The sequence below is a fragment of the Pedobacter sp. BS3 genome (assembly GCF_008274585.1).
Classification (GTDB): Bacteria; Bacteroidota; Bacteroidia; order Sphingobacteriales; family Sphingobacteriaceae; genus Hufsiella_A.
In genome coordinates, this window is sequence record NZ_VTRT01000007.1 from 57439 (window position 1) to 111326 (window position 53888).

Here is a 53888-nt window from a genome sequence, read left to right on the forward strand (position 1 = left end):
GATAGGTGTTAGGTGATATGTTATAGGTGCACAACTTAAACTTAAAACTTAAAACCTACAACTTAAAACTTAGAAAAGATGAAGACCTCAGAAATTTTAGAGCTATCAACAGACGAGATTGTATCCCGCATCAGCGAAGAAAAAGCCAATCTCACCAGATTAAAATTTGCGCATGCCGTATCTGCTATCGAGAATCCTTCCCGCATTAGCAAGGTTAGAAAAGACATCGCACGTTTAAATACAGAATTGACTAAGCGCAAAGCGGAAGCTAAGGCTTCTGCCGAGTCAGAGTCCGCTTCTGAAACAGAATAATAACAGTCGAAATGGAAAGACAATTAAGAAAAACACGTATCGGGCTGGTTGTAAGCAATAAGATGGATAAATCCATTGTAGTTGCTGTAGAGCGTAAAGTGAAACACCCGATCTATGGTAAGTTCGTAAAGAAAACTACCAAATTTATGGCTCATGACGAGAAAAACGAGTGTGGTATCGGTGATACTGTACAAATCATGGAAACTCGTCCGCTGAGTAAGACAAAAAACTGGAGGTTGGTTGAAATTTTAGAAAGGGCTAAGTAACATGGTACAACAGGAATCAAGACTGAATGTAGCTGATAACAGCGGCGCTAAAGAGGTTTTAGTGATCCGTGTGTTAGGCGGTACCGGAAAGCGTTATGCTTCCCTGGGCGATAAGATCGTTGTAACCGTTAAAAGTGCGCTTCCATCTGGTAACATCAAAAAAGGAACTGTATCTAAGGCAGTTGTAGTACGCACCAAAAAAGAAGTTAGACGTAAAGACGGCTCATATATCCGTTTTGACGATAACGCGGCCGTGTTGCTGAACAACCAGGATGAGCCACGTGGTACCCGTATTTTCGGGCCTGTAGCGAGAGAGTTGCGTGAAAAGCAGTTCATGAAAATTGTATCATTAGCACCGGAGGTATTGTAAAATGGCAAATAGTAAACAAGCAAAACCTGCTAAATTGAAGATCCGTAAAGGCGATTTAGTACAAATCATATCAGGCGACTCTAAAGGTAAGCAGGGAAAAGTATTGGAAGTTATCATTAAAGATAACCGTGCCCTTGTAGAAGGTGCTAATATTGTTTCCCGGCATACTAAGCCAAATGCTGCCAATCCAAACGGAGGTATCATTAAAAAAGAAGCTCCTATCCATATATCAAACTTAATGCTTATTGATGCAAAATCAGGCAAGCCCACACGTGTAGGCAGAAAGCTGAATGCTGATGGCAAACTGGTTCGGGTAGCTAAAAAATCAGGGGAGGAAATTAAGTAATGACTTACGTACCAAGATTAAAAACAAAATATCAAAGCGATATACGTGCTGCGCTGAAAGATAAGTTTCAGTATAAAAGCGTAATGCAGGTTCCAAAGCTGCAAAAAATAGCTATTAACCAGGGCGTTGGTGCAGCTTCGACCGATAAAAAGTTAATTGAGAACGCTATTAACGAGCTCACTACCATTACCGGTCAGCAGGCTGTTGCAGCTAAATCTAAAAAGGATATCTCGAACTTCAAATTACGTAAAGGTATGCCTATTGGTGTGCGTGTAACGTTGCGTGATAACAATATGTACGAGTTCCTGGATCGGTTAATTGCTGTGGCTTTACCGCGTATCCGCGATTTCAAAGGCATTAACGATAAAGGCTTTGACGGACACGGAAACTATACATTAGGAATTTCCGAGCAGATCATCTTCCCCGAGATCAATATTGACAAGATCAATAAGATCATGGGTATGGATATTACATTTGTAACTTCTGCCAAAACAGATGTTGAAGCATTAGAGTTACTGAAGCAATTTGGTTTACCATTTAAAAATCAGAATAATGGCTAAAGAAGGTATCAAGGCACGTGAAGTAAAGCGTGCGAAATTAGTTGCCAAATACGCACAAAAAAGAGAAGCTTTAAAGGCTGCAGGTGAATATGAAGCATTAGACAAATTGCCTAAAAACGCTTCTCCGGTACGTTTGCACAACCGTTGTAAATTAACCGGTCGTCCACGCGGATATATGCGCCAGTTCGGTATTTCACGTGTAACTTTTCGTGAAATGGCCCTTGCCGGCAAAATCCCCGGAGTAAAGAAAGCAAGCTGGTAGACCTCACTTCGGCTCCGCCAGTTGGCGGAAGAGGGAGTTGTGTAGTCCCGATTTGAAACAGAATATAAAAAAAGTCCTCTCCTTTGGAGAGGATTTAGGAGAGGCTAATATTAACCGATGGCAGGTCCTGCAAAAGGAAACCACCATCATAAAACAATAAAATGAATACAGATCCAATAGCAGATTATCTTACAAGAGTAAGGAATGCCATTAAGGCCAACCACAGGGTTGTAGAAATTCCTGCATCAAACCTCAAAAAGGAAATTACCAAAGTACTTTTTGACAAAGGTTACATCACGAACTACAAGTTTGAAGATGGTGTGAACGTACAAGGCGTAATTAAGATCGCTTTGAAATATCATCCGATAACAAAAGTTCCTGCTATTCGCACATTAACCCGTGTGAGTAAACCAGGTTTGAGAAAGTATGCAGGTGTTGAGAAAATGCCACGAGTATTAAACGGTTTAGGGATCGCTATCCTGTCTACTTCTAAAGGTGTTATGACCGATAAAGAAGCCAGAAACCTGAATATCGGCGGCGAAGTTTTGTGTTACGTATATTAATAACAGGAGAACTTAGTAATGTCAAGAGTAGGAAAAGCGCCGATAGCTATACCAGGTGGAGTAACTATCAACATATCTAACGATAATCTGGTTACTGTGAAAGGCCCTAAAGGCGAATTGTCACAGCGTATAGACGGCGATATCACCGTTAGCCAGCAAGACGGACAATTGCTGGTAAGCCGTCCGTCAGATCAGAAACGTCATAAGGCCCTTCATGGCCTTTACCGTGCCTTATTATTTAACATGGTAAAAGGTGTTACCGAAGGATATAAAACCGAGCAGGAGTTAGTGGGTGTGGGTTACCGTGCCACCAACCAGGGAAATACGCTGGATTTGGTTTTAGGATATTCTCACCACTACGTGTTTGAGTTACCCAAAGAAATTAAGGTAACCACTACTGCCGAAAAAGGTAAAAACCCAACAATTATTTTAGAAAGTATTGACAAGCAATTGCTTGGTCAGGTTGCTGCCAAAATACGTTCTTTACGTGCTCCTGAGCCGTATAAGGGTAAAGGTGTTAAATTTGTTGGTGAAGAGTTAAGAAGAAAAGCAGGTAAATCAGCATCTAAAAAATAATCATCATGGCAAGTAAATTATCTCGCAGAGAGCGAATTAAAAAAGGTATCAGAAAGAGATTAGCCGGATCTGCTGAGCGTCCACGGTTATCAGTTTTCAGAAGCAATAAAGGAATATATGCCCAGATTATAGATGATGTTCAAGGCAAAACCTTAGTATCAGCATCGTCTGCATCGAAAGATTTTGCCGGCAAAGGCACAAAGATCGAGCAATCTAAAGAAGTTGGAAAGCTTGTTGCTGCCAAGGCCCTTGCTGCTGGTATAAAAGACGTTGTTTTTGATAGAAACGGTTATTTGTATCACGGACGTGTAAAGTCACTGGCTGAAGGTGCACGTGAAGCTGGTTTAAATTTTTAACGATTCACAGATTACATCGGTGCAATCACACATACACTAAAGAAAATGTCAACAATTAATATAAAGAGAGTAAAGTCCAGCGAAATTGAATTGAAAGATCGCCTGGTAAGTATTCAGCGTGTTGCCAAAGTTACTAAAGGGGGCCGTACATTCAGCTTTTCTGCCATCGTAGTGGTAGGCGATGAAAATGGTGTGGTAGGTTATGGTCTTGGTAAAGCAAAAGAGGTAACCGAAGCCATTGCAAAAGGTGTTGATGATGCCAAAAAGAACCTGGTAAAGGTTCCGATCATTAATGGTACAGTGCCTCATGAGCAATATGGTAAATTTTCAGGAGGTTTCGTATTTGTAAAACCTGCTGCTAACGGTACCGGTGTTATTGCCGGCGGTGCCATGCGTGCTGTGCTTGAAAGCGCAGGTATTCACAACGTATTGGCTAAATCAAAAGGTTCGTCAAACCCGCATAACGTGGTAAAAGCTACGGTTGCCGCCTTATCACAATTACGTGATGCCTACACTGTAGCTCAACACCGTGGTGTGGATTTAGGTAAAGTTTTTAACGGATAATATCATGGCTAAGATCAGAATAACACAAACTAAAAGCGTTATCGACAGAAGCGAACGCCAGAAGAAAACCATGCAGGCTCTGGGTTTAAGAAAAATAAACCAGTCTGTAGAAGTAGAAGCTACCCCGGCTATTATCGGGATGGTAAGAAAAGTTAATCATTTAGTAGCAGTAGAAAGCATTTAATCATGAACTTAAGTAACTTAAAACCTGCAGCAGGTTCAACTAAAAATAGCAAACGCATTGGTCGTGGTACCGGTTCTGGTCGGGGTGGTACTTCAACACGCGGACATAAAGGTGCTGGTTCCCGTTCAGGTACAACAACCAAGGTTGGTTTTGAAGGAGGGCAGATGCCGCTTCAAAGACGTATTCCTAAGGTTGGTTTCAAAAACATTAACCGTGTTGAATACGTAGGAATTAACCTGGATGTGTTGCAAAGCTTGTCAGAAAAATTTAACTTACAGGCCATTGATTTCGATATCTTAAAATCTCACGGATTGGTTTCGAAAAATGATTTGGTGAAGATACTGGGAAGAGGCGAACTTAAAAGCAAACTGGAAGTTAAAGCCCATGCATTTTCAGCTGCCGCACAAAAATCAATCGAAGCGGCCGGTGGTGCAATTGTTAAATTGTAATTAATGAAGAAGCTGTTCACAACGTTATCCAATATTTGGAAAATCGAGGATTTAAGAGTGCGTATTTTAAACACACTCTTATTTCTTTTAATTTACAGGATAGGCTCATTCGTAGTGCTGCCTGGTGTAGATGCTAATGTGTTACACAATCAGAAAGCCAAAGAAGGCTTACTCGGGTTGTTGAATATGTTTGCGGGTGGATCATTCTCCCGTGCATCTATTTTTGCACTGGGAGTAATGCCTTACATTTCGGCATCTATCGTAGTGCAGCTATTGGGAATAGCCGTTCCACAGTTCCAGAAAATGCAGAAAGAAGGTGAGAGCGGCCAAAAGAAGCTCAACCAGATTACGCGTTATCTGACTGTAATTATTACAGCTTTACAGGCAGTAGCCTACGTACGCTCTCAAATTACACCTGATGCTAAAATAATGGGCGAGCCATTGTTTACTATATCATCAACGTTGATCTTAACAGCGGGTACATTGTTTGTAATGTGGCTGGGTGAGAAGATCACTGATAAAGGTATTGGCAATGGTATCTCACTGATCATCATGGTTGGTATTATTGCTTCATTGCCCAGTGGTTTGATCCAGGAATTTGCTTCGCGTATGGAAGGCAACGGAGGATTGATCCCATTCCTGGTAGAATTGATCGCCTTATTCTTTGTGGTAATATTTACCATTTTAATTGTACAGGGAACACGTAAGATACCGGTACAGTATGCCAAAAAAATTGTTGGTAACAAACAGTATGGTGGCGTACGTCAGTATATACCTTTAAAAGTAAATGCTGCCGGTGTAATGCCTATCATCTTTGCACAGGCCATCATGTTTATCCCGGCTACACTGGCGCAATTTTTCCCGTCTATGCAGGGATCATTCTTAACCCAGCTCAGCAATTACACTTCGGTAGCGTATAATGTTACGTTTGCTATCATGATCATAGCGTTCACGTTCTTTTATACAGCTATTACGGTAAACCCGGTTCAGATGTCTGATGACATGAAAAAGAATGGTGGTTTCATTCCGGGTATTAAACCAGGTAAAACCACCGGCGATTTCATTGATGCTGTTATCTCAAAAATAACATTACCAGGATCTATATTTCTGGCTATTATCGCCATACTGCCTTCGTTTGCAAGCAAGTTAGGTGTAAACAGCCAATTCGCACATTTCTACGGCGGCACTTCATTGCTGATCCTGGTTGGTGTGGTGTTAGATACGCTTCAGCAGATAGAAAGCCATTTACTGATGCGCCATTACGACGGGTTAATGAAATCGGGCAGGGTGAAAGGTCGTAGTACGCCTATGGCTGCCAACACTGCCGGTCCGGGAATCTAAAGATATAATGGGTAAAATTCTTTATAAGTCTGCCGAAGAGATAGAGCTTATAAGACAGAGTTCTTTGCTGGTATCTGAAACACTTGCTGAAATAGCTAAAGTTATTGACGCAGGTGTTAAAACGATAACACTAAACAATCTGGCCGAAACGTATATCCGTGATCACGGTGGTATTCCGGCATTTTTAAACTATAACGGATTTCCGTATTCACTGTGCATTTCGTTAAACGATCAGGTAGTACACGGCTTTCCGGGAGATTACGAACTGAAAGACGGCGATATTGTATCGGTGGATTGCGGCGTAATACTCAACAAGTTTGTGGGTGATTCTGCTTATACATTTGCCATAGGCGAAGTAGCACCTGAAACACTGCGGCTGATGGAAGTAACCAAAGAGTGTTTAACGCTTGGTGTTAATAAAGCTGTTGTGGGGATGCGTTTGGGTGATATCGGATATGCCGTGCAGGAACATGCCGAGAAGAACGGGTACGGCGTAGTACGGGAGCTTGTGGGTCATGGCGTTGGATTTCAGCTACATGAACGCCCCGAGGTTCCCAATTACGGTAAACGCGGTTCCGGTACCAAGCTGGAAGAAGGCATGGTGCTGGCCATAGAACCGATGATCAACATGAAGCGGGCAGGGGTTAAGTTCTGGAAAGACGGCTGGACGGTGAGCACAGTAGACGGATTGCCATCGGCACATTATGAGCATACGGTGGCCATCAGGAAAGGAGCTCCGGACATTTTGTCGACCTTTTCGTGCATTGAAGAAGTTTTAAAAACAAAAAAGTAGAAATTAAAATATTTTTATTTAATTTTGCATCCCCGTTCATGGCGGGTTAATTAAGTAAAAATCAGTAAAATATATGGCTAAACAAGCCTCTATTGAACAAGACGGAGTCATTAAAGAAGCATTATCTAATGCGATGTTTCGTGTAGAGCTGGAAAACGGGCACGAAATTATTGCACATATTTCGGGCAAAATGCGCATGCACTACATCAAAATTCTGCCTGGCGATAAAGTAAAATTAGAAATGTCTCCTTATGATTTAACTAAAGGTAGGATAACGTATAGATATAAATAAGATGAAAGTTAGAGCATCCATCAAAAAACGTAGCGCTGATTGCAAAATTATTCGCCGCAAAGGGAAGTTGTATGTAATCAACAAGAAAAACCCTAAATACAAGCAACGTCAGGGATAACATCATTTTTGATTTCAGATCTACGAATTATAATTCCTAAGATCTGAGATCGTGAATATAAATCGCTAAAAAAGAATATGGCAAGGATATCAGGTATTGATTTACCAAGAAACAAAAGAGGAGAAATCGGGCTTACCTACATTTATGGTATCGGCAGATCTACGGCTCAAAGCATTTTAGATCAGGCTGGTATTAGCTATGATGTAAAGGTACAAGACTGGACCGATGAGCAATTAGCATCAATCCGTAGTATTATTAACGACCAGATCAAGGTAGAAGGAGCTTTGCGTTCTGAAGTTCAGTTAAATATTAAACGTTTGATGGATATCGGATGTTACCGCGGCTTGCGTCATCGTAAAGGATTACCTGTACGTGGTCAGCGCACCAAAAATAATACCCGTACCCGGAAAGGTAAACGTAAGACAGTTGCTAACAAGAAAAAAGCTACTAAATAGTAAATAAGGTATATTCAATACCAAAATCTGGATATAAGAAAAATGGCTAAAACTAAAAAAGTAACTAAAAAACGTATCGTTGTTATTGAACCTGTTGGTCAGGCACACATTAATGCTACGTTTAATAATATCATTGTTACCCTTACCAATTCTCAGGGACAGACCATCTCCTGGTCATCTGCCGGTAAAATGGGTTTTAAGGGCTCTAAAAAGAATACTCCTTATGCCGCAAGCCAGGCTGCTTCTGATTGCGGTAAAGTGGCCTACGATTTAGGCTTACGTAAGGTTGAAGTATTTGTAAAAGGCCCTGGTGCCGGACGTGAGTCGGCTATCCGTACCTTACAAACTGCAGGAATCGAGGTAACAACAATTAAAGATATCACACCATTGCCACATAATGGTTGTCGTCCGGCAAAACGGAGAAGAGTTTAATTAATTAAATTTTTAAAGATAAGATTCTATAGCTGCGGGCTATCAGATACTTTAAAAGCACACAAAAATGGCAAGATATACTGGTCCAAAATCCAAAATTGCACGTAAATTCAGAGAGCCTATCTTTGGCCCTGATAAGGCGTTAGAAAGAAAAAATTATCCTCCGGGCATGCACGGTACCGGCAAACGCAGAGGTAAACAATCTGAGTATGCTATACAGTTGCAGGAGAAGCAAAAAGTTAAATACACCTATGGTGTATTAGAGCGTCAGTTCCAAAACCTGTTCCACCGGGCTTCATCTAAAGAAGGTATTACCGGAGAGAACTTATTGAAACTGTTGGAAGCTCGTTTAGACAATGCCGTATACCGTTTAGGAATTGCTCCTACCCGTTCTGCAGCACGTCAGTTAGTAAGCCACAAACACATTACCGTTAACGGCGAAGTCGTTAATATTCCATCATATTCATTACGTGCCGGGGATGTGATCGCAGTGCGTGAGCGTTCAAAAACTCTTGAAGCTGTAACAAATTCAGTAGCAGGGAGAAAAGTGAACAAGCACAGTTGGTTAGAATGGGATGCCGCTAACTTAACCGGCAAATTCCTGAATTATCCTAACCGTGATGAGATTCCTGAAAACATTAAGGAGAACCTCATCGTCGAGTTATACTCTAAATAATAAAGACAATAGCTGTTTGCCTCGGGGCAGACAGCTTTTACCTTTTAAACATTTAATAGAAAATAAATGGCAATTTTAGCATTTCAGAAGCCTGATAAAGTTATCATGCAAAAATCTACGGATTTTGATGGTACATTTGAATTCCGTCCTTTGGAGCCAGGTTTTGGTGTTACCATCGGTAACGCTTTGCGCCGTATCTTACTGTCTTCGTTAGAAGGCTACGCAATAACTTCGGTTCGTATATCGGGTGTTTCTCATGAATTTTCAACCATCACTGGTGTTGTTGAAGACGTAACAGAGATTATCCTGAATTTAAAACAGGTTCGCTTTAAGAAAACCGGTGAGTCGGGAGATTCTGAAAAAATATTCGTTATCATTAACGGGCAAGAGCAGTTTAATGCCGGCGACATTACCAAATTCTCAAATAACTTTACCGTATTGAATCCGGATCTGGTGATCTGCAATATGGAACCTTCTGTAACCCTTGAAATCGAATTAACCGTAAATAAGGGTCGCGGATATATTCAGGCAGAAGAAAATAAATCTGCCGATAGCGTGGTTGGCGTTATCGCGATAGATTCTATTTACACGCCCATAAAGAACGTTAAGTATACTATCGAGAACTACCGGGTTGAGCAGAAAACCGACTACGAAAAGTTGGTGCTTGATATTTCAACCGATGGTTCTATCCATCCGGAAGACGCGTTAAAAGAAGCTGCCAAGATACTGATCCATCACTTCATGCTGTTCTCTGATGAGAATATCATGTTAGAGGCACAGGCAAAAGAAGAAACCAAGGAAGTTGACGAGGAAATTCTGCACATGCGCAAAATCCTGAAAACAGAGCTGGTTGACCTTGACCTGTCTGTACGTGCATTAAACTGCTTAAAAGCAGCTGATATCCGTACGTTGGCCGAACTGGTTTCTTATGATGTGGCCGATATGCTGAAATTCAGAAACTTTGGTAAAAAATCGCTGACAGAAATCCAGGATCTGGTAAAATCTAAAGGTTTATCGTTTGGTATGAACCTTTCTAAATACAAATTAGACGAAGAGTAAGCTCAGCGTCGCAGAGAAAAGTAAATTAATTTTTCACAGTGTATAAATCCCTCAGATTAAGTTCAAAGAGACGGTATACACTTAACTAAACAACAATGAGACACGGTAAAAAAGTAAACCACTTAGGCAGAACCGACAGTCATCGTAAGGCGATGCTGGCAAACATGGCATCATCACTTATTAAACATAAACGCATTACCACTACTTTAGCAAAAGCTAAAGCGTTGCGTACGTATGTAGAGCCTTTAATTACAAAATCAAAGAACGATACCACTCACTCACGCCGTACCGTTTTCAGCTATGTAAAAGATAAAGAAACGGTATCTATCCTGTTCCGTGAAGTGGCTGAGAAAGTAGCTACACGCCCGGGCGGTTATACCCGTATCCTGAAGTTACAAAACCGTTTGGGCGATAACGCTGAAATGGCGCTAATTGAGCTGGTTGATTTCAATGAAACTTATGCTGGTGGAAGTGCTAAACCAGAGAAAAAATCAACCCGTCGTCGTGGTTCGGGAAAATCTAAGAAAGCTGACGCTCCGGAAACGGTAGTTCCTGCTGCCGAAGCAGAAGAAGTTACCGAGGCGGTAGAAACAGCTGAAGCCGTAGAGGCAGCTCCTGAAGCTGATGCAACTACCGAAGCTGAAGACAATCAGCCCGTTGCTGACGATGTAAACGAAGAGAACGCAGAGAAAGGCGAATAACGTTTTAATAAACATAGATAAAAATCCCGGTCTGAATAAGGCCGGGATTTTTTGGTTTCAGGTGAATAGAATAGCTGTAACCGTCAATATTGCTGGTATGCTTTTTCATGCGCTTCTTTGAGCTGGATAGCAAGTAATTGAGGTTCTATTACTTTTACGTTGTTCCCGAATGAAAGCAGTTCCATTAAAAAGTCATGTGTCAGGCACAGTGTTAGCTTCACTTTCAATTCGTTGTCATTGTCGGACAAAACCTGCTGAGTGTGATGCAACGGCAATGTTTTAATGTATTTACCTTGAAGCGGGTTGAACGAAAGAATAATATTGTGCGGTGAACTGTCATTTGGACTAATGATTCCGAAGCAATAACGGTAATGCTGTTCTATATTGAAATTATCGGGATAGCGATAGGTTTGTTTGGTAATTTCAAAATTGGCTAAACGGTCAAGTGCGAAACTTTTAATGTGATTATCCTTACCGTCCTTTGCTATTAAATACCAGCGGTTTTTAAATTCTTTTAAGGCATACGGCTCAACAAATCGTTGGCTGGTTACATCTTCCCAAAACTTCTGGTACTCAAATTGTATCTTTAACCTGCTTTTTATGGCGTGAAGCAGCCCATACAGATTCTCTGTTCCCTGCGGTCTGCGTTGTTCCAGGTGTATAAAGGATGACAGGTCCTGTGCGAGATTTAGGGAGTTAAACATATCAAAAGCTTCTATCATGCGCTGAAAGTTCATGTTTTCCGTCTCGCTTTGACTAATTGAATAACCTTTATGCGATTTTGAATATTCAATATCAATACCCCAAATAGTTCTGATCTCTTTTATATCCCGCTGTAACGTCCGCTTAGAAAAGCCAATAGTCAGCATATCATCCTGCATTTGCAGGTAATCAACCTGGTTATCAATATAACGCTGCAATTCCTCATAGGTTGAATAAGGCTTTGCTTTCAGCTTTTTAAGGATAAGCAGGTAACGGGATATATAGCCTCTTTTTGACATAATGTTTGAATCTTTTTTGTCAAATATAAAATCTGGTGGCGACAAGATGTGTCGCTATAAGTTTTATTTTAATTGAAGGTAATGTTGTGTTTTTTGGGTTATATCCTAAAAAACTTTTTAAATTGAATAGATGTTTATGGTTATATCCATAAAAATTATTATAAAAAATAGTATCTTTGAGGATATAACCATAAAAAATGATTTTACGAGAAGTATATTTAGAGGCTGTAAGACCTTTTACAGATAAGCCGCAGATCAAAATTCTGACAGGAATTAGGCGTTCGGGCAAATCTACCGTATTGCAACTGCTGAAAGGAGAGCTTCTGGCGAAGAAAATAAAGCAAGGGCAAATAATTACTATCAATTTAGAGAGTCTGGAGTACGCTGATATATTGAATGCTTCTGCTTTGTATCAATATGTAAAAAGCAAAATCAAAACAAAGGATAAATATTATTTGCTTCTGGACGAGATACAGGAGGTAGAAAGCTGGGAAAAAGCAATCAATTCTTTTTTGGTAGATTTTGATGTCGATATTTATTTAACAGGCTCAAATTCGCATTTATTATCTTCTGAGCTGGCTACCTACCTTGCGGGAAGATACGTAGAAATTCCGGTCTTTACCTTATCCTATAAAGAATTACTGGACTTTAGAAATTTTTATTTTTCGGCAGAACAGAACAACAAAAACCTCTTTCTGGAATATTTGCGAAAAGGCGGTTTTCCGGTTATTCATACGGCAGATTATACGGAGGAATCGGCTTATAAGGTGGTGTATGATATTTATTCATCTGTGATTTTAAGAGATACGGTGCAACGGTATAAAATCAGGGATATAGAATTGCTGGAACGGGTTATAAAATATGCCTTTGATAATGTAGGCAATACTTTTTCCGGAAAAAATGTGGCCGATTATTTTAAAAGTCAGCACAGAAAAATTGACATTAACACCGTTTATAATTATCTGAATGCCTTGGAAGGTGCATTTATATTGTACCGTGTGCCCCGGTACGATTTAAAGGGGAAAGAAATCCTGAAAACGCAGGAAAAATTCTATGCAAGCGACATTTCTATTATTTATGCCACTATGGGAAACCGGGATAGAATGATAGCGGGAATATTGGAGAATATTGTTTTTCTGGAATTGAAAAGGAGGGCTTATAGCGTGTATGTAGGAAAACTGGACAATGCGGAAATTGATTTTATTGCAGAAAAGCGGGGACAAAAAATATATGTGCAGGTTGCATACAAATTAGAAAGTGAGGTCGCTGTAAATCGTGAGTTTGGCAATCTTTTATCTATTCATGACCAATACCCCAAATATGTGGTAACCATGGATGAATTTTGGAAAGATGCTATAGAGGGTGTCCGACATTTTTACATTTCAGATTTTCTGTTGGCGGATAGTTGGTAATGAATAAGGCTCTCCTTCTTTGTCAGCTGTAAACTTATTTCAAAGCTATATTAGCTTCCTGGTTCCTCTGTTGACTGCGCCGGAAGTTGTATAATAACTTTTCGATATTTTCCCTGCCTACAGGATTCTGGCTGTGTACCTCAAATTTTGGTAGGGGAAGGTTCGTGTTCAGGCAATACTCAACTAGCCATTTGGCACAATCATAACCTGATTTTTCTTCACCTAAATCATGATCGAATGATATAAATTGTGGTAAACCGTTTTCTGAAATGAATTTAACAAAAGCCTTATACGACCTAAGCTCAATAAAACCTTGAGGAATGGGCCGAAGGTCATCTAAATAAAGCCGGGTATTATTTAATGTCTGACTTTTCAAATGGAGTGATAAAAAGCAAAGTTTGCTAACTATTTATTAAATAATTGAGCTAATGTATCTCCCATTTTCCTCCCTCTTTTATCGGAATAATAAGCGTATGCACCATAATGAGGAATACAAAAAATATCTAGATCATTTAGGTTTCCCTTTTTTACTGTGTCGCTAACTTGTAAAATATTCTTTACACCATATTTTTTAAGCATTTTTTCATTAGTCAAAAAAAGTATGTTTTTGGGCTTAAGGATATCTATGAACTCCAAAGTTTTACTGATACAGAAATTACGCATTTCTATTGGTATTGAGTTTAAATCTTTTTCGGTTTTTGTATTAAAATAAATCATATTCATCATTACCGCATTTTTTAGTACAGATTTAAGTCCGTTTTCTTCAGTAAAAACCTTACTAAACGCCGCACGCATTGTATCAGCGCCTTTATTCTTATCTTCTATTTCCCAATAAGGTTTTTCTACCAATGTATTTACGCCATAATAAAGACTTTCATTTGTTCTTTTATCTTTTTTGTTCCTTTCAAGCCACTTAGAGTATTTTCCCTCTCCACCGGGATTAATACCAATTATCAATAAATCAGGGTTATATTTATTTATCGGGGTTTGAAAAACATAAAAATCTAAATCAATTTCTTTGGCATATTCATGACATTGGCTATTTACTTCTTCAAGCCACAAGTCTCTTTTTGGGATAAAATGTTTATTATTCATAATCTTTCTTTATTCTTTAAATGTATTAAAAATAATTCAGCACAAGCCATTGCATTGCTCAATGCGTCGTGGTGGTTAAATGGTATATTATATTGTTTGCATAACGAAGCCAGGTCATTTCCGAAAATTCTATGGGTACAGTGTCCGACAAAAGGAAAGAATGCTAAATTATAATATTTCAGAGTTTGCCTTAAACAAGGAAAATTAAAGGCGAAGCCGTTATGAGCAACTATATGCTGGAATCGAATAAAAACTCCAATTTGTTCCCAAATTTCATCGAACGCCTGCGCATCTGCTGTTTGCTCGGAAGTAATTCCGTGGATATTTGAAAACTTATCGCGGTAGTAATTGTCAGGAGGCTGAATTAAACCAGATAGCTTTTGGGTTATAATTCCATTCTTCACCCGGACTAACCCAATCTGGCAGATACTCCAACGTTTACCATGTGCGGTTTCGAAATCAATAGCGGTAAAGCTTTTCATAATTTACAATGCTGGTGCATGTTTCCCTTTATGCGCCCCATTGGGATGCTTGGAACAACTTGAATTGGTTAAGCTGGATACGTTAGTGTACTTTTGTCCACAATACTCACAATAATAATTTGCCATTTTTATTAATATTACAGGTTTATTTAATTTTCGTTCGGTATTTTAAATCCAATTTGGTTAGCTTTCGCTAATTGTAGAAAAGCCTTTTCATCCTGATTATAAATGGATGTTAGTGTCATAGGCTGATAGATATCTGAGCTAAAGCCCAATTTGGCTGAAAGTTGCCTGGCTTTTTTAATTTCAAGTTCCTTAAACTCGTATTTAGCAATTAACCTGCCTTTGCGCAATAACGCGTTATCAATTTTTGAAATGTCGGTATTAAAAGAGCAGATTACCTGAATATTTAAACAGTCTGCCAATAGCCCGTCTGAAATATTCAACAAAGCAGAAACGGGCGAAGCCCCATTCTGCTCCCGGTCGACAACAATATTTTCCGCATCTTCAATTACAAGAACCGCATTGGTATGGTATATAAGAATGGAAATAAGATTTGGGCTTGCAAGAGCACTTGCCATATTGGGTGGCAAAAAGATTACAGTTTTTTTTAGTGCAGTAATTAAATAACGTATATATGAAGTTTTTCCGGTGCCCGGTTTACCATGCAGTAGTACAAGTCCTTTGTCATTCTTCTTTGATAAACGCTTGAGTATGGTTTTATGAATGTCTATGAAATCATCATTATAATTATCTTCAATGCTTAGTTTGGGTTTAGTGATTGGTAGGTATCTGGTTTCAATGCCTTCTGGACCATTTATGAGTAATGCAATTTCGGGGTTACACTTTGGTTTTCGCTTTTTAAATTTGCGAAGGTCGTTAATAATCCTCTCGATTTTAGTCAGGTGTTCTTTGAAATAGAAAGCGAATTATTGAGGTGTTAACATAAAAACAGATAATCAAGTCTTCATATAAAAAATAAAAAACCTCATCGGGGTCTCCTTTCTTATGCTGATTGTCAAACTCCTTATTATAATAATGTCTTTTTATCTCTGATGAATAGTTGTCAATAAGCCAGCCATTGGCCTTTTTATAATCAATATCTTCTTCGTAAATAGAATTAGGAATATTATTAAAATGTGCTATAAACAGAGTGAAACCATTGAGATACCTGTGTTTTTCTGAGAAAACCTCCGAAATCCTCATTTTAGAAGTTGTTTCGCTAAGATCAAAGGCCTTGTAGGCTTCATCGTTCAATGTAAGGTTAGTTGTTTGCATACTTCATGTCTCTAATTTCCATTCAAAAGTAGCAGCATGAAGCGCCAAAGAATGTCGCTCTGAAAATTTCTTTTTAAAAGGAGAGGATTAGTAACCTTTTCAAGATTTCAGCTTTTAATTCCGAATGGCCGGCTTTTCGCCTTGCTCAACTTTTCGCCTTCTACCTTCTCCCCTCCCGCCTCTGCAATATGTCATCCTGTCACTTAATTAGAATTGCCTGAAAGGTAAAAGAGGCTCAAAAACTGTCAAATTTTAACATAATTACAGTATTGGCACAAGGGTTGATGCAACATCAAAAGAATAATAATTAATAAGCGAACTATAAGAAAGGAATATACAGCATGTCAAAAATTATTGGTATAGACTTAGGAACAACAAACTCTTGCGTAGCGGTAATGGAAGGTAATGAGCCGGTAGTTATCGCCAACAGCGAGGGTAAGCGTACAACCCCCTCTATTGTAGCGTTTGTAGAAGGTGGTGAACGTAAGGTTGGTGATCCTGCCAAACGTCAGGCAATTACTAACCCTAAAAAAACCATCTACTCTATCAAACGCTTTATGGGAAACAGCTATGACGAATGTAAAAGGGAAATCGACCGTGTGCCTTATAAAGTGGTTAAAGGTGACAACAATACGCCTCGTGTAGAAATAGATGACCGTAAATATACTCCCCAGGAGATTTCGGCCATGATTCTTCAGAAGATGAAGAAAACAGCTGAAGATTTTTTGGGACAGGAAGTTTCGGAGGCGGTGATTACTGTACCTGCCTATTTTAACGATGCGCAGCGTCAGGCGACCAAGGAAGCCGGTGAAATTGCAGGATTGAGTGTAAAACGTATCATCAACGAACCTACAGCAGCAGCTTTGGCTTACGGACTTGACAAGGCCCACAAGGATATGAAGATCGTAGTGTTCGACTGCGGTGGTGGTACCCACGACGTTTCTGTGCTTGAGTTGGGTGATGGCGTTTTTGAAGTGAAGTCTACTGACGGTGATACCCACCTTGGTGGTGATGACTTTGACCAGGTGATCATTGACTGGTTAGCCGAAGAATTTAAGAATGAAAACGGCATGGACCTCACCAAGGATCCGATGGCTTTACAACGCTTAAAAGAAGCTGCCGAAAAAGCTAAAATCGAGCTGTCAAGCTCTACTGCTACAGAAATTAACCTGCCATATATAACCGCCGACCAAAGCGGTCCTAAACACCTTGTACGCAATCTGTCACGTGCCAAATTTGAGCAATTAGCAGACAGCTTAATTAAGCGTACTATTGAACCCTGCCGTTCTGCCTTGAAAAATGCAGGATTGAAGGCTTCTGATATTGATGAAGTGATTCTGGTGGGTGGTTCTACCCGTATTCCGGCTATCCAGGAAGCCGTTAAGAGCTTCTTTGGTAAAGAACCGTCAAAAGGTGTAAACCCCGACGAAGTGGTTGCTATTGGTGCGGCTATACAAGGTGGCGTATTAACCGGTGAGGTAAAAGATGTGTTATTATTAGACGTTACCCCGCTGTCGTTAGGTATTGAAACCATGGGCGGTGTAATGACCAAGCTCATCGAGGCTAACACAACCATCCCGACCAAAAAATCGGAAGTATTCTCCACCGCATCTGATAATCAGCCTTCGGTTGAGATTCATATTCTGCAGGGTGAGCGTCCGATGGCTAATCAGAACCGTACTATTGGCCGTTTCCACTTAGACGGAATACCGCCTGCACCTCGTGGTGTGCCTCAAATTGAAGTGACTTTTGATATTGACGCAAACGGTATCCTGCACGTATCTGCCAAAGATAAAGCGACCGGTAAGGAACAAAAAATCCGTATCGAAGCGTCTTCCGGATTGACTGATGATGAAATCAAGAAGATGAAAGATGAAGCGGAAGCCAATGCCGAGGCCGACAGAAAAGCTAAAGAAGAGGTAGATAAGCTGAACAGTGCCGATGCGCTGATATTCTCAACTGAAAAACAGCTGAAGGAATATGGCGATAAAATTTCAGCCGATAAGAAAGCTCCGATTGAGGCTGCGCTTAAGAAGCTGAAAGATGCACATGCAGCTAAAAACTTCGCTGATATTGATGCTTCACAAACTGAGCTTAATAACGCCTGGGCTGCCGCTTCTGAAGAGATGTACAAAGCTACTCAGGAAAGTGCAGCGGGTGGTCAGCAAAGCGCCGCATCTGATGCCGGTAATGCTTCTGCAAACAACGGTGCCGATGATGTAACCGATGTTGACTTCGAAGAAGTGAAAGACGATAAGAGCTAAAGTCCGTTTGGCTTAAATAAACAAAAAAGCTACTCAGAAATGGGTAGCTTTTTTGTTTTGAACTAATTTGAATATTATGCTTTCAATAAATCCAGCACCTGTTGTGATGAATTGGTAGTGTCTACCTTATCGATAATTTTTTTGATAATGCCGTTTTTGTCAATGATAAAAGTTTTTCGGGCAGTACCCATATATTTTTTACCATACATGTTCTTTTCTACCCAAACGCCATATTGTTCAACAATATTTTTGTCGGTATCGGCAATAAGAGTAAATGGTAGCTGGTGCTTGCCAATAAATTTGGTATGCGATTTCTCATCGTCGGTACTTACGCCGATTACCTCAAAGCCCTGGTGTTGCAATTGCTGGTAATTATCCCTGAAGTTACATGCTTCGCTGGTACAGCCCGGCGTATCATCTTTAGGATAAAAATATAATATTATATCCTTGCCTTTAAAATCGCCAAGCGATACGGGTTTGCCATCCTGGTTGTTGGCGGTGAAATTAGGGGCTTTATCGCCTTCTTTTAATTGTGCCATGGTGCTAAGTTAAAAGTAAAAAGTTGAAAGTGAAAACTCTAAAGTGCATGCGTACAAGCTGTTTGTAAATTCAAAAGTAAAAAGTGAAAATTCAAAAGGCCGTACACACAGGCCATTATATAGCTTACAAATGTGTTACTTGTTTTTTGTCTGAATAGTCGGGATTTTCCCGAACATACGCATTAGCGTCAAGTTAAGAAGCTAAAAAGCCCCCTGCCGTCCTTCCGGACTTGATCCGGAATCTCCTTAATAGTAGCATAAACCCAGCATTAAGACCCTGAATCAAGTTCAGGGTGACGAGGGTTCTGGGCTTTTTAGCTCTGCCTGTACTTTTTCTTTTTTATTCAACTATTTAATTATCAATCAATTATGTGTAATCTCATAAAATTAACTTGACGCGTATGCGAACATACGGGACTCAACTTTTCACTTTCGACTTTTCACTTTCACACTATTTATAAAATGTTGCCGTGTAGGTTGTGCTGTTTTGCTTTAAATCGGTAACAACTAATTGGAATGTATGTTTCCCGGGTTTAAGATTATCCTCAAAAGTGTGCCATAGAGTTGCTGTAGACGGATTAAATTCCATCAATACCCAGTTGCCGTCAATATAACCGTTGAATGTGCCTATACCGGTAAGGTTGTCGGAAATACGGAAAGATATCCGCTCTATGCCTGCAAGTGATTTTCCGTCGCTGATATTGAGCGGACGTATTACCGGTGCAATGGTATCTACACCGACATAAAAATTACCAAAATTTCGTGTGGTAGTTTTTACATAGCCGTTGTCAAACTTTCCGCCCTGTGGTATGCCACGCGTATCCATAATAATGGCCTTAGGCTGAAGCTCGGGACGAAGGGTTGAGTCGGGCTTTATCCATAGCTCGTATCCCTGATGTACCGGGATAAGCCGGGTATGGATATGTTCTGTTTTTGAATATCCACGGATCGGCTTGGCACTTTCCGAATATTGAAAGCTGATATCACTGTACAGGTTCCCTTTTGGGATGAATACGCGTACATTTTCATTGCTGAACTCGTTATCCTGGTTGTACAAAAATGTTTTTACACCGGGCGTTTCTTTGGCTTCTAAAATAGCTTTGGGGTTATATTTTAATTTAAAACTTAGTGTGCTGGTATTTCCCCGGGCATCTTTAACGATATATTGCAGGTTGTGCACCGAATCGTCGCTAAGCCGGATAATGCCACGATTTTGAACAATTTTATAAATGGTTAGTGGATTTCCGGGTTCCACAAAGCTCTTTTGTATGGTTCGGCCCATAGTGAGTAATGCCGGATAATCGATGTGCGAGTTGACGGCCCGGCTGTTCTGGAAAAAGAATCCTTCTAATGCCGACAGGTAAATGGGCTGACCGTCTAATTGCAACTCGATAGAATATACGCCGTTCTTATTGCCTCCGGGGACATTCTGATCGTATGTCATTATACCGAAACCAACTTCATTACCTGCCTGTATAACCGGAGATTGGTTGATATGATAATTACCATTTGCGCCTACTATCTGGAAATATTGTTTTGGCGTATTCTGGCTAAAGGGCAGTCCGTTGAGGCGATACATATATAAACCATTAATAACCGGTTTTACATTGTCGGGTACTTCCAGGCCAAATAATTGGGGGTTAATGGTTTCTTCAGTTTTAGTATCGCGTATCTCGAAATGAAGATGTGGCCCGGCAACAGCACCGGTACGCCCCGACCAGGCAATAATCTCACCTTTTTTTACGGGAATCTCTATGGGCATTAACGGAAAATCAACATCAAACCGTTGCTGTCGGTACTGATACGCTTTTACTGCCTGACTAATGCGGGCGTTAAAACGTTGTAAATGCATATATACCGTGGTATAGCCATTGGGGTGATTGATATAGACGATGTTGCCTCCGCCGCCAATTTGTACGCGTAGGCGGGAAATATAGCCGTCTTCGCGGGCATAAACGGGGTAACCTTCACGCTGGTTAGTGCGGTAATCCAGCCCGGAATGAAAATGTCCACCACGGATCTCGCCGAATGAACCTGCCAGTGATGGCGGTAGGTCTAATGGTTTGGTGAAATAATCATGGGGATAATTTCGTGAAGTATATACATCTTGTGCTGTAAGCCGGAGAGTGATTGAAAGAAATAATAAAAGGTTAAATAGCTTCATTTATGGTAGGAAGTATAAAGTTGAAAGTAAAAAGTCAAAAGTTGAGTGTAGCGACATCACGACCCTTCGGGATTTATTCATCAGTGATATTCATTGTTATTTAATATAGAAGTCAAGTAGTTTTTCAGTTTCAAGATAAGCCTCCAGGTGATCGCCGATGTGAATTTTACCAACACCTTTTGGTGTGCCGGTAAAAATGAGGTCGCCTTTTTTTAAGGTGATATATTGCGATACAAAAGCTATTATTTTCTCGAACGAGAAGATAAGGTCTTTGGTATTGCCTTGCTGGACAGAAATATTGTTTATTGAGAGGCCAAAGTTAAGATTATACAGGTTGCTGAAATTGTTCTTAGGCAGAAACCTGCTCACGGGGGCTGAATTATCAAATGCTTTGGCCAGTTCCCAGGGTAATCCTTTTTCTTTATGCTTTTGCTGAATGTCGCGGGCTGTAAAATCAATGCCCAGGCCGATTTCATCAAAGTAGTTCCCGGCAAATTTTTCCGAAATGTGCTTTCCTTCTTTGCAGATTTTGATAACAATTTCTACCTCGTGGTGGATGTTTTCTGAGAAATCCGGGTGATAGAACGGCTTGTTGTCGCGTAGCAGGGCGGTATCCGGCTTTAAAAAAATTACGGGAACTGTTGGAACAGGATTATTAAGCTCATGGGCGTGCTCCGCGTAATTTCTGCCAATAGCAATGATTTTCATACGGCAAAGTTATTCAGATTTTAGCATATAACAGTTAGCAACTGACAAAGAACAACTGACAGTTGTTTCACTCTGGTGCAAGGTTGAGTGGCTTCATGTATGGGTTAGCAGCTTTGATAACTTTTTAAAAGTTGTCAAAGCTATTAACACAGGCCTGGCTAAATTAAACCCGATTGACGTGTATACCGGCCTGTGGCTAATGCCGTGCGGCAGGTAAGCGGGCTGGAGTGCAGTATGAACAGAAAGCGGGACTATAGGTACATAGTTGCAGTAACTTTGCTTTTCTAAGCCCACCCCAGCCCTCCCAACCACGTGCCGCCTTAGCTTTAGCAGTGGCGCAAGGGAGGGAGGCGCTCCCTGGCTCTATGCACTTACTGCTATAATTGCTATATCCATTGTCCATTGTCCATTATCAACTGTCCCTTGTCAACTGTCCATTATCAACTGTCCATTATCAACTGTCCATTATCAACTGTCCCTTGTCAACTGTCCATTATCAACTGTCCATTATCAACTATCCATTATCAACTATCCATTATCAACTGTCCCTTATCAACTGTCCATTACTAAAAGAACTATGAACCATTTGCCATTAAACTTTTTCCTTCAACTGTTTGAATATCAAAATTAAACTTCTTATCTTTGCGCCCTTAAATAGAATAAAAGCAAATAATTAAAAAGACAAAAAACAGTAAATGCCTACTATTCAGCAATTAGTTAGGAAAGGTAGAGTAGCTCTGGAAGACAAGAGTAAGTCGCCAGCGTTGGACAGCTGTCCACAGCGAAGAGGAGTGTGTACCCGTGTATACACCACTACCCCTAAGAAACCAAACTCAGCTATGCGTAAAGTTGCCCGTGTGCGTTTAACAAATGGCAAAGAAGTAAACGCGTATATCCCTGGCGAAGGGCACAACCTGCAGGAACACTCTATTGTGTTGATTCGTGGTGGTCGTGTGAAAGATTTACCGGGTGTGCGTTACCACATCATTCGCGGTGCATTAGATACTTCGGGTGTTAATGGCCGTAACCAGCGTCGTTCAAAATATGGTACCAAGCGTCCTAAACCGGGTCAGGCTGCGGCACCAACAGGTAAAAAGAAATAATAAGGGAGGGAACATACAATGAGAAAGTCAAAACCAAAAAAGAGGATTATTCTTCCTGACCCTAAGTTCAATGACGTGATGGTAACACGTTTTGTGAACAATATGATGTACGATGGCAAAAAAAGTATTGCCTACTCTATATTCTATGATGCGGTTGATCTGGTAGAGAAAAAAACCAGCGAAAGCGGCCTGGAATCATGGAGAAAAGCATTGAACAACATCATGCCATCGGTTGAGGTAAAATCACGTCGCGTAGGCGGTGCTAACTTCCAGGTGCCTACAGAAGTTCGTCCTGAGCGTAAAATTGCTTTGGGAATGAAATGGTTGATCCTGTACGCCCGCCGTCGCGGAGAGAAAACCATGATGGAAAAGCTGGCCGGCGAAATTATTTCGGCTGCCAAGGGTGAGGGTGCTGCGGTAAAGAAGAAAGAAGATACCCATAAAATGGCCGAAGCGAACAAAGCATTCTCGCACTTCAGATTCTAATAAAGATAAAGAGGATTACACGGATTTCGAAGATTACACAGATTAACTCATTAAATAATCTGTGTAATCCTCAAAAATCAATGTAATCATATAATCCGTGTAATCCCCTAAATCAGTGTAATCATATAAAGATAATGGCAAGAGACTTAAAATATACAAGAAATATCGGTATTGCAGCCCACATTGATGCCGGTAAAACTACTACAACCGAGCGTATTTTGTATTATGCCGGTGTAAACCACAAAATTGGTGAGGTGCACGAAGGTGCTTCTACCATGGACTGGATGGTGCAGGAGGCAGAACGTGGTATTACAATTACTTCGGCTGCTACTACCGTAAACTGGAAATATCGTGGTCACACCTATCATATCAATATTATTGATACTCCCGGACACGTGGACTTTACCGTTGAGGTAAACCGTTCGCTACGTGTATTGGATGGGTTGGTGTTCCTGTTTTCTGCGGTTGATGGTGTTGAGCCCCAGTCTGAAACAAACTGGCGTTTAGCGAACAACTATTCAGTGCCCCGTATCGGTTTTGTTAATAAAATGGACCGCTCTGGTGCAGATTTCCTGAAAGTTGTAAAACAGGTAAAAGATATGCTGGGCAGTCATGCTGTACCGCTGCAATTACCAATCGGATCAGAAGATAACTTTAAAGGAGTAGTTGACCTGATCAACAACCGTGGTATTGTTTGGAATGAGCACGATAAAGGAATGACCTTTACCGAGGTGCCGATTCCGGCTGATATGGCTGATGAGGTAACCGAATGGCGTGAAAAACTGCTGGAAGCTGTGGCCGAGTATGATGAATCGTTAATGGAGAAATTCTTTGACGATCCGGCTTCAATTACCGAGCGTGAAATTTTAGATGCTTTACGTAAAGCTACACTTGATGCCAAGATCGTACCGATGGTTTGCGGTTCATCTTTCAAAAACAAAGGTGTGCAAACCATGCTCGACCTGGTGATGGAGCTACTGCCTTCGCCGGTAGACCAGGAAGCTGTTAAAGGTACTAATCCGAATACCGGTGAGGAAGTTTCCCGTAAACCGGATGTAAATGAACCTTTTTCTGCCCTGGCGTTTAAAATTGCAACCGACCCGTTTGTTGGCCGTTTGTGCTTTATCCGCGTTTATTCAGGTAACCTGGAAGCCGGTTCGTATGTATATAATACCCGTTCAGACAGTAAAGAGCGTATCTCCCGTATATTCCAGATGCACGCTAACAAGCAAAACCCTATCCCTAACGTAGGTGCGGGTGATATTGCGGCGGTAGTAGGCTTTAAGGATATTAAAACAGGCGATACCCTGTGCGATGAGAAAAACCCTATCGTACTGGAATCCATGAACTTCCCCGAGCCGGTTATCGGTTTGGCTATTGAGCCTAAAACACAGGCCGATATGGATAAATTAGGTGTTGCCTTAGGTAAACTTGCCGAAGAAGATCCTACCTTCAAAGTACAAACTGACGAAGATACCGGCCAGACTGTAATTTCAGGAATGGGCGAGCTTCACCTGGATATCATTATGGATCGCCTGAAACGTGAGTTTAAAGTTGAAGTGAACCAGGGAGCACCTCAGGTAGCTTATAAAGAAGCTATTACCGGTACTGTTCAGCACCGTGAGGTGTACAAGAAACAAACCGGTGGTCGTGGTAAGTTTGCCGATATACAGGTAATTATTTCGCCTATCGACGAAGGAAAGCATGGCTTGCAATTTGAAAACGAAATTGTGGGTGGTGCTATTCCGCGTGAATATATTCCTTCGGTACAAAAAGGTTTTGAAGCTGCCATGTCTAACGGTGTGCTTGCCGGATATCCTGTTACCGATATGAAAGTGCGTTTAATTGACGGTTCTTTCCACCCGGTAGACTCGGATTCGCTTTCTTTCGAGATTGCAGCCCGTACCGCTTTCCGCGAAGCATTGCCAAAATGTAAGCCGGTGCTGATGGAGCCTATCATGAAAATTGAGGTGCTTACTCCCGAAGAAAACATGGGTGATGTAATGGGTGACCTGAACCGTCGCCGCGGACAATTACAAGGTATGGATACCCGTGCCGGTTCGCAGGTGATCAAGGCTCTTGTTCCACTTTCTGAAATGTTTGGCTATGTAACCCAGTTACGTACTATCACTTCAGGGCGTGCTACTTCAACCATGGAGTTTGACCACTATGCCGAAGCGCCACGTAACATACAGGACGAAGTAATTGCGAAAGCTAAAGGTAAAGTAAACGCGTAGCAGCGTAGATTACACGGATTAAGGGGATTACACAGATATTATATTAATTAATTGTAAGTATAATCCTCTTTATACGTGTAATCCATAAAATCTGTGTAATCCACCTGTAATAACTAATAGCTCTTATTGCAGGTTTAAATAAACAAAAACAATGAGCCAAAGAATCAGAATCAAATTAAAATCGTACGATTACAACCTGGTAGATAAATCTGCCGAGAAGATCGTAAAAACTGTAAAGCCTACAGGTGCAGTAGTTAGCGGACCTATCCCGCTGCCAACAGAGAAAAAAGTGTTTACCGTATTACGTTCACCACACGTAAACAAAAAGGCACGTGAGCAATTTCAACTATGCTCATATAAACGTCTGTTAGATATCTATAGCTCTAACTCTAAAACAGTTGATGCCTTAATGAAACTTGAACTGCCAAGCGGAGTAGAAGTAGAAATTAAAGTGTGATTTTTAAAAGGTGTAACAATAAAGCCCATGCAGGATTTTCCTGTTATGGGCTTTGTTGTTTTGGGAAGTCTTTAGGCAAAAACCAGGAGCTTTAGAGCGGATGAACAAAGGTTCGTTTAATTGATAGTATGCGGCAACATACATATAACCGGTGTATTTACAGTTCTTCGGAATTACCCTGCATGAAATAAGTTCCAATAGTCCGGATTTTTATTGAAAGCAGTTCACCTTGTCGATTGCCGTTCAATAATTTCAGATTCCATCACAATACGACTTCCGGCCAGCGAGCCCTCAAATTTGTTGGCAATGATATTAAACAGGATGGTAGCTGCTTTTTTCCCCATCTCAAAAGCAGGCGGAGTAATGGTAGTGAGCGAAGGATTAAGCAGGGAGGCAATCTGCAATGTAGAATAACCAATCACTTTCATATCCTCCGGTATACGGATATTCAGGTCATGGCAGGCATAATAGCAGGCTGTAGCCAATTTTTCTACCGAAGCAAGAACAGCGTCAGGTTTCTCTTTACGGATAAATTCCCTGATCAATTGCTGGTCTTTGTCCGTGTCATCGGTACAATCCAGGATTAATTCAGGCAGACCATATCGTTGTATCGCACTGGTATAACCCTGTTTACGCCTGGAACTGATAGTCGCGTTTTTGGAGATCATAATATAAGCGATACGCCGGCATCCGCTTTTTATCAGGTTTTCTGTAGCCTTAAAGCTGCTTTCGGCATCGTTGGTGGTTACCTGTACATTGTTTAACGTTTCCTCCACCCGGTCAAAGAAAACCAGCGGAATGTTGCGTTTGTTCAGATCAAGCAGATGACTTTTGTCATCGCTCTGGCAGGATACCGACATCAGGATACCATCGGCCCGGCCGTTGGATACATGCCTGGCGAAAGCTATTTCCTTCGCCTGGTTTTCGTGGGTGAGATAAATCAATACATGATACCCCTTTTCGGCGGCTACCTGTTCAATGCCGTTAATAGCCAGCGAAAAAAAGTTGTTGGCAATTTCGGGGATAATAACGGCTATGGTCTTGGTTTTTTGTTCACGCAGGCTGCGTGCATTCGGGTTTGGCTGGTAATTTAGCTTCTGGGCCAGCTCAAAAACCTTTGCTTTGGTTTTAGCGCTGATCTCATAACTATCCTGCAACGCCCGCGACACGGTAGAAATAGAAAGATTAAGCTGTTTAGCCAGCTGCTTGATATTAACCTTTTCCATGATACACAATCTGCAAAAGGCAAATATCCAAAATTATCTTAATAGTTGGTTGGCGTTGGGTATTGAGACGGCGTAATTGCTAAATTGTTATATTGTTGTTTGTTATTTGTCCTTCGTTGTTCGCCTTACGCCTTAAACCTTCTGCCTTCTACCTTTTCCCGCTTCCGGTCTTTTCTGACCCCGAATAATCGGGATTTCGCTGCGCTCAACTTTACCGACTTCGGACTATTAGCTACCAGCCATGAACTATGAGCCACCTTTCTTTCCGCCCGGATGCACAGGTTGCTCGCTTTGTTCACGTTGCTTTGCAGGATCTTTAAAATGAGGTTCTTTCCCCCGATAGGCTTCATCCTTAGCCTTTTTTACAGCTTCATCATCATTCTGCGGATGTTTGATATTTTTCTGTTCCGAATCCTGTGGAATACGGTTTTCCGGTTTTTTACTCTGGTTGTTTATCATGGTTATGTACTTGTTTCTTTTGTTTAAACCATGTAAATAATCAAAAGTTTGCTGTTAAATTTCTGACGTTGGCCTGCGTATTTTCTTAATTTTGTGTTCATCATTACTCCTTTTTCAATGAATATAGCAATAAATGGTTTTGGCCGGATCGGTCGGATTTGCCTGCGGATGCTGCTTCAAAAGGCAAATCTCCAGGTAGTGGCAATCAATGACCTGACCGATGCCCGTACGCTGGCGCATTTGTTTAAATACGATTCGGTGCATGGCCCCTTTGACGGCCAGGTTAGCGCTTCGGACGATGCCTTATGTATTAATGGAAAGACTATTCGTATCCTTTCAGAAAAAGATCCGTCGCTGTTACCCTGGAAAGCGTTGGATATTGACCTGGTGATTGAATCGACAGGTAAGTTTACCAGCAGGGCAGGAGCGATGAAGCATATCCAGGCAGGAGCCCGGCAGGTGATCATTTCGGCTCCGGCTACAGATAAAGACGTGCCCGCTTTGGTGCTGGGCGTAAATGATGATACATTCGACTTCAGCGCCCCGGTGCTATCCAACGCATCGTGCACAACAAACAATGTGGCGCCGCTGGTAAAAGTGCTGGACGATAACTGGGGAATTGTTGACGGATACATCACTACGGTACATTCCATGACGGGCGATCAGAGCCTGCACGACGCACCGCACCGCGATTTAAGGCGTGCCCGTGCCGCATCAGCTTCCATTATCCCAACAACCACCGGTGCTGCGAAGGCCATAACCAGCATTTTTCCGCATCTGGATGGCAAGCTGGGCGGAGCCGGGATCCGCGTTCCGGTGCTTAACGGCTCGCTGACCGACTTTACCTGCATCCTGAAAAAGCAGCCCACGGTAGCTGAAATTAATGCGGCGTTTAAACAGGCATCAGAAACATCCCTTAAAGGGATATTGAAATACACCGAAGATCCAATTGTATCGGTTGATATCATCAACAGCCCGTACTCCTGCACATTCGATGCGTTACTGACCTCGGTAGTGGGCGATTTGGTTAAAGTGGTAGGCTGGTACGATAATGAATTCGGTTATTCAAACCGCCTGGCCGATCTGGCCGAACGCATTGTTTTGCAGCATGCTACTGCCTGACCGGCATGATAAGGTTTATTACCACCGCAGAAACACTGGCCATTCGCAGCGAAATACTTCGTAATGGTGAGCTGCTGCCTGAACAATGCCGTTTTGAGGGAGATGATGAGCCCGGCGCTTTTCACCTCGGTTATTTCCAGAGTGGCCTTTTAGTAAGTATTGCCAGCTTTCATAACCAGCCTCATCCAGATTATGGGCCTGACGGTTTCCAGCTACGGGGCATGGCTACACTGACTGAATTTCAGGGAAAAGGTATCGGAAAGCAGATAATTCAGTTTGCAATGATATATTTGCAGCAGCAAGGTGCAGCCTATGTTTGGTGCAATGCCCGCAAGGTGGCTTATAACTTTTATCTCGCACTGCAATTCAGCTTTATCTCCGGCGAATTCGAAATAAAAGGTATCGGCCTGCACAGAAAAATGCTTAGAAAAATAGATAAACAAAACCCCACAATATGAAAACAATTGATGATTTGAATTTTTCCGGTAAAAAAGCCTTAATACGGGTAGATTTTAACGTTCCATTGGATGAAAATTATAATATAACCGATGATAACCGTATTCAGGGCGCTTTGCCAACCATAAAAAAGATATTAAAAGACGGCGGTTCCGTTATCCTGATGTCGCACCTTGGACGTCCTAAAGATGGCCCTACGGAAAAATATTCGTTAAAGCACCTGGTAAAACATTTATCAGATGTGCTGCAAACCGATGTGCAGTTTGCCGACGATTGCATTGGTGAACAGGCAAAAGAAAAGGCGGCCGCTTTAAAACCCGGACAGGTGCTGCTGCTTGAAAACCTGCGCTTTTATAAAGAAGAAGAAAAAGGTGACGAGGCTTTCGCTGAAAAACTTTCCAAACTGGGTGATGTTTATGTGAACGATGCTTTCGGCACCGCTCACCGTGCCCATGCTTCAACGGCGGTAATCGCTAAATTCTTTCCCGGCGCAAAATATTTCGGTTACCTGATGGCAGCCGAACTGAATAACGCTGAAAAAGTACTGAACAATGCCGAACGTCCGTTTTCCGCCATTATGGGAGGCGCTAAAGTGTCGGACAAAATATTGCTGATAGAGCGTTTGCTGGAAAAAGTAGATAACCTGCTCATTGGCGGCGGTATGGCCTATACCTTTGCCAAGGCGCAGGGCGGTAGCATTGGTAATTCGCTGGTAGAAGCTGATAAGCTGGACTTGGCGCTTAACCTGATTCAAAAAGCAAAAGATAAAGGTGTAAACCTGGTTCTTCCCCAGGATTCTGTAATTGCGGATAAGTTTGCTGCCGATGCTGATACGGCTATTGCTAATAATGATGCTATTAAAGACGGCTGGATGGGACTGGATATCGGTCCCGATGCCATTAAAAAATATAAAGACGTTATTGCCGGTTCAAAAACCATTCTCTGGAATGGCCCAATGGGTGTTTTCGAGATGGAAAAATTTGAAGCGGGTACCAAGGCTGTTGCCGAAGCTGTGGTAGAAGCTACTAAAAACGGAGCATTTTCACTGATAGGTGGTGGAGATTCGGCGGCTGCGGTTGCAAAATTCGGACTGGAAGATGAGGTAAGCTATGTATCAACCGGTGGCGGCGCTTTGCTGGAATACATGGAAGGTAAAGAATTGCCGGGTGTAAAAGCTATTAATGAATAATTCCGGCTTTTACATTCAGTTGAAATAGTATCGCATCAAAATCGCGATTTTTGCCGCATGCAAGCATTTTTATTTGATTTAAATGGTACGGTGATCGATGATATGGCCTATCACGGCGAAGTATGGCACGATATACTGACCCGGGATTTGGGCGCATCCATCACTCCCGAAGAAACCAAATTGCAGATGTATGGTAAAAATCGCGATTTGCTGATCCGGATATTCGGTGAAGGCCATTTTACCGAAGAGGAAATGAAGCAAATCTCTCATGAAAAAGAGAAACGTTACCAGTCCGTTTATGGCCCGCATTTGAAATTGATAAACGGTTTAGATGAATTTCTTGCCGCGGCACATCGGCATCACATCAAAATGGCAATCGGTTCGGCGGCCATAACCTTTAATATCAATTTTGTTATAAACGGGTTGAACTTACATCAGTATTTTCCTGTAGTAGTTAGTGCCGATAATGTAACCAACAGTAAGCCTGATCCCGAAACCTTTGTGAAAGCTGCCAATTTATTAGGAGTAAATCCCGCGGATTGTGTGGTGTTTGAAGATAACCCTAAAGGAGTAGAAGCTGCTTTACGCGGAGGCATGAAAGCCGTTGTTATCACTACCATGCACCAGCCGCATGAGTTTGAAGGTCTAACCAATATCCTGGCTTTTATTACGGATTATACCGATCCGTTTCTGAACAGCCTGTTACAGCAAAATTAAAGCAACACACAGGCGCTTTTCACGCAGATCCCGGGACTGGCGCAAGGTTAAGCGGCTGACTGTGCAAGGGGTTACCTTGTGCCGTATGCGCTATAGCGGCACTTTTCACGCAAAGCCCGCAATGAGTTTACCCGAAGTTTTCCCGATCGGGCGAAGCTCCGGCTTCGTCCGGAAACCATATAGCCTCTGGCTGATTCATTTACCTGCAATCTGGCGCAAGGTTGAAAAGTAATCTTGTGCCAGATTTTGGATTAGAAACGATGTAGGATATTAGAAACAAATAATAACTACGAGATCTATTCACATCCTATTATTACTTTTTCAATAAACATTCTAAATTTGAGGCATTAGGTATCTAAGTATTTATTAAAAAGCTTTTATGAAAAGATAGTGATATAGAATAGATAAACATAATTAATATAAAGCGTTAGCTTTTATTCTTGCTCTGGAAAACTAGGAATCTTCAAGAAATGCAAGGGATAAAAAGTTGATGCTCACGGTAAAGCGTGGGCTTAACTTTGTCTTGTATTTCGGGTATCCTAGTACCTCCAGAGCAGACAACAGCTATAGTCCCACGCTTATTTTTTGTCTTTGTATTTGGTGGCTAATACAAAAGTAATTTGAAATTTTATGAAGAAAAATTTAGTCAAAAAAGCTCTCTGTTTTATTTATTGTAGTTTTTTGTTATCAATAAGTTGTTCTAACATGTATGCAAAAGAGTTATATCGTATTAATACAGAAAGGTTAAACGTAAGAAAGCTTCCAAATCCAAATAGTAAAGTTTTTGGATATATTTCCAAAGGACAGATGGTAGAGGTATTAGGAAAATCTGGATTTTGGTATAAAATTCAAGTTGGGAAGGAGATTGGATATGTTGATATGCATTATTTAATTAAATCGCCCAATATTGATAATTCAAATGAAGAAGAAATCACAATTCATAACTATAAGGTGATAGCCGGTGCATCTTTAATAATAATATTGACTTTTATTATTGTTAAGCTATTTAGTTCAAAAAATAGAACAGAAATTATTCACGACCAGGGTTTACATCACCAACAAATTGTAATAAAGCAAAAGAGTGTCGGATTGGCCATAGTGCTCACGTTACTTTTTGGCCCAATAGGTATGCTTTACTCAACTGTTAGAGGAGCCATTATAATGATATTATTGCCTCTTGTTTTATTTTTAGTGAGTGTGATATTCTTTTCATTAAATTTTAAATTAATGGGAGCAGCACTCATTCTCAGCTTGATTATATTTCTAATTTTTTACTGGCTTATTTGTATAATATGGGCAGCATCGGCAGCTAATAGTAGCAACAAAATAATCATTAATACACCCATTATTCCTAATGAAAAATAAAAATTGGGTATTTAGTTGTATATTTCTATTCATGCAGATATAAAAATAAATTACAATATTTGGTTCTGAATATTGTTGCAATATTCCTGCAATTAAAACCTTAAATCAAATGAGATCATTCCTGCTTCTGCCGGTTTTCCTTAGTTTATGGATCAGTGCTAAAGCCAGCCTGGCAGCAGGAACAGACACGTTAAAAACTAAAACATACATGATTCCTGACAAAGCCAATTTTGATACTACACTCAACGGAAAAGCCGTTCATTTATTTACGCTGGAAAATAAGAAGCACATGCAGGTGGCCATTACAAACTATGGCGGACGCGTGGTGAGCATACTTGTTTCTGGTAAAGATGGAAAGCCGGTTGACGTAGTGCTTGGGTACGATAAACTGGCAACATACCGCAAAAAAGGCGAGCCTTATTTTGGAGCGCTTATCGGCCGGTATGGTAACCGCATTGCTAAGGGGAAATTTACCATTGATGGTAAGGGGTATAATCTGGCAATTAATAATGGGGTTAATGCCCTGCATGGTGGTCCCGCGGGTTTTCATGCCCAGGTATGGGATGCACGTCAGGTTAACAAAACCACCCTGCAATTATCCTATCGTTCTGTAGATGGCGAAGAAGGTTATCCGGGAAACCTGGATGTGAAAGTTACCTACACGTTAACGGATGATAATGCTCTTCGGATAGATTACCAGGCAACAACCGATAAAACCACGGTGGTAAACCTAACCAACCACACCTATTTTAACCTGAATGGTGAGGGTAACGGGAATATTTTAGGGCATACACTTATGCTGAATGCCGATAAATTTGCACCGGTAGATAATACATTGATACCAACCGGCCAGTTAGCCGGTGTATCCGGAACACCTTTCGATTTCAGGAAAAGTTTCCGCATAGGTGCACGTATAAAAGGCGATGATGAGCAGTTAAAGAACGGTAAAGGTTATGACCATAATTTTATACTGCGTAAAACCGGTAAAAAACCAGAGCTGGCTGCTGTAGCCGAAGGTGATAAAACGGGAATTACAATGAATGTATATACTACCGAGCCTGGCGTGCAATTTTATAGCGGCAATTTCTTAAATGGCAGGGCTTATAATGGAAAAGGAGGTGTAAACTATCCTATACGTTCCGGTTTCTGTCTTGAAACGCAGCATTTTCCCGATTCGCCTAATAAACCACAATTCCCTTCAACAGAACTAAAACCAGGTGGGACTTATAAAAGTACAACCATATATCAGTTCTCGGCAAAGTGAAGTCTTTTTAGTAATAAATCGAAGCTTAAGGGGGTAAAAACTAAATGTACCAAAACAGCAATATAGAAAAGTCCGAAAATTGTACGATTTTGATACTGCTAAGCCACTTTTTGACGTACAACCTAAAAAAACCGCATGTGCCAACGTGTTGGTATTTGTTGGATTTCGGTTGGATTTGTTAAAGCTCTTTTAAAATGTTTTTAAAAGTATGTTGGATTACTTTTAAAAAATGTACGTTTTTAGCGCTGTAAATGGCGCATTTGCTCCATTAAGACGGTTACTTTAGCCTCTAAGTCGTTAAAACGCTGGTGTAGTTCACCCGGTTCCGGGAACTCGAATATAAAGGAGCCGCGAAGGTACCATAACTCTGTTACATCTGACGGGTCTAAAATGATGTTTGGATAATCTCGCTTATTTTGGTTGTCTGATAATAAAATGAGCTTTCCAGTATCGGCAATGCGGTTTAAAACCCGTTTTGCTACTATTCCGTCCGTCTTTGTGACTATGATATAAATACGTCTATCCCTTATATCCTCTAACGTTTCTACCCATCTACCAACGGCAATACTACTATTATGCAGCGTTGGCGCCATGCTATGTCCCTTTATCTCGAACGCCCTGTGTAAGCCGCCTTTTAGCCCCGGCATACGTATTGTAGGCAGTTCCTCGATATATTCCGGGTCTGCGTACCCGTTTAAATAACCGGCTGCTGCTTTAAAGGGAACAAGCGATATAACATCGTCCTGGTTTTCGTTTACAGTGATAACCTTTGGAGCGCCAAAATTATGAGTTGGGGGGACAGTTGGGGGGACAGTTTTACCCAAAGTTGGGGGGACATTAAATGCAATTTCCGGCTCTGAAACTATACTTAACTCGTCTGATAGCGTAGGGGTATCGTAACTTTTTATAGGAGTTGTATTAGTGCTATATACTTCTATCTCTCTATTGTCATCGAATAAGGAATTAATATCAACCCCCTGTTTATACAAAAAAAGTATATACTCGTTTGGTATAAATTTTTTATTTCCCTTTTCAAGTAGACTAATATCCTTTTGCTGTATTCCGCTTAATGCAGACGCCTCGCTTTGGGATAAACCCAACAGCATCCGGATAGCCTTTAGTTTCTCGTAAATAAGCATTTATACTTTTTTTGTATATTTTATTTGGCTTTATACTTTTTTTGTATAATATTTGTGTCGCAAAGCAACACAATTAGCACGAAGATATGAAAAATAAAAACCAGATGTGCCAAAAAGAATACGACAGGCTTTTATCTACCGGGGAACTTGCCGGGATAATTGATTGCAGCGAAACCCTGATTAGACAGGTTAGAACCGGCGTAAGAAATACCAACAAAGGCAAGGGAAAGCTAATAAAAATAGCGGACGAACTGAACGTACAGGCCGCAAGTATAGCTAAGACCACTTTAATAGAAGCAATAGAGAAATTAATCCCTTTAAAATAACATTATGAAAAAATCAGCTTACCGGGTAATTCAACGGAATTTTATTACCCCTGCTTATCGCGATTATCTAATTGCTGAAAAACGTCTAATACTTCCTGAAGGTCTTGATTTAGACGAACTATGTCGCCCTCAAGGAGTACGCTTCTATTTTCAAGGACTTGATTTATATCGTCCACAAGAACCCTTTGTAACAATTCTACCCGAGCGTTTAAAAGGACAAACATCGCTTCCAGACGGTCGAACCTTCGGTTCAGATGTTCCCCTAAGACCTCAAATTTATTAATTTCTGACATACTGCATTTTTTTAAGTGAGATTATAAATGTAGCAAAATTCCCGAAAGCGTTACCCTGCCATCGCCGCAGGGCGGGAACTTAAAACGAAAATGGAATACCTCAACGATACTATACTTTGTCTTACGTACGCCGAGCTTGTGCCGGGTATTATGCTGCCTGACACCTACAAAAAGAATAAAAAGCGGGGTAATATAGTTGTTCATGGCTTTGGCGGCAACGGGCGCAAGGTGTTTATTGAGTACGAAAGCCTGCCTGATAAATACAAAGATGCCGTTAAAAAGAAATACGGGAACCCGTACGAATACCTCGCAAAACAGCCAATCTTAGACTTGATAGATTGGGATTTAGAAGCCCAAAAATTCTACACCGATTACGTATTACCGAACGGCCAGCCGTTACCGGCTACCGCTACCGACGCTAAGGGTAAGCCTCAAATAAACTACGTTGAACGATACACCAAAGCGGCAAGCTGGCTGAACATGATTAGTCACCTTACAACCGACAAACGGGCGTTAAAACGTGCCTTAAACCTGTCGGTTATGGACTTTTGGGACACTGTTTGCGACCTTATTGTTAAGCAGGATGTTGCCATACCGGCAAACGCAAAACGCCTAAAGGAAAAGGTAAAGAAATACGCATCTGCCGCCGATTTAACCGAGAAATACGGCATGTTGGTAGAGGTTAACCGCTTCGGGAACCAACGAGCCGCCAAGATAGCCGACGAGGAAAGCGAGGCTGTATTATTCAAGCTGTTGAGCGACCCCCGCCAGCACGACGACACTGTAATAGCTGCCGGGTACAATTTTTGGGCAAAACAGCACGGAAAACCAACCGTTACCCCCGGAACCATAGGCTATTTCCGCCGGAAAAACGAGCATATTATAGCGCCTGTACGTGATGGCAAAAAAGCTACTTATACTAAGTATACCAAAGAAATACAACGCAAGCGGGCAGACGCTCCATTATTACAAATAAACGCCGACGACAATTGTTTAGACCTGTTTTTTGAGGTTGAACGCTGGAACGACGGTAAACGCTCGGTTAGCAAGTATTATCGGCCGATGCTGTACGTCATTATTGACACATACAACGACTATATTTTAGGCTATGCCATCGGCGACAAAGTAACCCATGAGCTTATTTATTCAGCCTTCCGCAATGCTTTAAACCACATAGCCGAACTAACCGGCAGTTACTACCTGCCGCACCAGCTACAAACTGACCGCTGGGGACTGGATGTTAAAATGAAAAACGAGCTTGGCGAATTTTACAAGCGCATTGCCAAGTTTACCCCGCAAGCGCACGGCGTGCCGCAAGGTAAGTACATAGAGCGCAGTTTTGGCGTAGAATGGCATCAGGTTTTAAAGGTTCTGCCAAGTAATAACTATGCCGGTAAGAACTTCAAGGCCAAAGAGACGCTAAGCGCCGAGTATATTGTAGAAGCCAGCAAAAACTACCCCAATATCGAGCAAATGCCTGCCATTGTTGAGGGCTTTATTAACGTGATGCGCAAAAAGGCTAACCCGAAAACGGGCGTAAGCCGTCAAGTAGAATGGTTAGAAGCGTTTAAGGCCAGCGAAAAGAGCCAAAAGCGGCAGATAGATGCGGGGGTAAAACTACAACTAACCGGCGTTAAACGCCTGGGTGACGGTCTTAAAATCACTTCTGCCGGGCTGAAACCCGTACTAAACGGGCAAAAAATCAGCCTCGACGTGCCGGATATGGTAATATACGAGCATAACGGTAAAAAAGCCGACATCTATTACGACCCGGAAAACCTTAACGAGGTATTGGTAACCGGCGACGGCTTCCGCTTTGTGGCCGGGCAATACCGCAAAGTCCCTGCCGCCTTAGCCAACTATGAGCAGGGCGACGGCGAACGCTTACACCAGCTATTTGAGGGTAAAAAACGCATTACCGAGCTAATGAGTAACACCATACACGAGCGTATGAAAGCGCTTGGCGATGTTAACCCGCAAAGCCTGTTACAAGCCGGGGTATTGCTTAAAGACGTAAAGAACGGCGCCGAGGCAGAATACCTCGAAAGCCTTTACACCCAACCGGCTAAAGCTATACCGGCAGCGCCTAAACAAATAGCGGAAACCAAGCCGGAAACCACAACTGACGAAATAGATATATACGATTTATACTAACAAAAAGCCGCCCCGGTGCGAACGGGACGGCGAACATTAAAAAGTAGTGCATTATGAACACTGAAACAAAACAACAAATTAAAGCCGATTTAGCCAACTATGTTTCAAAAATCGGCAGTGCAAACAAGGCCAGAGTACGCCTCGGTGTAAGCGGGGCTACCATTAGTAACATACTAAACGGCAAATGGGAAAACATGGCCGATAGTCTTTGGCTGGGTATTCATAAACAGGTGCTGCAAAGTGACTGGATACACAGCGATACCTCGGTAAGTAAAAAGCTAATGCGCCTTTATGCTGATGCTAAAGAGAACGCCGAGGTAAGAGGTGCGACAGCCAATGCCGGACGTGGCAAAACGCATACTGCGAAACTATTTGTTTCGGAAAATGATAACAGCTTTTTGGTAAGCTGCGACCAGACTATGAAAATCGGCGATTTTCTGGCCGAAATGTTACGGGCAATAGGCAAACAAAAAGCCGGGTTAAGTAATTACGAAGCGCTAAATTTTCTTTGCGAGGAGCTTTTAGGACTTAAAAATCCATTCTTTATTATTGATGAATTTGATAAGCTAAAAGACATTGTAAAGTTTCTGTTTATCAGCATTTATAACCGTACCGAGGGCTGTGTGTCATTCTTTATACAAGGCGCTCCCTATCTTAAAAAAAGCCTTGATACTTTAGCTAAAAAGGATAAACAGGGCGCTAAAGAGATAATAGACCGCCTAAATGGCAAAATAATAGACCTTGGCGATAATACTGCCGCTGACTTGGCTGGCATTGCCCTGATAAACGGTATAAATGACCCAGAGCGATGCACCTATTTAGTTAACGATTCCGATTACTCATTAAGGCGCTTAAAATCATCCGTAAAGGTTGAATTAAGGCGTAGAAAGGAGGCGGTGTAATGGCACGTTTTGAAGTTGAAGTTTGCAGGGTACACAAATCCAGCCCCTTTAATTGCTCTTTATTTTATAACGAAATAGGAGCCCAAACACCTGAATCAGCAGTTGAAAGTATTATGCCGGATATCGACAAAAAGTATGGCAAGAACTTTATAGTTCACGTCTATAACCTCGACACGGCTGAGGCTTTTGAGTTTGAAATATCTAAGCATAAAGCAACTAACCAATGAAAGTCCAAAAGTTTCTCACAGAGGCCAATAAACAGCAGGTAATGCGCCTGCTGGGCTGGACAATAGACCAGTACGCCGAATATCAAGAAAGCAAAGGCTTGGAATACATCCGCAAGCTGATAGCTGCCGACGATTGGAGCGTGAACAATGTAGCCAAAGCGCCGCTATTCTGGCGCTGGTGGGTAAACCACTGGAACGCCCGCGACACTGAATTTATCGGCTGGGCTACCGGCTACAAAAACCGCCCGTTTTTGCTTCGCCAATACGAGAGCCTTAACGACGTGGACGGTTTCGAGTTCTGGCCGCACCGGGTAATTATGGAACAATCATACGCCTACATGATAGGCGACTTAAACCGGCAGGCAGTGGAGGCAGGCGTATGATAAATCTGATTCATATTGAAAAGGCCGTTTCTAACGCTTTTAAACTGCCTTTAAAACGCTTTAAAACCGAGCATCGGTATCTATGCTACTACATAGCGGTACAGTACGGCATACGGCCAAGTGTGGTCGCTTCATACTTCCGAAAAAGCCGGGCTAATGTTCATTACGGTTGCGGTATAGCAACCGATATGCTTAGCTACGATAAGCGTTACAAAGCCTGCTATACCGAGGCTAAAAACGAGTTAGATAACCATTTAAAACTAAGCGCATGAAAACACTTACATGGGAACTGATAGGCCAGATTTGCGCCGGTGCATTTGTCCTGTTTTGTGCAGGCTCTATCTATTGTGCTTACCTATTTAAAGAGTACATACGGAAAGGGGGCAAACTATGACCTGTCAAACCATTTTAGAAACTGCCGCCCGGTTAAGCGGGGTAACCGTTGCCGACATACAGGGAAACAAGAGAAGTTACGGCACGATAAACTATGCCCGCAAGGCGGCAGCACTGCTAATGAGCCGGTTTTTGGATATGGAGCCTAAAGACATATCGCGGCAGCTAAACCGGCATCGTACTAACGCCTACCACACGTTACGAGATGCCGAGGACTTACTATTTACCAACCGCGTTTTTAAGCGCTTGTACCGGCAATGCAGGGAGGCATTAGGCGTATGAAACTGAAACTAACACCTTATCAGCTTGGCGCTATATGCGATTTTTTAGGCCACCTGTACTACGATGGCTTTTACCCTAAAAACGACGGCGAAGAAATGATAAGGCAAATTATAGCCATAATCCTGCAAAAAATGATTAGGCGCATAGGCGGTAAAACCGGCAACATCACGCTAAAGCCCTTTGAGGCGCTGGCCTTATACCTGTTTTTGAAATGGGACAACCTAACCTACCTCCCCGGCTTATGGCAGTACGAAATAAATACAGCAAACGCAATTATAGCACAAATAGACCAATGGAAGAAAGACCAAAGACACCAGAACAGCAAGCTCGTGAATACGAGGACTGGCTTAGAGACCACCCGGACGCCCATCACGTTACCCGGCACGAAATAATGGAACGACTACAGATTTTAACTAAACAAATAGAAGAAAATGGAAACACAAGCAAAACAACTAAGTGAACTTACCAGCGCTGAATTAAAAGCGCTATTAGCTAAAAAAGAAGCTGACGAGGCTGCCGAACGAAAACAGAAACGCGAACAATACGAGGTGTTACGCGACGAAACTGTAACCAACATAGTAAATAAGGCAGCCGCTTTAAAAGATGCTTTAAAAGACTTTAAAGCGGCGGTTTGGAGCGACTTAGAAACCTTGTATAAACTTTTACAGGAACATAGCCAGCGCCATGCCGATGGTAAAGGTTCATTTACATTAGAGACCTCGTGCAGCAACTTTAAGGTACAATACAAGCGGCAAGATAACACACGATTTGACGAGCGTGCGACCCAGGCGGAGCGGCATATCCTTGATTTTCTAACATCGCAATTTGGCGACGATAGCGCTACTTCTAAACTGGTTAGAAAGCTGTTGGAGCGAAAAAAAGGCCAGTTGGATAAAGACCAGGTGTTGCACCTGATTAGCATGAAAGACGAGTTTGATAACGAAAACTGGCGCAAAGGTATCGAGCTTTTGCAGGAAAGTATTGTACCCGGTGAAACCCGGTATTATGCGCAATTTTTTGTAAAGAGCCAAGACGGCGAAAACTGGATGCCAATAGTATTGGACTTTGCAAAATTATAACCCGGCTTGGAGCATTGGCCGGGGTTCGCTTCCCCGGCCGGGTTCAGAACATTAAAACAATAAATTATGAACACAAAACCACTAAACGTACACGACTACCATCTTGGCCAGTTTGAGACTTATACCGGCATTCAGGTTGATTTAAACAATCCGACGCCCGACATGATTTGCGATAAGGACATAATCCACGCATTAAGCCAAATACCGCGTTTCGGCGGGCATTGTAAAAAACGTCTATCCGTTGCTTGGCATAGCATACTCGTAGCGGCATTAGCGCCGTATATGATGCGCTTTGAAGCCCTGTTGCACGATGCTCCCGAAACCTATTGTAGCGATGTAATTAAACCCCTTAAAAATATTCTTGGTGAAAAGTACGAAACTGTTGAGGGGAATTTTGAGTGGGTTATAATTGACAAATACGGCCTGTATTCACACTGGTTAGACCGCATAAAAAAATACGACCGGCAGGCGCTCGAACTGGAACATAAAGCCTTTAAACAAGGCAGCTTTAAACATCGCCTTAAAATCCGCCTGATTATCTGCCGGGCGTTCGGCTGGGAGTTCTTTTTTTATACTCCGAAGTACGCATTTAAAACCCTTTTAAACCGCTTTAAAAACTAATAAACACCATGAAAAAACTATTTTTATTAGCCGCCATTGCGGCGGCTACAGCCTGCAAAAAAGACAACGAACCAACACCGGAACCAAGCCCGGCACAAACCGTAACCTATGCGGTAGAATGCACCTACTGCCTTGTGTATGTAGAAGATAACTATTGGAACCACACCAGCGAAACCGAGCGGGGTAAAAACCAGCACTTTGTGGTTAGTGGTAAATGGCATTACAGTTTTGAAAACAAAGGGCTGGATAGCGTTAAAATGGATATATCTGTTAGCGCCCTGCAATACGCCCAACCGGTTAAAGCCAGTATTACAACCAGCGATAACCGCCGAGCCGAGTTTAATAATTACCTGGGCTTTGAGCTTACCGGGCTTTACCCGTACGACACCACTTTAGCCCTTAACCTGAAATAACATGCAACGCAACACTATTACCACCGCCGGGGCGCTGAAAGTTGGCGACCGGTTTTATAAGCTAAGCGACAAAAAGAAAAAGCCTTTTGAAATAGTACAGGGCGACACTAAAGTAACGCATTTTCGTACGTATAAGCTGTTTTGTTGCGCTTGTGATATTCTAGATAATAAATACATGTCCGAAGCCCTTAAACGCCGCCAATACAGCGCATTAGTAAAAGATACGCAGGTGGTGTATCTGCGTAGCACCAACGACGAACCCGTACCGGCATTTTAGCCGGTACTAACACAATAGAATTAAGCCAATGAAAGTATTAGGAACATATCAATTCCAGCAAAAAAAGTTTAAGCTAATGGGCTTAACCGGCGAGTTTGCGCCGCATTTGGGCAATATTCCTTTTGCCTTTCAAATGATTGTGTTTGGCAATAGCGGCAACGGCAAAACAGAGTATTGTATCAGGCTGGCTAAAACACTTGCCAGTTACGGTAAAGTAGCTTGGATAAGCTACGAGCAGGGACACGGTTTTGACCTACAGCAAGCCATTAACCGCAACCGTATGGACGAGGTTAACGGCCAGTTTTACGTAATAGACCCAAACGAAAGCCGAGACCATAGCAAAACCTATATCGAGGAACTTTACGAGTACCTCGATAAGCGTAATAGTCCCGACTTTATATTTGTAGACAGTGTGGACTATACCCGGTTTACGTGGGATGATTATATTTTGTTAAAAAACACCTTTAAGCGTAAGACCTTTATTTTTATCAGTCATGCAGCTGGTAAGCGCCCTAAAAGCAGTATTGGCGAACGTATTTTATACGACGGCGGTATAGGCGTATTTATTGATAAATATATAGGCTTTGTGATAAAAAACCGTTTTGGCGGCTTTGAGGACTTTTTAGTGTGGGAAGCTAAAGCCCGCGAAGTTAACCCTGCCTACTTCTTAGCCAGGTTAAAAGGCCAAAACAAGCCCAAACAAGGGGATTTATTCGATAAAAACACCGCCGAAACCCCCGAAAAAATGCACGTACCCCCCCCTGAAACTATGGGGGTACGTGCAGAAAACACGCCTAAACCAAAGGCTAAAAAAGCACCTAAAACCCCCGTAGAGCAATGAAAAAGTACATTTTAACCTCGAAAAGTTTTACCGGCGCTGTTGAATTTGGATTTAACAGTACCGGAACCCTTGTATTTTACAACAATGCCGCCGACATGAGCGACAAACAAACGGACTGGCTGTTAGCACACCTGCCGCCTAATGAAGTCTACCTAAACCAGCTAAAAGTTAAGATAAGCGGCGAACTAAAAGAAGTACCGCCCGATTTGAGTTTTGATACCTTTTGGACGGCGTACGACAAAAAAATACATGCCATACGCTGTAAACCCCTTTGGAATAAATTAAAAGATACCGATAAAATGCGGGCAATAATGCAAATAAAACCCTACGACGCCTATTGCGCCCGTACCGGCATCGCTAAAGCCAACCCCGAAAACTATCTAAAAAAACAGTATTACGAAACTGATTGGAATAGGGAGAAATAACGTTGAAGCATTGAAGCAGTAGGGGCAATAGCGTTCCGTCTGCTGAAACTATTAATAAAGCTAAATTAATAACAAAATGGTGAGATTAAGAACGTCCAGCCCCTATTGCTGCAATGCAATGTTAGCGGTTCGTTTTTCGTCCACCGGACAAAAACAACCGCTATGCCGATAAACTATAAAGAGTATCATCCAAAGTGGAAGTTGATAAGCAAACTCATTCGTGTAAACCGTGCAAAAGGTAAATGCGAATGGTGTGGAATAAAAAACGGTTCAGTTGTCAAACGTAACGCTGATGGCACATTTAGAGAGCCTTGTCAAACAGATTGGGATATGATACACAGCCGAATTAAGCATAGTCATAGTAACATGACTGAAAGCCTAAAGTATCATGGATTTTCAAAGATTGTTTTAACTGTTGCTCATATTGACCATGATAAGACCAATAACCGATTTAATAACCTTGCTGCTTTGTGTCAAAAGTGTCATTTATCGCATGATTTAAAGCAGCATGTTGATAATAGAAAATACGGTCGTAATTGGAAGGGTGAACATCAGTTACGGATGTCGCTTTAAAATGACCGCTAACGTTGGAGCAGCTTTACGCTGTGCCAACTTTGTAAACTAAAATTATTATTAACAGCCGTCCACTGGCATAGCGTAAAACTGCTTGTTATATGCAGTGGCGGTTACAAAACTTAAAGAAATATGGCAAAAAGAAAATATACCCGATGGGGTGAAGAAGCAAAAAGATATGAATGCACGAAGAAAAAGTGTAAATGGCAGGGAAGAGATGAGGAAAAAGCTCATAAACGTATTAATGAGTATCAAACCGACCACGTATGCCCTAAATGTGGAAACAATGAATTTCATGGACTACTCGAATAGCCATTGCATATAACGCAAAGATTTGCGCCCGTTTTAATGGCGCAAATTGACCGTTATAAGGGGTTTAATTAAAAAAAACGAAAAAATGATACACAGCACTAAAAAGCAAAATGCCATGATAGGCTATTTGCTTAACCGGTTAAAGGTAGATAGCGAAACGAAAGAAGAATTGATTTACACCTATTCTGACGGGCGTACAACGCACATAAGCCAGTTAACCGGCACCGAGGCCGCCGCCGTTATACAAATGCTTGTAAACGGCGCAAAACTGCCTGAAACGGCTGCCAGCAGAATGCGCCGCAAAATACTAAGCCTTGCCCACGAGCTGGGCTGGAAAACTACCGAGAAAAATGCCGCAGGAAAGTATAAGGTAGACATAAAGCGGGTAAACAACTGGTGTAAGCAATACGGCTATTTGCATAAACCATTAGACGAATACACCGCCGACGAGTTGCCCCGGCTTGTTACCCAGTTTGAAAATATGTACAGGAAACATTTAAACGCAATGTAAAAACCAGATGTACCAAAAATTTGCAACTGTAAAATAAAATAGCCTACTTTGCCTTTGACTTACAATTAGCAGTCAAGGGCTATAACACTTGACATATTTTTTAACAATAACAGAAGCCCTGTTATATGGTGGTGCAAAGGAAACAATGCACTGGTTACACGCCCTGCGTGCTAATTGTAAGTCACACCTAAGTAACAGGGCTTCTGCGTGTAATTTTCTTTTCATGACTTACAAAGAAAATCAGCAGGTGCTTAACCTGCAAGTTACCGATGGTTTGGCGGTAGCGGTTATTCAAAACCCAAGCCATGAATTTTTAATGCCCGTTAAAGATGTGGCTACCGGTTACGGCGTTTCTGCCGGTACGGTTAGAGACCATTTATCTAAAAACCTCAATGAGTTTGTTTATGGAAAGCACTATGTAAAGGGTGTCGATATTTTCGACACCCTTGGTAAAAACGCCCAGCCCCACGCTGTGTACTGGACAAAAGCGGGCATAGTGCGTTTGGGCTTTTTTATTAAGAGCGAGCGGGCAAAGCAGTTTAGGAACTGGGCTGAAAACCTGATATTGCAGGTAAGCGCCCCGCAGGTACAGCTACCGCCAGTAAAAAGGCGTAACCATAATCGGTTAAGCCCCGAACGGTTGTTAGATATTATGGCCGACGTGTGTTTGATAGAGGATACCGGGTTGCGTTTGCGTATAGCTAATAAACTGAAAGGGGGTGCGGAATGAAACAGCATAAAAAACTTGACCTGCATACCCTTGTAGTAGTCATGATGAGCCTTAATGGCTGGAACCTGATGCCCAGGAAACACAACGAACTGTTGATGCATCGCATAATTACCAATAATAAGTTTGCCAGTCGGCAGGCATACCAGGAGTATCAGTTTGAACTGGTGGAAAGCATCGGCCGTACATTTGAGGCAGGGCCGCTGCGCTGCGTGCATATGGATATACATATTGACGATGTTTTTTAAATAATTAACTTTACGCCCCGGCAATACCGCCGGGGCTTTTTTATTTATAAACCATGAAAAAAACACTACTTATTTTAACCGCTGCTATCCTGTTAAGTGCCTGCAAAAAGAGCGACGATAAACCTAAAACCGGAAGTATAGAGGTTAAGTTATCGTATTTTTACAACGACTTTCAGGGTTACAAGGCCGATGTTGGCGCCCGTATTTACCTGTTTAAGCAAACTGGCAAAAGTTATGATAAAAGCTATGTAAACTACTCAATAGGCGCACTACAGGTTTCTGGAAGTGATGAAATTGTATATTATGATTACAGGGCTGAGGCCGATGTAACCGGTACGGCTAAAATTGATAATGTGCCTTATGGTAAATACCTGTTAGTTGCAGCAAGTAAAGGCCGGTTTGTGTATTCTGTTAAACCCATAGAAGTAAACAGCGTAAGCCAAAATTTTGTAAAAAACTTTGGTTACCTGCATGAGTTTGACGATAACGGCGAAAGCTGGTAAAAAAACGTTTCAAAATTCAATTTTATTAGCAAGGGTTTGGCTGCTATTTTTGTACGACAGTACTATGATACGAGGCAGCCAAACCCTTACCGCAATCTTTCCCGCCGCATTTACCCCCGACAGCAGCCGCAAGGGTAAAAAGAGCGTGTTTACTGCCGAGCGTGATACCTGCCTTGCTTATCGTTTTTACTATTACTACCACATTGCCCGCAAACGCTTTGATGATGCCATTGCCATAATGGAGAAAGAGTTTTTTATTGCCGGTACAACCATCATAGCCCGGCTTACCGAAAACGATGCCTTGTTAAAAGACATAAAGCAAAACAACCCAGACCGGGCGGCGCTCCGTAAACGTTACCCGCATTTTAATTGGTAGCCCCTCCCGGCCTCCCCAAAGGGGAGGGTTAAATATCCTTTACATACGTACCGGTAAAGGTAAAGCGCACAATATCCATATCCGGGCGTTGCTCGTCTACCGTTGCGGTACATTCTAACGGCGAAGTTTTCCCGCCACAATTCCAGCCCTGAAATAGCGTTTCGGCAGCTTCTACCGTATCGTAATATTTTACCGCTTGCGCCCGGCGGGTTTCGCTGGCTATGTTGCTGGCATCGTTTAGGCGCTCAAAGGCAAAACGAAGCGTTACCGTTACATTGCATAGCTGTGTATGGGTGTCTAAATTCTTACGCTTTGGCAGGCTAACAGAAATAAGGCAGCACGGGAATTTTACAGCCGGTTTACCCTCGTATTTGTCAATTTGCCCCCGGTCACGGTCGGCGTATTGGATAGTTGGTAATTCGCCCAGCTTATCGAGCGTGTTTAAATAAATTGTTTTCATTGTTTTATGTGATTACACGGATTGATAGGATTACACTGATATAATGGATTGCACGGATTTTAGGGTTTTATAAGTGTTTTAAAACGGTTTTTAACGGCATTTAAAAGCGGATGGCTTTTGCCCATAAACTGCCGCCGGGGCATGGTAAAATCTATCCGGCGGCTATGGCCTTGTATCTGTACCCGCTGCCCTTTGCCCATAAAATTATTATTGTGGTGCGGGCGTACGTATTGCACCGCCCGTACGCGTAAACCCTCGTTATGCACACGGGCGTACGGTACTTTAGCGCTACCGGCGTTTATACGTACTAACGTTGGCGATATAACAGACGGCCTAATAGTACTCATCAGGCCGCCCGGCGAACGGTTCAATAAGCTGCCCCGCTTAGGCTCACGTTTGGGGTTACCGTACGGCTGCCAGGGTACGCCGTCCCAATCTTTATAGATGAACCGCTCTTTAAAATATTCGGTAGCGGTTTCGGCTAAAATGTTAGGGAACTGCTGTTGCAGCTTGTCATTAAGGTTGTTAAAGAAGCTATTTAGCTTACTATCAAAATCGTTCATTTTTAGTTTTTTAAATAAAACTATACCTTTGTACCGTTAGCCGTACAAAGGAGTACTTAATACCGCTGCTGAAAAATTGCAGGGAGGCGCAATAAGGCAATGTTAAATTTAACGTTGCCTTATTTTTTTACAGGCAATCCCCGCCTATGCCTGTATAAATCGTTTTCGTTTTCCTTGTTTAAGCTTGACGTATCTTTTATTACTACATTATACCATGTGTTTATACTTAAATTCCCCTCCTGGTCTATGTTGCAGATAACTTTTACAATTGTGTTTTTGTAGTATTTTATATACACGTAGCTATCAAACTGGCTGCTGCTATCGTTATTAATCCAAACCTCGTCGGGGTTCTTTATGGCATCTTCTAATCCCGGCAGGTATTTATACCTGTCTTTATAGTTTTCATTGTTGGGGTTTGTGTGTCCGTAAAGCCGGTTCTTTTCTATTACAACGTCCCTGTTGTTATAGTCTGTTAAAACCATTTTGCGGCTGCTAATTTTGTATTTTTCGTAAAATTGGGTAATAATATCCCGACTATCCGCCCCGGTATATGTTTCGGTAGCCTTAGCCTGCCGGTCTAAAATTGGCTGCATACCCCAATCGTCGTAGTACATTTGCCCAACATTATTTAACACCTTATCCGGTGTGCTGCTATACTGCTGGCTTTCTAAAAATACCTCTTTAGCGTTCGCCCTGTTAATGCCAAAGCCACTATTTACAGACCGCTCCCATTCTTTTGTATCAAAAAAATCAGATGCACGCTTGCGGCTGGTTTTTATTTCAGCTTCGGTTACTTCGCTTTCCAATACCGGGACAATGTAACACCTGCACCCCCAACCATTCGGCGGAAATAGCTTATTCCAAATAGGGTCATCCCACGGCAGCGTAATGCCGTGTAATTCCTGGTGTTCAACCCGTACTTTGTTATCAAGCTGGGTCATGTACCGCCAGTACTTAAATACTTTGGTTTGCCCCAATAGCCGGTAATATGTGGCAGCACTTTCGCCAACAGCATTGGCCGTTTGCCATTCGGTTAGTAAGTGCTGTTTATCCTTTACACCGTACAGCTTTTTTACCAGCCGGTAGAACTCGTCAAAATTGGACGTTTTACGGTATAACGCGTTTACCTCGGCGCTTTGTGCGGCTGCTTTTATAGCGCTAAACTGAAATAAATTTAGCTCCCATGCTGTTTGTATTTTGGGGTCGGTATAGCCGTATTCAAAGCCCAAGTCCGTTAGCTTAACTTGTTTGGGCTTTTCCTGCCAGCCTTTAACGAATGCCCCTAATAATGCCTCTGCATTACGAAAAAATAAATCGGGGTACATGAAATTTTTGCCTTTAGCCTGCCATACGGTTAGGGCAAAAGCCTTTATATCCATATCGGGTATGCTGGCTAACTTAATCGTGTGGGCTTCGCCACACTGGCACGCCCCGGCTATCGGCATTGCTGCTAATACCGGGGCTGGTTGAAAAAGCCGTAACAGACGCCGCCAGATACCCGGCTTTATGCTTAGTTCCTCTTTGTCGTCGCCGGGCTTTTGTGCAGTTTTTTTGCCCGAACGCCGGGGGGTACGTGCAATTTCTTCGGGGGTATTTTCGGGCAAATCTTCGTTTTCGCTATCGTCAAGGGCTTTTTTTAGCTCGTCGTAGTTATCGGGCTTTCTTACGCCGTATTCCTCGTAAAAAAAGTCGTCGTCTATCGGCACTTTTAAATCGTTACGCATTGATTTATGTACCTCGTAAGCCTCTTTGTTTAGCTTCTTTGTTTTCTTAAGTACAAAGGTTCCGCCCTTTGTGTCGAACCCGTGCGCTTTCAGAACTTTTATAAAACGGCTGTTCAGGTAACGGCGGACAAAAGTTAAATCCGTTTCGTTTTTCTTCTCGTCCTGTTCCTGATGAATTTCCGCCTGCGCATAACCGGACGACTTACTGCTGTCGGTTGTTTCGGTAGAGCCTAAAAGTACCTTGCTTATGTAGGCGTCCATTTTATCGGCAAACTTTGCCTGCAGGTCGCCGTTGGCATTTCCGGTATTGTTTTTAATATCGACTTTAGTGCCAGCAGGGCGGATAATTACACCGCCCCCGCCCATGTCTAAAATAGCTTTAGAAAGCTTTTGGCGCTGGCCTTCATCGAAGCCGTCCCATTCCGCGTCGATAATTCCCCGGCCGAATATTTCTATAAACTCCGCCCAATCGCTTATGTCGCCCCGCTTTAAAATGGCGTACATGCTGGCGGAAAGGAACAGCCCCAAATCGTCCGGCTTACCAAATTCCATAATGGTTTTTGCATAAATACCCTCACGGATGTTTATTCCCTCGTCGCCGTGCTGGTCAAACGCAATAACGCCCCGTTCCGGGCGCATGTGTTTTTTCGGGATGGAATAAACGGCAAATTCGTTTTGCTCATTGTCGTTTTTAAAAAACGTCGGTTCAACCATGCTGTAACCCCAAGCCTTACTGTTCATAATTTCAGTAAGCAAGTCGTCAAAACCGATGCAGTCAATCAGCTGGTTTATTTCCTCAACCGGGTTGCCGTCTTTGTCGGTAAACTGCCATTCGGCCGAGGTAACCGCATCTATGCGTTTCTGCCAAACGGCAATTACCTGCCCGTCGGTAGTGCTTATGTCGTGATATAGGTTGTAGAGTGCAACCCGGCGAGGGATTAAACTTTCTGCTGCCTTGGATGCGTTCCGCCAGTCGTCGAGGTCAACGCTTCTGCGGGTGTACGGCATTACCGTAATTTTCTGCACAACGGCAGGCTGGGCGTTGCCGTCTGCTGTTTTTTGGGGCTTAAAGCCAATGGTTGTTTCTGTGTAGCTCATAACTGAAAGTCTTTAGAAATAGTTCCCGCGTTTTGGACGGCTGGTGATAATGAACGGCGGTAAATCTTGCTCGCTTTCCGGCAGCGGCCAGCCCGCCGGGCTGATTTTACCCGCCTGTATTTTTTCCAGCCATTTAATGGCCAGTTGGTAGCGTTCTTTAGCAGCTTCGTATTCCACGCCGGGATTGGCAACGTTAATAAAATGCCACTTGGCGACGTCTTTCATAAAAAGCAACAGTGAGGCGTCCCGGTCGCCGCCTTCGGCAGCAAACAGGGCGTTAGTATCGAAGCGACTAAGGTAGCCGGTTGCTTCGCTAACGGCGGCCGCAATGGCCGAGTTAAGTAGCTGGACATCATTATCGCTAATAGCATCTATTGCCCCTTCGTAGATGTGCGTAAATAAATCTTCTTTGGTTAGAAACATGGTTATATGCGTTTAGAACCGCGTTTTGCGGTGTTTATGGTTTGAATGTTATCGATGTTATTTGCGGTGCGTTCGTCGAGCTTATAGATTGCACCCTCTACGGCATCGGGTCCGTCGTCATGCGCCCGGCTGGTTGGGCTAAGGGCTAAAAATTGCCCCTGCATGTTTTTCATGTGCTCGGTGTCCTTTTCGTCGATGTTGAATACAAGTTCACCGTTTCGGTTAAGGGGTTCTAACCGGCTTTCAATCCGATGGTATTTGTCGGGCTTGTCCCGGTCGTCTGGCTTGGGGTGTAAGCTAAGGTTATGGCGTTTGTTGGCTGCCGCAATTTCCTGCTTTATAGGTTCGTCTATCCACGGCCACTCGATGTCGAAATAGACGGGAACAAGTCCGTTAACAAACTTTAAAATTTCGTAGTTCCAGTCCAGCATCTCGCTGGTTGTGGTTTGGGCGCAAAAAACCTTAATAACGTGGTACTCGTTTTTCCAGCGTCCTACCAAAACGGTTGCCTTAAAGTCGCCTTTCTTTTTGTAGCTGGGGTCTGTATAGGCAACTAAAAACCGGTATTCGCGTAAAGGCCGGATTTTGCCATAATTGAGCTTTTTAAATACGCGACCCTCGGTTATCGGATTGTTATAGTATTCGCCCTGTATAGCCTTATAGCTAAGGTTACGTAAGGCAATGTCTATCATCTCCTCGGTGTTTTTTTGCGGCCATGTGGATTTGCCGTTTTTGTCGCGGATGTTGACTATTTTGTAATAGTCGGCGGCAGCCATTGCCCGGCTCATGCAGCAATCCTCGGCGATAATGTTGCCGTTGAAAATTACCAGTAAAGGCACTGATATAGACCGGGTAGGAATTAAAGCACGCTCTAACCAATCATATTTTTGTGCGACCGTTTCGGGGTTACGACAATCCTCGTCGGTATCGAAGTCGTCTACTATAATACCGTCCGGCCTAACCTCGTCGTTACGGCTACCGCGTGGCGACTGGCCTGCACCAATTGCCCTAAATGCTACTCCTTTAAGCGTGATAAATTCGCCATCGCTCCAACTGCCGTAACTGCGTTGTATACCATAGTCGTTAATTATACGCTCGTTTTTCTCTAAAATGGCTTTGTACGGGCGTAACAGCCTTACGGCATTATCATAGCTGTTTGACGCTAAAAACCAATTACGTTTTTTACCGGTAAGCGAAAGTTTTAACGCTTCCATCATGGTACGACCAGATTTGGAAAGCTCCCGGCTCCACGGTCTGGCCTCAAACCATTCCGGGTTTTTCATTATGCGCCGGGTGCTGGCCTTGTGAAAGTCTGCCGGTTCGGCGGTATAGAAATTGGCAAAATAGTATTTAAACCAAGTCTCGTCGTCGGCTTCAAGCCGTTCAATACGCTTTCGCTTGGCTAATTCGCTTTCGTCACGGTCTACCGGGTTATCCCGGTTCATATCCATAACGAATTTATCCCAATCAAACAGGGCTTGCCGTTCCGCGTGTGTTAAGCCCGTTTTCATCGCAATAAGGTTTTGATAAATACGTCCGCCCATTGGGTTATTATCCGGGCATCGTTCAGGTTTTCGGGGCGTACAAATTGTATTAGCTTGGTAAGGGCGTGTATTATTTCCTCGCGGCTGGCGTTGGTTTCAAGCTCCTTTATATCCTTAATCAGCTTGCGCCGTACATCGCCTAATTTGCTATCGGCAAAGCGCCGCCCTTCCGGCTGGTTTTTAATAAACTCTTGTATTTCGGTAAGCTCGTCCAGTAGGTCGCTCATACGTTCCTCACGGGTTAGCAGAAAGTTTTTTTTCAGGCTTTCCCACTTACCCTCGATAACCCATTTGCTTATGGTGTTTTCGCTTACCCCGACACGCTGGGCAAGTTCTTTTTGCAGCGTCAAACCCTCGCGGGTATACAAAATTTTAGCATGGCTTTTAACCCGCTCCAATTCCTCTTTTGTGAGCCGTTTTTTCATGTTTTTTTTGGTAGATGTAGCCCAAAATTGCACTTATAAAGAGGGGGGTAAAAACGCAGAAATTATATCATAGCAATAATTGCTATGATAACTAAAAACCAGTGCTATGATACAAATAGCGCATTTTTTAAGCCGTTTTAACCGCTTTACGTTTGTGCCAGCAATCAGCGAAAAAGCGACAAATGAAAAGGGCAAGCAAGCGTATTATTATCACATCGGAACAGGTTAATTATTACGGTTTCCGGGTGCTTACAGATGGCATAGAATTAAGTCAGTATAAAAAAAACCCGGTTATGCTGTGGATGCACACCCGTGCATTTTCTCCAAGCGAAAACGGCATACTTCCCCTTGGTAATGTGATTGAGCTAAAACGGGAAACGCATCCCGAATATGGAAAGGTTATAACCGGCCTGCCTGTGTTTGACGACACTGATGCATTTGCCATGCGTATTTACAAAAAGTACGAAAACGGCACTATTCGTATGGCTTCGTCCGGGCTTCGTCCTGTAGATTGGAGTGAGGAACCCGAATACCTTGTTCCCGGCCAGCGGGGCGCAACCCTTGTAAAATCTATCCTTGAAGAAATAAGCCTGTGCGACATCGGCGGTAATGACGATGCCCTGCAGGTTGCTCTTTACAACGACAACCGCGAATTAATTCAGCTTTCGCTGTCCGGCGAAAACGCCGCAATCCCGCTTATTAAACACCCTTTAATAGAAACAGAAATGAACAAAATCGAACTAACCGCCGCCAAAGCCGCGGCGCTGTTGGGCGTGAAGGAGTTAACCACGGCCGACGAATTTGAAACAAAGATTGCCGAGGTGGTGCAGTTGTCAGCCCGGCAGAAAACCCAAATTGAAACCCTTAGCCGCGAAAAGCAGGAAGCTTTAGACAAGCTTGCCGAAGCTGAACAAATCCAGCTGACTGCTAAAGTGGAAAGTTTGGTA

The 53888-nt window shown here is 42.4% G+C and carries 75 protein-coding genes (1 of these 75 running past the window's edge); 57 read left to right on the forward strand and 18 right to left on the reverse strand.

Going from position 1 to position 53888, the window contains the following annotated elements; genetic code table 11:
* Nucleotides 1-78: 78 nt before the first annotated feature.
* From rpmC to rplQ, 21 genes are all read left to right on the forward strand, one after another.
* On the forward strand, nt 79-312 hold the full coding sequence (gene rpmC, locus FW774_RS16960) for a 50S ribosomal protein L29 (RefSeq protein WP_149349414.1): 234 nt from the start codon (nt 79-81) through the stop codon (nt 310-312).
* Between the two features lie 11 nt (nt 313-323).
* Nucleotides 324-578: a 30S ribosomal protein S17 gene (rpsQ, locus tag FW774_RS16965; protein WP_149349415.1), complete on the forward strand. Its 255-nt coding sequence runs from the start codon at nt 324-326 to the stop codon at nt 576-578.
* A gap of 1 nt (nt 579) precedes the next feature.
* Nucleotides 580-948, forward strand: a complete 369-nt coding sequence (gene rplN, locus FW774_RS16970; RefSeq protein ID WP_149349416.1) for a 50S ribosomal protein L14 — start codon at nt 580-582, stop codon at nt 946-948.
* A 1-nt stretch (nt 949) separates the two neighbouring features.
* On the forward strand, nt 950-1294 hold the full coding sequence (gene rplX, locus FW774_RS16975; protein WP_149349417.1) for a 50S ribosomal protein L24: 345 nt from the start codon (nt 950-952) through the stop codon (nt 1292-1294).
* Nucleotides 1294-1854 carry a 50S ribosomal protein L5 gene (rplE, locus tag FW774_RS16980; protein ID WP_149349418.1) on the forward strand — a complete coding sequence of 187 codons (561 nt, stop codon included), beginning with the start codon at nt 1294-1296 and terminating at the stop codon, nt 1852-1854. Before rplX ends, rplE begins: the two co-directional genes overlap by 1 nt.
* Entirely contained in the window at nt 1847-2116 is a 270-nt protein-coding gene (gene rpsN / locus FW774_RS16985; RefSeq protein ID WP_149349419.1) for a 30S ribosomal protein S14, read from the forward strand. Before rplE ends, rpsN begins: the two co-directional genes overlap by 8 nt.
* Nucleotides 2117-2277: 161 nt before the next feature.
* The gene (rpsH, locus tag FW774_RS16990; protein WP_149349420.1) at nt 2278-2679 is read left to right on the forward strand and encodes a 30S ribosomal protein S8; all 402 of its coding nucleotides are present in this window, start codon (nt 2278-2280) and stop codon (nt 2677-2679) included.
* A gap of 18 nt (nt 2680-2697) precedes the next feature.
* Nucleotides 2698-3255 (forward strand): 50S ribosomal protein L6, encoded by a 558-nt coding sequence (gene rplF, locus FW774_RS16995; RefSeq protein ID WP_149349421.1) that lies wholly within the window; start codon nt 2698-2700, stop codon nt 3253-3255.
* On the forward strand, nt 3252-3611 hold the full coding sequence (gene rplR, locus FW774_RS17000) for a 50S ribosomal protein L18 (protein ID WP_410522746.1): 360 nt from the start codon (nt 3252-3254) through the stop codon (nt 3609-3611). Before rplF ends, rplR begins: the two co-directional genes overlap by 4 nt.
* A 45-nt stretch (nt 3612-3656) precedes the next feature.
* Entirely contained in the window at nt 3657-4175 is a 519-nt protein-coding gene (gene rpsE, locus FW774_RS17005) for a 30S ribosomal protein S5 (protein ID WP_149349423.1), read from the forward strand.
* A gap of 4 nt (nt 4176-4179) precedes the next feature.
* Complete coding sequence (rpmD, locus tag FW774_RS17010) at nt 4180-4359, forward strand: 50S ribosomal protein L30 (RefSeq protein WP_149349424.1); 180 nt, start codon at nt 4180-4182, stop codon at nt 4357-4359.
* 2 nt (nt 4360-4361) lie between these two features.
* Nucleotides 4362-4808 carry a 50S ribosomal protein L15 gene (gene rplO, locus FW774_RS17015; protein ID WP_149349425.1) on the forward strand — a complete coding sequence of 149 codons (447 nt, stop codon included), beginning with the start codon at nt 4362-4364 and terminating at the stop codon, nt 4806-4808.
* Nucleotides 4809-4811: 3 nt separating this feature from the next.
* Complete coding sequence (secY, locus tag FW774_RS17020; protein ID WP_149349426.1) at nt 4812-6149, forward strand: preprotein translocase subunit SecY; 1338 nt, start codon at nt 4812-4814, stop codon at nt 6147-6149.
* Between the two features lie 7 nt (nt 6150-6156).
* Entirely contained in the window at nt 6157-6942 is a 786-nt protein-coding gene (gene map, locus FW774_RS17025; RefSeq protein ID WP_149349427.1) for a type I methionyl aminopeptidase, read from the forward strand.
* Nucleotides 6943-7015: 73 nt separating this feature from the next.
* The gene (gene infA / locus FW774_RS17030; RefSeq protein ID WP_079643278.1) at nt 7016-7234 is read left to right on the forward strand and encodes a translation initiation factor IF-1; all 219 of its coding nucleotides are present in this window, start codon (nt 7016-7018) and stop codon (nt 7232-7234) included.
* Between the two features lies 1 nt (nt 7235).
* On the forward strand, nt 7236-7352 hold the full coding sequence (gene rpmJ, locus FW774_RS17035) for a 50S ribosomal protein L36 (protein ID WP_008506259.1): 117 nt from the start codon (nt 7236-7238) through the stop codon (nt 7350-7352).
* Nucleotides 7353-7429: 77 nt separating this feature from the next.
* Nucleotides 7430-7807: a 30S ribosomal protein S13 gene (rpsM, locus tag FW774_RS17040; RefSeq protein ID WP_149349428.1), complete on the forward strand. Its 378-nt coding sequence runs from the start codon at nt 7430-7432 to the stop codon at nt 7805-7807.
* Nucleotides 7808-7849: 42 nt separating this feature from the next.
* The gene (gene rpsK, locus FW774_RS17045; protein ID WP_149349429.1) at nt 7850-8239 is read left to right on the forward strand and encodes a 30S ribosomal protein S11; all 390 of its coding nucleotides are present in this window, start codon (nt 7850-7852) and stop codon (nt 8237-8239) included.
* A 67-nt stretch (nt 8240-8306) separates the two neighbouring features.
* Nucleotides 8307-8915 (forward strand): 30S ribosomal protein S4, encoded by a 609-nt coding sequence (rpsD, locus tag FW774_RS17050; RefSeq protein WP_149349430.1) that lies wholly within the window; start codon nt 8307-8309, stop codon nt 8913-8915.
* A 66-nt stretch (nt 8916-8981) separates the two neighbouring features.
* Nucleotides 8982-9974, forward strand: coding sequence for a DNA-directed RNA polymerase subunit alpha (locus FW774_RS17055; protein ID WP_149349431.1), 993 nt, complete (start codon nt 8982-8984; stop codon nt 9972-9974).
* 95 nt (nt 9975-10069) lie between these two features.
* The gene (gene rplQ, locus FW774_RS17060; RefSeq protein WP_149349432.1) at nt 10070-10675 is read left to right on the forward strand and encodes a 50S ribosomal protein L17; all 606 of its coding nucleotides are present in this window, start codon (nt 10070-10072) and stop codon (nt 10673-10675) included.
* Between the two features lie 83 nt (nt 10676-10758).
* Here the strand turns inward: rplQ and FW774_RS17065 are convergent, their stop codons facing one another.
* A complete protein-coding gene (locus FW774_RS17065) occupies nt 10759-11676 on the reverse strand; it encodes a helix-turn-helix transcriptional regulator (protein ID WP_149349433.1) in 918 nt (305 codons plus the stop codon).
* A 197-nt stretch (nt 11677-11873) separates the two neighbouring features.
* Here FW774_RS17065 and FW774_RS17070 point away from each other — a divergent pair, with 197 nt between their 5' ends.
* A complete protein-coding gene (locus FW774_RS17070) occupies nt 11874-13088 on the forward strand; it encodes an ATP-binding protein (RefSeq protein ID WP_149349434.1) in 1215 nt (404 codons plus the stop codon).
* Nucleotides 13089-13122: 34 nt separating this feature from the next.
* Here the strand turns inward: FW774_RS17070 and FW774_RS20935 are convergent, their stop codons facing one another.
* From FW774_RS20935 to FW774_RS17095, 5 genes are all read right to left on the reverse strand, one after another.
* Nucleotides 13123-13464, reverse strand: a complete 342-nt coding sequence (locus FW774_RS20935) for a cyclic-phosphate processing receiver domain-containing protein (RefSeq protein WP_149349435.1) — start codon at nt 13462-13464, stop codon at nt 13123-13125.
* 29 nt (nt 13465-13493) lie between these two features.
* On the reverse strand, nt 13494-14183 hold the full coding sequence (locus tag FW774_RS17080) for a hypothetical protein (RefSeq protein WP_149349436.1): 690 nt from the start codon (nt 14181-14183) through the stop codon (nt 13494-13496).
* Nucleotides 14180-14665, reverse strand: a complete 486-nt coding sequence (locus tag FW774_RS17085; RefSeq protein ID WP_149349437.1) for an exonuclease domain-containing protein — start codon at nt 14663-14665, stop codon at nt 14180-14182. Before FW774_RS17085 ends, FW774_RS17080 begins: the two co-directional genes overlap by 4 nt.
* A 149-nt stretch (nt 14666-14814) precedes the next feature.
* A complete protein-coding gene (locus FW774_RS20685) occupies nt 14815-15570 on the reverse strand; it encodes an AAA family ATPase (protein WP_149349438.1) in 756 nt (251 codons plus the stop codon).
* Nucleotides 15563-15943, reverse strand: a complete 381-nt coding sequence (locus FW774_RS17095) for a hypothetical protein (protein ID WP_149349439.1) — start codon at nt 15941-15943, stop codon at nt 15563-15565. Before FW774_RS17095 ends, FW774_RS20685 begins: the two co-directional genes overlap by 8 nt.
* Nucleotides 15944-16284: 341 nt before the next feature.
* Between FW774_RS17095 and dnaK the strand changes: the two genes are divergently transcribed.
* Nucleotides 16285-18207, forward strand: coding sequence for a molecular chaperone DnaK (gene dnaK / locus FW774_RS17100; RefSeq protein WP_149349440.1), 1923 nt, complete (start codon nt 16285-16287; stop codon nt 18205-18207).
* Between the two features lie 74 nt (nt 18208-18281).
* Here dnaK and bcp read toward each other — a convergent pair whose 3' ends face one another.
* From bcp to FW774_RS17115, 3 genes are all read right to left on the reverse strand, one after another.
* On the reverse strand, nt 18282-18746 hold the full coding sequence (gene bcp / locus FW774_RS17105; RefSeq protein ID WP_149349441.1) for a thioredoxin-dependent thiol peroxidase: 465 nt from the start codon (nt 18744-18746) through the stop codon (nt 18282-18284).
* Nucleotides 18747-19197: 451 nt separating this feature from the next.
* Nucleotides 19198-20910 carry a M23 family metallopeptidase gene (locus FW774_RS17110; RefSeq protein WP_149349442.1) on the reverse strand — a complete coding sequence of 571 codons (1713 nt, stop codon included), beginning with the start codon at nt 20908-20910 and terminating at the stop codon, nt 19198-19200.
* A 96-nt stretch (nt 20911-21006) separates the two neighbouring features.
* Nucleotides 21007-21618: a fumarylacetoacetate hydrolase family protein gene (locus FW774_RS17115; RefSeq protein ID WP_149349443.1), complete on the reverse strand. Its 612-nt coding sequence runs from the start codon at nt 21616-21618 to the stop codon at nt 21007-21009.
* Nucleotides 21619-22313: 695 nt separating this feature from the next.
* Between FW774_RS17115 and rpsL the strand changes: the two genes are divergently transcribed.
* From rpsL to rpsJ, 4 genes are all read left to right on the forward strand, one after another.
* The gene (rpsL, locus tag FW774_RS17125) at nt 22314-22721 is read left to right on the forward strand and encodes a 30S ribosomal protein S12 (protein ID WP_149349444.1); all 408 of its coding nucleotides are present in this window, start codon (nt 22314-22316) and stop codon (nt 22719-22721) included.
* An 18-nt stretch (nt 22722-22739) separates the two neighbouring features.
* Entirely contained in the window at nt 22740-23207 is a 468-nt protein-coding gene (gene rpsG / locus FW774_RS17130; RefSeq protein ID WP_149349445.1) for a 30S ribosomal protein S7, read from the forward strand.
* A gap of 134 nt (nt 23208-23341) precedes the next feature.
* Entirely contained in the window at nt 23342-25444 is a 2103-nt protein-coding gene (fusA, locus tag FW774_RS17135; RefSeq protein ID WP_149349446.1) for an elongation factor G, read from the forward strand.
* A 151-nt stretch (nt 25445-25595) separates the two neighbouring features.
* Nucleotides 25596-25901, forward strand: a complete 306-nt coding sequence (gene rpsJ, locus FW774_RS17140; protein ID WP_149349447.1) for a 30S ribosomal protein S10 — start codon at nt 25596-25598, stop codon at nt 25899-25901.
* Nucleotides 25902-26125: 224 nt separating this feature from the next.
* On the opposite strand, the gene FW774_RS17145 is transcribed toward rpsJ, so the two are convergent.
* Both FW774_RS17145 and FW774_RS17150 read right to left on the reverse strand, forming a co-directional pair.
* Nucleotides 26126-27127: a LacI family DNA-binding transcriptional regulator gene (locus FW774_RS17145; RefSeq protein ID WP_149349448.1), complete on the reverse strand. Its 1002-nt coding sequence runs from the start codon at nt 27125-27127 to the stop codon at nt 26126-26128.
* A gap of 246 nt (nt 27128-27373) precedes the next feature.
* A complete protein-coding gene (locus FW774_RS17150; RefSeq protein WP_149349449.1) occupies nt 27374-27586 on the reverse strand; it encodes a hypothetical protein in 213 nt (70 codons plus the stop codon).
* Nucleotides 27587-27703: 117 nt separating this feature from the next.
* Between FW774_RS17150 and gap the strand changes: the two genes are divergently transcribed.
* The 6 genes from gap (at nt 27704) to FW774_RS17180 (ending at nt 33699) form a co-directional block, all read left to right on the forward strand.
* Nucleotides 27704-28708: a type I glyceraldehyde-3-phosphate dehydrogenase gene (gap, locus tag FW774_RS17155; RefSeq protein ID WP_149349450.1), complete on the forward strand. Its 1005-nt coding sequence runs from the start codon at nt 27704-27706 to the stop codon at nt 28706-28708.
* Nucleotides 28709-28713: 5 nt separating this feature from the next.
* Nucleotides 28714-29166 (forward strand): GNAT family N-acetyltransferase, encoded by a 453-nt coding sequence (locus tag FW774_RS17160; protein WP_149349451.1) that lies wholly within the window; start codon nt 28714-28716, stop codon nt 29164-29166.
* Entirely contained in the window at nt 29163-30353 is a 1191-nt protein-coding gene (locus tag FW774_RS17165) for a phosphoglycerate kinase (RefSeq protein WP_149349452.1), read from the forward strand. Before FW774_RS17160 ends, FW774_RS17165 begins: the two co-directional genes overlap by 4 nt.
* Before the next feature lie 57 nt (nt 30354-30410).
* On the forward strand, nt 30411-31070 hold the full coding sequence (locus tag FW774_RS17170; protein ID WP_149349453.1) for an HAD family hydrolase: 660 nt from the start codon (nt 30411-30413) through the stop codon (nt 31068-31070).
* Between the two features lie 630 nt (nt 31071-31700).
* Entirely contained in the window at nt 31701-32435 is a 735-nt protein-coding gene (locus FW774_RS17175; protein ID WP_149349454.1) for an SH3 domain-containing protein, read from the forward strand.
* 109 nt (nt 32436-32544) lie between these two features.
* Nucleotides 32545-33699, forward strand: coding sequence for an aldose epimerase family protein (locus FW774_RS17180; protein WP_149349455.1), 1155 nt, complete (start codon nt 32545-32547; stop codon nt 33697-33699).
* Nucleotides 33700-33938: 239 nt separating this feature from the next.
* On the opposite strand, the gene FW774_RS17185 is transcribed toward FW774_RS17180, so the two are convergent.
* Nucleotides 33939-34838 (reverse strand): LexA family transcriptional regulator, encoded by a 900-nt coding sequence (locus FW774_RS17185; RefSeq protein ID WP_149349456.1) that lies wholly within the window; start codon nt 34836-34838, stop codon nt 33939-33941.
* 86 nt (nt 34839-34924) lie between these two features.
* On the opposite strand from FW774_RS17185, the gene FW774_RS17190 reads away from it, so the two are divergent.
* The 23 genes from FW774_RS17190 to FW774_RS17295 all read left to right on the forward strand — a co-directional run bounded on the left by FW774_RS17190 (nt 34925) and on the right by FW774_RS17295 (nt 46704).
* Nucleotides 34925-35164, forward strand: coding sequence for a hypothetical protein (locus tag FW774_RS17190; RefSeq protein ID WP_149349457.1), 240 nt, complete (start codon nt 34925-34927; stop codon nt 35162-35164).
* 4 nt (nt 35165-35168) lie between these two features.
* A complete protein-coding gene (locus FW774_RS17195) occupies nt 35169-35447 on the forward strand; it encodes a hypothetical protein (protein ID WP_149349458.1) in 279 nt (92 codons plus the stop codon).
* A 100-nt stretch (nt 35448-35547) separates the two neighbouring features.
* On the forward strand, nt 35548-37611 hold the full coding sequence (locus tag FW774_RS17200; protein ID WP_149349459.1) for a hypothetical protein: 2064 nt from the start codon (nt 35548-35550) through the stop codon (nt 37609-37611).
* 53 nt (nt 37612-37664) lie between these two features.
* On the forward strand, nt 37665-38513 hold the full coding sequence (locus tag FW774_RS17205) for an ATP-binding protein (RefSeq protein ID WP_149349460.1): 849 nt from the start codon (nt 37665-37667) through the stop codon (nt 38511-38513).
* Nucleotides 38513-38740, forward strand: a complete 228-nt coding sequence (locus FW774_RS17210; RefSeq protein ID WP_149349461.1) for a hypothetical protein — start codon at nt 38513-38515, stop codon at nt 38738-38740. The genes FW774_RS17205 and FW774_RS17210 overlap by 1 nt, the downstream gene beginning before the upstream one ends.
* The gene (locus FW774_RS17215) at nt 38737-39123 is read left to right on the forward strand and encodes a hypothetical protein (protein ID WP_149349462.1); all 387 of its coding nucleotides are present in this window, start codon (nt 38737-38739) and stop codon (nt 39121-39123) included. The genes FW774_RS17210 and FW774_RS17215 overlap by 4 nt, the downstream gene beginning before the upstream one ends.
* Nucleotides 39120-39395 (forward strand): hypothetical protein, encoded by a 276-nt coding sequence (locus FW774_RS17220; RefSeq protein ID WP_149349463.1) that lies wholly within the window; start codon nt 39120-39122, stop codon nt 39393-39395. The genes FW774_RS17215 and FW774_RS17220 overlap by 4 nt, the downstream gene beginning before the upstream one ends.
* Nucleotides 39392-39517, forward strand: coding sequence for a hypothetical protein (locus FW774_RS20740; RefSeq protein ID WP_262714445.1), 126 nt, complete (start codon nt 39392-39394; stop codon nt 39515-39517). The genes FW774_RS17220 and FW774_RS20740 overlap by 4 nt, the downstream gene beginning before the upstream one ends.
* The gene (locus tag FW774_RS17225) at nt 39514-39798 is read left to right on the forward strand and encodes a hypothetical protein (RefSeq protein ID WP_149349464.1); all 285 of its coding nucleotides are present in this window, start codon (nt 39514-39516) and stop codon (nt 39796-39798) included. The genes FW774_RS20740 and FW774_RS17225 overlap by 4 nt, the downstream gene beginning before the upstream one ends.
* On the forward strand, nt 39795-40190 hold the full coding sequence (locus tag FW774_RS17230; RefSeq protein WP_149349465.1) for a hypothetical protein: 396 nt from the start codon (nt 39795-39797) through the stop codon (nt 40188-40190). The genes FW774_RS17225 and FW774_RS17230 overlap by 4 nt, the downstream gene beginning before the upstream one ends.
* A 39-nt stretch (nt 40191-40229) precedes the next feature.
* Complete coding sequence (locus FW774_RS17235) at nt 40230-40877, forward strand: DUF3164 family protein (RefSeq protein ID WP_149349466.1); 648 nt, start codon at nt 40230-40232, stop codon at nt 40875-40877.
* A gap of 66 nt (nt 40878-40943) precedes the next feature.
* Nucleotides 40944-41498, forward strand: coding sequence for an HD family hydrolase (locus FW774_RS17240; protein ID WP_149349467.1), 555 nt, complete (start codon nt 40944-40946; stop codon nt 41496-41498).
* Between the two features lie 8 nt (nt 41499-41506).
* A complete protein-coding gene (locus tag FW774_RS17245) occupies nt 41507-41911 on the forward strand; it encodes a hypothetical protein (RefSeq protein ID WP_149349468.1) in 405 nt (134 codons plus the stop codon).
* Nucleotide 41912: 1 nt separating this feature from the next.
* Entirely contained in the window at nt 41913-42188 is a 276-nt protein-coding gene (locus FW774_RS17250) for a hypothetical protein (RefSeq protein WP_149349469.1), read from the forward strand.
* A gap of 28 nt (nt 42189-42216) precedes the next feature.
* Complete coding sequence (locus FW774_RS17255; protein WP_149349470.1) at nt 42217-43029, forward strand: hypothetical protein; 813 nt, start codon at nt 42217-42219, stop codon at nt 43027-43029.
* Nucleotides 43026-43454 (forward strand): hypothetical protein, encoded by a 429-nt coding sequence (locus tag FW774_RS17260; protein ID WP_149349471.1) that lies wholly within the window; start codon nt 43026-43028, stop codon nt 43452-43454. The genes FW774_RS17255 and FW774_RS17260 overlap by 4 nt, the downstream gene beginning before the upstream one ends.
* Before the next feature lie 162 nt (nt 43455-43616).
* Nucleotides 43617-44027, forward strand: a complete 411-nt coding sequence (locus tag FW774_RS17265) for a hypothetical protein (RefSeq protein WP_149349472.1) — start codon at nt 43617-43619, stop codon at nt 44025-44027.
* A gap of 132 nt (nt 44028-44159) precedes the next feature.
* Nucleotides 44160-44339, forward strand: a complete 180-nt coding sequence (locus FW774_RS17270) for a hypothetical protein (RefSeq protein ID WP_149347270.1) — start codon at nt 44160-44162, stop codon at nt 44337-44339.
* 85 nt (nt 44340-44424) lie between these two features.
* Nucleotides 44425-44850 (forward strand): hypothetical protein, encoded by a 426-nt coding sequence (locus FW774_RS17275; RefSeq protein ID WP_149349473.1) that lies wholly within the window; start codon nt 44425-44427, stop codon nt 44848-44850.
* 223 nt (nt 44851-45073) lie between these two features.
* Entirely contained in the window at nt 45074-45580 is a 507-nt protein-coding gene (locus tag FW774_RS17280) for a Bro-N domain-containing protein (RefSeq protein ID WP_149349474.1), read from the forward strand.
* The gene (locus FW774_RS17285) at nt 45577-45825 is read left to right on the forward strand and encodes a hypothetical protein (RefSeq protein WP_149349475.1); all 249 of its coding nucleotides are present in this window, start codon (nt 45577-45579) and stop codon (nt 45823-45825) included. Before FW774_RS17280 ends, FW774_RS17285 begins: the two co-directional genes overlap by 4 nt.
* Before the next feature lie 53 nt (nt 45826-45878).
* A complete protein-coding gene (locus FW774_RS17290) occupies nt 45879-46328 on the forward strand; it encodes a hypothetical protein (protein ID WP_149349476.1) in 450 nt (149 codons plus the stop codon).
* Nucleotides 46329-46392: 64 nt separating this feature from the next.
* The gene (locus tag FW774_RS17295; protein WP_149349477.1) at nt 46393-46704 is read left to right on the forward strand and encodes a hypothetical protein; all 312 of its coding nucleotides are present in this window, start codon (nt 46393-46395) and stop codon (nt 46702-46704) included.
* Between the two features lie 28 nt (nt 46705-46732).
* Here the strand turns inward: FW774_RS17295 and FW774_RS17300 are convergent, their stop codons facing one another.
* The 6 genes from FW774_RS17300 to FW774_RS17325 form a co-directional block, all read right to left on the reverse strand.
* Nucleotides 46733-47164 carry a hypothetical protein gene (locus tag FW774_RS17300; RefSeq protein WP_149349478.1) on the reverse strand — a complete coding sequence of 144 codons (432 nt, stop codon included), beginning with the start codon at nt 47162-47164 and terminating at the stop codon, nt 46733-46735.
* Nucleotides 47165-47223: 59 nt separating this feature from the next.
* Nucleotides 47224-47727: a phage virion morphogenesis protein gene (locus FW774_RS17305; protein ID WP_149349479.1), complete on the reverse strand. Its 504-nt coding sequence runs from the start codon at nt 47725-47727 to the stop codon at nt 47224-47226.
* 119 nt (nt 47728-47846) lie between these two features.
* Nucleotides 47847-50549 carry a DUF935 family protein gene (locus FW774_RS17310; RefSeq protein WP_149349480.1) on the reverse strand — a complete coding sequence of 901 codons (2703 nt, stop codon included), beginning with the start codon at nt 50547-50549 and terminating at the stop codon, nt 47847-47849.
* Between the two features lie 12 nt (nt 50550-50561).
* A complete protein-coding gene (locus tag FW774_RS17315) occupies nt 50562-50972 on the reverse strand; it encodes a phage protein Gp36 family protein (RefSeq protein ID WP_149349481.1) in 411 nt (136 codons plus the stop codon).
* Nucleotides 50973-50974: 2 nt separating this feature from the next.
* Complete coding sequence (locus FW774_RS17320) at nt 50975-52483, reverse strand: hypothetical protein (protein WP_149349482.1); 1509 nt, start codon at nt 52481-52483, stop codon at nt 50975-50977.
* Nucleotides 52480-52941: a YfeC-like transcriptional regulator gene (locus FW774_RS17325; protein ID WP_149349483.1), complete on the reverse strand. Its 462-nt coding sequence runs from the start codon at nt 52939-52941 to the stop codon at nt 52480-52482. Before FW774_RS17325 ends, FW774_RS17320 begins: the two co-directional genes overlap by 4 nt.
* 182 nt (nt 52942-53123) lie before the next feature.
* Here FW774_RS17325 and FW774_RS17330 point away from each other — a divergent pair, with 182 nt between their 5' ends.
* Nucleotides 53124-53888: the 5' portion of a hypothetical protein gene (locus FW774_RS17330; RefSeq protein ID WP_149349484.1), read on the forward strand. It continues 288 nt past the right edge of the window; only the first 765 of its 1053 coding nucleotides appear in the window; its start codon is at nt 53124-53126; its stop codon lies off the right edge, out of view.

Bases quoted from the DNA above. Each gene is read 5' to 3' on its own strand.
- rpmC (WP_149349414.1), top strand. From the start codon at position 79: ATGAAGACCTCAGAAATTTTAGAGCTATCAACAGACGAGATTGTATCC.
- rpsQ (WP_149349415.1), top strand. From the start codon at position 324: ATGGAAAGACAATTAAGAAAAACACGTATCGGGCTGGTTGTAAGCAAT.
- rplN (WP_149349416.1), top strand. From the start codon at position 580: ATGGTACAACAGGAATCAAGACTGAATGTAGCTGATAACAGCGGCGCT.
- rplX (WP_149349417.1), top strand. From the start codon at position 950: ATGGCAAATAGTAAACAAGCAAAACCTGCTAAATTGAAGATCCGTAAA.
- rplE (WP_149349418.1), top strand. From the start codon at position 1,294: ATGACTTACGTACCAAGATTAAAAACAAAATATCAAAGCGATATACGT.
- rpsN (WP_149349419.1), top strand. From the start codon at position 1,847: ATGGCTAAAGAAGGTATCAAGGCACGTGAAGTAAAGCGTGCGAAATTA.
- rpsH (WP_149349420.1), top strand. From the start codon at position 2,278: ATGAATACAGATCCAATAGCAGATTATCTTACAAGAGTAAGGAATGCC.
- rplF (WP_149349421.1), top strand. From the start codon at position 2,698: ATGTCAAGAGTAGGAAAAGCGCCGATAGCTATACCAGGTGGAGTAACT.
- rpsE (WP_149349423.1), top strand. From the start codon at position 3,657: ATGTCAACAATTAATATAAAGAGAGTAAAGTCCAGCGAAATTGAATTG.
- rpmD (WP_149349424.1), top strand. From the start codon at position 4,180: ATGGCTAAGATCAGAATAACACAAACTAAAAGCGTTATCGACAGAAGC.
- rplO (WP_149349425.1), top strand. From the start codon at position 4,362: ATGAACTTAAGTAACTTAAAACCTGCAGCAGGTTCAACTAAAAATAGC.
- secY (WP_149349426.1), top strand. From the start codon at position 4,812: ATGAAGAAGCTGTTCACAACGTTATCCAATATTTGGAAAATCGAGGAT.
- map (WP_149349427.1), top strand. From the start codon at position 6,157: ATGGGTAAAATTCTTTATAAGTCTGCCGAAGAGATAGAGCTTATAAGA.
- infA (WP_079643278.1), top strand. From the start codon at position 7,016: ATGGCTAAACAAGCCTCTATTGAACAAGACGGAGTCATTAAAGAAGCA.
- rpmJ (WP_008506259.1), top strand. From the start codon at position 7,236: ATGAAAGTTAGAGCATCCATCAAAAAACGTAGCGCTGATTGCAAAATT.
- rpsM (WP_149349428.1), top strand. From the start codon at position 7,430: ATGGCAAGGATATCAGGTATTGATTTACCAAGAAACAAAAGAGGAGAA.
- rpsK (WP_149349429.1), top strand. From the start codon at position 7,850: ATGGCTAAAACTAAAAAAGTAACTAAAAAACGTATCGTTGTTATTGAA.
- rpsD (WP_149349430.1), top strand. From the start codon at position 8,307: ATGGCAAGATATACTGGTCCAAAATCCAAAATTGCACGTAAATTCAGA.
- FW774_RS17055 (WP_149349431.1), top strand. From the start codon at position 8,982: ATGGCAATTTTAGCATTTCAGAAGCCTGATAAAGTTATCATGCAAAAA.
- rplQ (WP_149349432.1), top strand. From the start codon at position 10,070: ATGAGACACGGTAAAAAAGTAAACCACTTAGGCAGAACCGACAGTCAT.
- FW774_RS17065 (WP_149349433.1), bottom strand. From the start codon at position 11,676: ATGTCAAAAAGAGGCTATATATCCCGTTACCTGCTTATCCTTAAAAAG.
- FW774_RS17070 (WP_149349434.1), top strand. From the start codon at position 11,874: ATGATTTTACGAGAAGTATATTTAGAGGCTGTAAGACCTTTTACAGAT.
- FW774_RS17080 (WP_149349436.1), bottom strand. From the start codon at position 14,183: ATGAATAATAAACATTTTATCCCAAAAAGAGACTTGTGGCTTGAAGAA.
- FW774_RS17085 (WP_149349437.1), bottom strand. From the start codon at position 14,665: ATGAAAAGCTTTACCGCTATTGATTTCGAAACCGCACATGGTAAACGT.
- FW774_RS17095 (WP_149349439.1), bottom strand. From the start codon at position 15,943: ATGCAAACAACTAACCTTACATTGAACGATGAAGCCTACAAGGCCTTT.
- dnaK (WP_149349440.1), top strand. From the start codon at position 16,285: ATGTCAAAAATTATTGGTATAGACTTAGGAACAACAAACTCTTGCGTA.
- bcp (WP_149349441.1), bottom strand. From the start codon at position 18,746: ATGGCACAATTAAAAGAAGGCGATAAAGCCCCTAATTTCACCGCCAAC.
- FW774_RS17110 (WP_149349442.1), bottom strand. From the start codon at position 20,910: ATGAAGCTATTTAACCTTTTATTATTTCTTTCAATCACTCTCCGGCTT.
- FW774_RS17115 (WP_149349443.1), bottom strand. From the start codon at position 21,618: ATGAAAATCATTGCTATTGGCAGAAATTACGCGGAGCACGCCCATGAG.
- rpsL (WP_149349444.1), top strand. From the start codon at position 22,314: ATGCCTACTATTCAGCAATTAGTTAGGAAAGGTAGAGTAGCTCTGGAA.
- rpsG (WP_149349445.1), top strand. From the start codon at position 22,740: ATGAGAAAGTCAAAACCAAAAAAGAGGATTATTCTTCCTGACCCTAAG.
- fusA (WP_149349446.1), top strand. From the start codon at position 23,342: ATGGCAAGAGACTTAAAATATACAAGAAATATCGGTATTGCAGCCCAC.
- rpsJ (WP_149349447.1), top strand. From the start codon at position 25,596: ATGAGCCAAAGAATCAGAATCAAATTAAAATCGTACGATTACAACCTG.
- FW774_RS17145 (WP_149349448.1), bottom strand. From the start codon at position 27,127: ATGGAAAAGGTTAATATCAAGCAGCTGGCTAAACAGCTTAATCTTTCT.
- FW774_RS17150 (WP_149349449.1), bottom strand. From the start codon at position 27,586: ATGATAAACAACCAGAGTAAAAAACCGGAAAACCGTATTCCACAGGAT.
- gap (WP_149349450.1), top strand. From the start codon at position 27,704: ATGAATATAGCAATAAATGGTTTTGGCCGGATCGGTCGGATTTGCCTG.
- FW774_RS17160 (WP_149349451.1), top strand. From the start codon at position 28,714: ATGATAAGGTTTATTACCACCGCAGAAACACTGGCCATTCGCAGCGAA.
- FW774_RS17165 (WP_149349452.1), top strand. From the start codon at position 29,163: ATGAAAACAATTGATGATTTGAATTTTTCCGGTAAAAAAGCCTTAATA.
- FW774_RS17170 (WP_149349453.1), top strand. From the start codon at position 30,411: ATGCAAGCATTTTTATTTGATTTAAATGGTACGGTGATCGATGATATG.
- FW774_RS17175 (WP_149349454.1), top strand. From the start codon at position 31,701: ATGAAGAAAAATTTAGTCAAAAAAGCTCTCTGTTTTATTTATTGTAGT.
- FW774_RS17180 (WP_149349455.1), top strand. From the start codon at position 32,545: ATGAGATCATTCCTGCTTCTGCCGGTTTTCCTTAGTTTATGGATCAGT.
- FW774_RS17185 (WP_149349456.1), bottom strand. From the start codon at position 34,838: ATGCTTATTTACGAGAAACTAAAGGCTATCCGGATGCTGTTGGGTTTA.
- FW774_RS17190 (WP_149349457.1), top strand. From the start codon at position 34,925: ATGAAAAATAAAAACCAGATGTGCCAAAAAGAATACGACAGGCTTTTA.
- FW774_RS17195 (WP_149349458.1), top strand. From the start codon at position 35,169: ATGAAAAAATCAGCTTACCGGGTAATTCAACGGAATTTTATTACCCCT.
- FW774_RS17200 (WP_149349459.1), top strand. From the start codon at position 35,548: ATGGAATACCTCAACGATACTATACTTTGTCTTACGTACGCCGAGCTT.
- FW774_RS17205 (WP_149349460.1), top strand. From the start codon at position 37,665: ATGAACACTGAAACAAAACAACAAATTAAAGCCGATTTAGCCAACTAT.
- FW774_RS17210 (WP_149349461.1), top strand. From the start codon at position 38,513: ATGGCACGTTTTGAAGTTGAAGTTTGCAGGGTACACAAATCCAGCCCC.
- FW774_RS17215 (WP_149349462.1), top strand. From the start codon at position 38,737: ATGAAAGTCCAAAAGTTTCTCACAGAGGCCAATAAACAGCAGGTAATG.
- FW774_RS17220 (WP_149349463.1), top strand. From the start codon at position 39,120: ATGATAAATCTGATTCATATTGAAAAGGCCGTTTCTAACGCTTTTAAA.
- FW774_RS20740 (WP_262714445.1), top strand. From the start codon at position 39,392: ATGAAAACACTTACATGGGAACTGATAGGCCAGATTTGCGCCGGTGCA.
- FW774_RS17225 (WP_149349464.1), top strand. From the start codon at position 39,514: ATGACCTGTCAAACCATTTTAGAAACTGCCGCCCGGTTAAGCGGGGTA.
- FW774_RS17230 (WP_149349465.1), top strand. From the start codon at position 39,795: ATGAAACTGAAACTAACACCTTATCAGCTTGGCGCTATATGCGATTTT.
- FW774_RS17235 (WP_149349466.1), top strand. From the start codon at position 40,230: ATGGAAACACAAGCAAAACAACTAAGTGAACTTACCAGCGCTGAATTA.
- FW774_RS17240 (WP_149349467.1), top strand. From the start codon at position 40,944: ATGAACACAAAACCACTAAACGTACACGACTACCATCTTGGCCAGTTT.
- FW774_RS17245 (WP_149349468.1), top strand. From the start codon at position 41,507: ATGAAAAAACTATTTTTATTAGCCGCCATTGCGGCGGCTACAGCCTGC.
- FW774_RS17250 (WP_149349469.1), top strand. From the start codon at position 41,913: ATGCAACGCAACACTATTACCACCGCCGGGGCGCTGAAAGTTGGCGAC.
- FW774_RS17255 (WP_149349470.1), top strand. From the start codon at position 42,217: ATGAAAGTATTAGGAACATATCAATTCCAGCAAAAAAAGTTTAAGCTA.
- FW774_RS17260 (WP_149349471.1), top strand. From the start codon at position 43,026: ATGAAAAAGTACATTTTAACCTCGAAAAGTTTTACCGGCGCTGTTGAA.
- FW774_RS17265 (WP_149349472.1), top strand. From the start codon at position 43,617: ATGCCGATAAACTATAAAGAGTATCATCCAAAGTGGAAGTTGATAAGC.
- FW774_RS17270 (WP_149347270.1), top strand. From the start codon at position 44,160: ATGGCAAAAAGAAAATATACCCGATGGGGTGAAGAAGCAAAAAGATAT.
- FW774_RS17275 (WP_149349473.1), top strand. From the start codon at position 44,425: ATGATACACAGCACTAAAAAGCAAAATGCCATGATAGGCTATTTGCTT.
- FW774_RS17280 (WP_149349474.1), top strand. From the start codon at position 45,074: ATGACTTACAAAGAAAATCAGCAGGTGCTTAACCTGCAAGTTACCGAT.
- FW774_RS17285 (WP_149349475.1), top strand. From the start codon at position 45,577: ATGAAACAGCATAAAAAACTTGACCTGCATACCCTTGTAGTAGTCATG.
- FW774_RS17290 (WP_149349476.1), top strand. From the start codon at position 45,879: ATGAAAAAAACACTACTTATTTTAACCGCTGCTATCCTGTTAAGTGCC.
- FW774_RS17295 (WP_149349477.1), top strand. From the start codon at position 46,393: ATGATACGAGGCAGCCAAACCCTTACCGCAATCTTTCCCGCCGCATTT.
- FW774_RS17300 (WP_149349478.1), bottom strand. From the start codon at position 47,164: ATGAAAACAATTTATTTAAACACGCTCGATAAGCTGGGCGAATTACCA.
- FW774_RS17305 (WP_149349479.1), bottom strand. From the start codon at position 47,727: ATGAACGATTTTGATAGTAAGCTAAATAGCTTCTTTAACAACCTTAAT.
- FW774_RS17310 (WP_149349480.1), bottom strand. From the start codon at position 50,549: ATGAGCTACACAGAAACAACCATTGGCTTTAAGCCCCAAAAAACAGCA.
- FW774_RS17315 (WP_149349481.1), bottom strand. From the start codon at position 50,972: ATGTTTCTAACCAAAGAAGATTTATTTACGCACATCTACGAAGGGGCA.
- FW774_RS17320 (WP_149349482.1), bottom strand. From the start codon at position 52,483: ATGAAAACGGGCTTAACACACGCGGAACGGCAAGCCCTGTTTGATTGG.
- FW774_RS17325 (WP_149349483.1), bottom strand. From the start codon at position 52,941: ATGAAAAAACGGCTCACAAAAGAGGAATTGGAGCGGGTTAAAAGCCAT.